The organism is Streptomyces sp. NPDC047453 (assembly GCF_040643155.1).
GTDB lineage: Bacteria > Actinomycetota > Actinomycetes > Streptomycetales > Streptomycetaceae > Streptomyces.
Window position 1 is genome coordinate 56,755 of sequence record NZ_JBEYTS010000006.1, and the last position, 56,706, is coordinate 113,460.

Below are 56,706 nucleotides of genomic sequence, written 5' to 3' on the forward strand. Positions count from 1 at the left end.
CGTCGTTGGCGGCGACGACACCCGCGCCGAGCCGGCGGTCGGCCAGGTTGGCGTGCCTGGTGAAGGGGAAGTCGGCCGTACGGAAGTCGGCGTAGGGGTCGCCGCCGCCGTAGGGGTTCGCGTCGCCGGTGAAGCTCAGGGTCGCCGTCACGGTGATCAGTTCGTCCTTTCCAGAAGTCGGCCGGTGGGTTCGGTGAAGTGGCCGTCGAGCGCGGGGCCGTAGATGCGCTCGCCGCGCAGCCAGGTGGATTTCACGACACCGCGCAGGGTCTTGCCCGCGTACGCGGTGATGCGGTTGCGGTGCTGGAGCGCGGCGGGGTCGACGGTGAAGGTCTCGTCGGTGGCCAGGACCGCGAAGTCGGCGTCCCGGCCGGGCGCGATGGCGCCCTTGCGGTCGAGACCGGCGAGGTTCGCGGTGCGTTCGGACATCCACCGGACCACGTCCTCGATGCCGTGGCCGCGCCGGGCCGCCTCCGTCCAGATGGCCGAAAGGCTCAGCTGGAGCGAGGATATGCCGCCCCAGGCGGTGGCGAAGTCGGACGTCTTGAGGTCCACGGTGGACGGCGAGTGGTCGGTGACGACGCAGTCGATGGTGCCGTCGGCGAGCGCGGCCCAGAGCAGGTCCTGGTTGGCGGCCTCGCGGATCGGCGGGCAGCACTTGAACTCGCTGGCCCCGTCGGGCACTTCCTCGGCGGTGAGGGTGAGGTAGTGCGGGCAGGTCTCGACACTGAGGCGGACGCCCTCGCGCTTGGCGGCGGCGATCAGCGGCAGCGCGCCGGAGGAGGACAGGTGCAGGATGTGGACCCGTGCGCCGAGCCGGCGGGCCAGGGCGATGAGCCCGTCGATGGCGCTGTCCTCCGAGACCTGGGGGCGGGTCTGCAGGAAGTCGGTGTACTTCGGGCCGCTCAGCTGGGGTGCGAGCCCGAGTTCGTGCGGGTCCTCCGCGTGCACGATGAGCAGCCCGCCGAAGCCCGCGATCTCCGCCATGGAGGCGGTCAGCTGGTCGTGGTTCAGCTCCGGGAACTCGTCGACCCCGGACGGGGACAGGAAGCACTTGAAGCCGAAGACGCCCGCGTCGTGCAGGGGCCGCAGGTCCTTGACGTTGTCCGGGAGCGCGCCGCCCCAGAACCCGACGTCGATGTGGGCCTTGCTGCGGGCCACCTCCTGTTTGACGCGCAGGTTGTCGACGGTGGTCGTCGGCGGCAGCGAGTTGAGGGGCATGTCGACCAGGGTGGTGATGCCTCCGGCGGCCGCCGCCCGGGTGGCCGTCCAGAAGCCCTCCCAGTCGCTGCGCCCGGGGTCGTTCACATGGACGTGGGTGTCGACGAGGCCGGGCAGCAGAGCGTCGTCGCCGATGTCCTCCAGCCACGCTCCGGCCGGAACCTCGGCGTCGTGCGGCAGTACGGCCACGATCCGGCCGTCGGCGACGGTGACGGACGCGGGGCGCACGCCCTCGGGGGTGACGACGCGTGTGGAGCGCAGTACGAGCTGTACGTCGGGCAACGGACGCCCCTCCTCTGGTGCTGTTCCTCTATTCACTGTCGCCCACCCGCGAAATTCCGGAGAGCGGAAATGAGTTTCCTGTAGACGGAGTCTTCATGGCCGAACCTCATGAGTCAAGACCTTCTTGGCGAAGCGGACCTCGTCGCGGCGGCCTGCGCGGGCCTCGCGCGACCTGCGTCAACGCGCGCTCGGGGGCCAGTTGACCATCCGCTTGGGCCGCGGCGGCGCGTATGTGCGCACCTTGGAGGTGGACAGGCCGAGCCGGACGAGCGACTCGGCGATCGCCACGGCGGCGGTCACGCCGTCGACGACGGGGACCCCGGTGCGTTCGGCGACGCGCTCGGTGAGCCCGGACATGCCCCCGCAGCCGAGGCAGATCACCTCCGCCCGGTCCTCCTCCACCGCGCGGGCGGCCTGTTCGGCGATCGCGGCGACGGCGGCCTTCTCGTCCCGCTCCAGATCGAGCACGGCGAGGCCGCTGGCGCGCACGGAGGCGCACCGGGCGCTCAGCCCGGCGACGTGGAGGCGCTCCTCGATCAGCGGGACCGTGCGGTCCAGGCTGGTGACGACGGAGTAGGAGCGGCCGAGGAACTGGGCGGTGCTCGCGGCGGCCTCGGTGATGTCGACGACGGGTACGTCGAGCAGTTCCTGAAGGCCCTCGCGGCCGTGCTCGCCGTATCCGGCCTGGATCACGGCGTCGAAGGGTTCGGGGTAGGCGCGGACGGCCTCCATCACGGCGATGGCGGCGAGGTAGCTCTCGTAGTTGCCCTCCACGGACTCCGCTCCGAAGGAGGGGGTCAGCGGGACGATCTCGGTGCCGGGGGACGCCGCACCCGCCGCCTGCTCACCGATCGAGTCGGTGATGGACTGCGTGGTGTTGACGTTCACGACGAGGATGCGCATGGTTCGCTTTCTGGGTGGTTCTGCTGGACGGCTCGTTCGCGGCTGATCCGCGGCTGGTTCGCGCCTGATCCGCGCCTGATCCGCGGCTTATTCGGCCGCGACCGCGATGGCCTCGCCGTCCACGTCCTGGATCAGGACGTTGCGGTCGGCGATGACCGAGTAGAAGACGGCCCCGAGGATGGCGCCGACGAACCAGGAGAAGCCGGCCACGGCGTGGAAGACGGGCACCAGGGCGAGGACGACGGCGATGGCCGCGGAGGGCACGAAGGCCCAGACGGCCCGCGGGTTGTAGCCGCGGCGGTAGTGGTACTCGCCCTGCGCGTCCTCGGTGTAGAGGTCGGGGACGTTGACCCGGGCCCTGCGCAGCAGCCAGTAGTCGGCCATGATCACGCCGAACAGCGGTCCGAGAAGCGCGCCGAGCCCGCCGAGGAAGTACTCGACCGCGATCGGGCTGTTGTAGAGGTTCCACGGCGTGATCACCAGGCCGACGATCGCGCTCACCAGGCCGGCGCGGCGGAAGTTCAGCCGCTGCGGGAAGAGGTTGACCAGCGCGTAGATCGGCGCCACGAAGTTGGCCAGCAGGTTCACCGCGACGGTCAGGGCGATGAGGGCGAGCGAGGCCGCGGCCAGCAGGATCATGTTCGGGATGGTGCGGACGATGTCCGTGGGGCTGGTGATGATCTGCCCGTCGAGCTTGAACTGCGCTCCGCAGAGGACCGCCACGATGACGGCGAAGAAGAGCATGTTCACCGGGATGCCGATCACGTTGCCCCGGACGATCGAGGCGCGGCTCCTGGCCGACCGGGTGAAGTCGCAGAAGTTCAGCACGAAGGTGCCGTAGATCACCACCCACAGCGCGGCGGCCTGCAGGACGTGCAGCCACATCGCGCCGCCCGAGAGCGGGTGGCCGTCGGACAGGGAGATCGATCCGCCCGCCCGGAAGAACATCCACGCGGCCAGGGCGGACATGGTGATCAGGGTGATGGGCGCGGCGAAGGCCATATAGCGCCGGATCATCTGCATGCCGTAGCTCACGATGAGGACCTGGAGCAGCCACAGGGCCATGAAGGTGATCCAGCCGAGCAGGTTCTGCCCGAGCACGGAGTGCTTCTCGAGGCTGCTCAGGCCGGGGAACATGGCCACCAGCAGCGCGCTCAGCACGGAGGCGGCGAGGTAGGTCTGGATGCCGAACCAGGCGATGGCGACGGCGCCGCGGACGCCGGCCGGTATCTTCGCGCCCTTGATGCCGAAGGCGATGCGGCTCATGACGGGGAACGGCACGCCCGTTTTGTGTCCCATGAACCCGGACAGGGTGAGCAGCAGGAACAGCAGGACGGAGGCGAGTGCGAAGGCGGCCAGGATGCCCCACACGTTCAGGCCGAGCGCGAACAGACCGATCGCGAAGGCGTAGTTTCCGAGGCTGTGCACATCGTTGGCCCAGAGCGTGAAGACGTTGTAGGCGCCCCAGCGGCGCCCTTCTTTCTTCGTGGGGGCGAGATCGTACGTGTACAGGCCGGAACTGGCTGTATTGCCTGTGTTGCCGGTATCCACGGACGATCGGTCATCCACAGCAGGAGGCATAGGGGGCTCCCGGGAGGGAAAGTGGGGGAACGTTCGGTGTTTTCCACAGAACGGAAGTAAACTTCCGGTGGCCAGAACGTAGTTTTCACCGAGAGCACCGTCAAGAGCCCGACCGTAATGCAGACAAGGATATGGACAAACCCTTGCTGATCGGCAGGAACACCTCGCGACGGACCTCAGTAGGCATCCGACCAGGCCGGTAGCATGCGGCCACACCCGCAGAAAGGAATGCGACGTGCCGCCGTCAGACGAGCGCAAGTCCTCCGCCTCCGCCGGCCCCGCCGCCACCGGTGGAGTCCAGTCCCTCGAGCGTGCCTTCGATCTGCTCGAGCGGATGGCGGACGCCGGGGGCGAGGTGGGTCTGAGCGAGCTCTCCGCCGCGAGCGGTCTGCCGCTGCCCACCATCCACCGGCTGATGCGGACCCTGGTCGCCTGCGGCTACGTGCGGCAGCAGCCGAACCGGCGGTACTCGCTCGGTCCTCGCCTCATCCGCCTCGGCGAGTCCGCCTCGCGGCTGCTCGGCACATGGGCGCGGCCGTACCTGGCCCGGCTGGTGGAGGAGACGGGCGAGACCGCGAACATGGCGCTGCTGGACGGGGACGAGATCGTCTACGTGGCGCAGGTGCCGTCCAAGCACTCCATGCGGATGTTCACCGAGGTGGGCCGCAGGGTGCTGCCGCACTCCACGGGCGTCGGCAAGGCCCTGCTGGCGCACACGTCCGACAACGAGGTGCGTGCGCTGCTGGCCCGCACCGGCATGCCGGCCGCCACGGACAAGACCATAACCACCCCGGACGGCTTCCTGGCGGCCCTGAAGGACGTCCGCCGGCTCGGCTACGCGGTCGACGACAACGAGCAGGAGATCGGGGTCCGCTGCCTCGCGGTCACCGTCCCCGACAGCCCCACCGCCGCGGCGATCTCCATCTCCGGCCCTGCGGGCCGGGTCACGGACACGGCGACGGAACGGATCGTCCCGGTCCTTCAGCAGGTGGCGCGAGAACTGTCCAAGGCCCTCGCCAGCTCGGGCCCGGCGGCCTGATCCCCCGCCCGCCGACTGCCGGCCGGCCGATCCGGCCCGCCGGCGGTCGCGGCCGCCCGCGGGCCGGAACGCACACACGGGCCGGGACGCGCACACGGTGACGGGCCGCCGGCCGGGGGCGGCCCGAGGCCGGGCCTCGGCCGACCGACTCCCGCCCCGGCCGGGATCGACTCACGCCCCACCCCGGCCAACGGGCTCCGCCCCCATCAGCCCAGGTCCCGCTCCACCCCGGCCAACCGGCTCCACCCCCGCCAACCCGGTTTCCGCCCCACCCCGGCAACCGGCTCCACCTTCACCAGCCCAGGTCCCCGCCCCATCGGCCGGCCACCGGGCTCAGGGCCCTCCTCGTTCGCCCGGCCGGTGTCCCGAGTCACCTAGTGCTGCGACCGGAAAGGTTCACCGGCTCGCGACGCCCGGCACGGCACTCCCCCAGCCTTCGGCCGGGGGTACCCCCACGCCGCGTTGTCGCATCACCCGAGTACATCCAGTACGCGGGCGACGCTCCGCCTTGCGATGCTCCCCCACAGCCTGAACGGCGCGGGAGGTACCCCCAGCACCGGACGCCGCGAGCTTCCCGGCAAACCTTTCCGGTCACAGCACTAGGCGGTCAGTGGCCGGTGGGGTCAGCCGTCCGTCTCTCATCTCCCGTACCGCGTCCGCCGCGCCCAGGTGGGTGCGGTCGTGGGTGACGAGGACGGTCGCCGTGCCGCGGGCGCGGGTGAGGCGGGTCAGCAGGTCGAGGACGGCCGCGCCGCGTTCGTGGTCGAGGGCGCTGGTGGGCTCGTCGACCAGGAGGACGGAGGGGTCGTTCATCAGCGCACGGGCGATGTTGACGCGCTGGCGCTGACCGCCGGAGAGCTGGTGCGGGCGCCGGTGCGCCTGGTCGCCGAGGCCCACGGCGGCCAGGAGTTCGCGGACCCGGCCCGCCGCCGCCCGGCGGCCGTCCAGGCGGGCCATCACCTCGAGCTGCTCCGCCGCCGTCAGCGACGGCAGCAGGTTGGGCTGCTGGAAGACGATCCCGATGCCGCGGCGGCGCAGGACCGCCCGCTCCGCGGCGCTCAGCTCCCCGGTCGGCGTACCGTCCACGCACACGCGTCCGCTGTCCGGCGTGATCAGCGTGGCCGCGACCGCGAGCAGGCTGGACTTGCCCGAGCCGGACGGCCCCACCACCGCCGTGACCGTGCCCGCGGGCACCCCCAGGCGTACCCGGTCCAGCGCGGTGAGCCTGCCGTCGCCGTCTGGGTAGGTCAGCGTGATGTCGTCGAGGAACAGGCTCATCGCACGCCTCCCAGCGCGGTCAGCGGGTCGACGGCGGTGATCCGCCGGACGGAGAGGCCGGCGCCCAGCACGCCCAGGGCGGCCATCACCGCGGCGGGCAGCAGGACGGTCGGCAGGTCGAGTACGAAGGGAATCGCGCCGCCCCGTACCAGTGCGCCGGTCAGGGCCGCGAGCCCGGTGCCGAGCAGCGTCCCGGCGGCGAGCAGCACCGCGGCCTGTCCCAGCGCGTCGCGCAACAGGTGGCGGGTGGAGGCCCCGAGCGCCTTGAGTACGGCGATGTCGGGGGACCGCTGGATCGTCCACACCGTGAAGAACGCCCCCACGACCAGCGCGGAGATGGCGAACAGGAAGCCGCGCATCAGTTGCAGCGAGCCGTTCTCGGCCTGGTAGGAGCCGATCGCGGTCAGCGCGTCGTCCTTGGCGAGGGTCTTCGTGCCGGCGGTCCGGTCCCCGGCCGGGACGTCGGTGCCCCGTGTGCGCAGCGCGATCACGGTCGCCGGACTGCCGTCCCACGCCGTCCACACCACGGGCGTGTGGCTGTAGGAGGCACCGCCCGCCACGGCCGCCACGGTCCAGGTGGCGGAGCCGAGGCGGACCCGGTCCCCGGCGGCGACGCCGAGTGCGGACGCCGCCTTGGCGGAGAGCACGGCCCGCCCGGGCGCCACGCCGTCCGGTGCGATGCCGGCCGCCGGGCGTACGGCGAACACGGACACCGCCGCCGTACGGCTCCCGGCGGCGGCGTCGAGCGTGCGGATCGCGACCGGCTCCGCGTACGGGACGCGCTCCGCCCACCGCCGGACGGCCTCCGGCGACAGCGAGGAACCGGTGAACGACACCGGCCGGCCGCCGGGCGGCGCGGCGAAGGCGAGGTGGTCGGCGGGCAGGCCCTTCACCGCCGAGACGTTCTCCTCGGCGAGGCCGGCGGTGAGCCCGGACAGCAGCCCCACGAGCAGGGTGATCAGTGTGACCACGGCCCCCATCAGGGCGAACCGCCCCTTGGCGAACCGCAGGTCTCTCCATGCGACGAACATGTCCTCCACCCTGCGCGGCACTGCCCCCGCCGGGCATCGCGCCGGGGCACGGCTGCTTCGGATCGAAGGACGCACCCGTCTTTCGAACTTTCGGTTGACCGGCGCCCCGCCCGGCCCGCCTACCCTGGACCCGTCATGGACATCCGCCCCCACTCCCCCGTCGTCGTCACCCTGCGCCTGTGCCTGTACGCGCTGTTCGCCGGCCTGCTGGCGCTCGCCGCCGCCCGCGCGCACGGCCCGGCCACCGTGGCGGCGGCGCTGGGAACGGGCGCGGTGTTCGCCTGGGGGGTGCTGAGCCCGGCCACCCACCGCTCCCAGCGCGCGGCCGCGGTGTGGCTGGCGGCGCTCTGCGCGGCCTGGCTGGTGCTGCTCACGCTCTCCCCCGACGCCCTGTGGGCGGCCTTCCCGCTGTACTTCCTCCAGCTGCACCTGCTGCCGGTGCGCTGGAGCCTGCCCGCGGTCGGGGCGACCGCGGGCGCGGCCATCGCCGGTTTCCTCGGGCACGGGGAGCGGCTCACCGCCGGCGCCTTCATCGGCCCGCTGCTCGGCGCGGGGGTGGCCGTCGCCACGGTCCTCGGCTACGAGGCCCTGTACCGGGAGAGCGAGCGGCGCCGTGAGCTGATCGAGGAGCTGGTGGCCACCCGCGCCGAGCTGGCCGGCGCCGAACGCACCGCCGGCACGCTGGCCGAGCGGGAGCGGCTGGCCCGGGAGATCCACGACACGCTCGCCCAGGGCCTGTCCAGCATCCAGTTGCTGCTGCGTGCCGCCCAGCGTGCGCTGCCCGACGGCTCCCCGGCCGCCGCGCACATCGAGCAGGCCCGCGCGACCGCGCAGGACAACCTCGCCGAGGCCCGCCGTTTCGTGCACGCGCTGACCCCGCCCGGCCTGGAGCGCGGCTCGCTGGCCGGAGCCCTGGAACGGCTCGGCTCGGGCGTGGCCGCCCCGCCCGAGGTCCGCTTCACGGTGAGCGGCACTCCGGCCGAGCTGCCCACCCCCTACGAGGTGGCGCTGCTCAGGATCGCCCAGTCGGCTCTCGGCAACACCCTGCGGCACGCCCGCGCCCACCGGGCGGAGATCACCCTGAGCTTCATGGACACGGCGGTGGCGTTGGACGTCGTCGACGACGGCGCCGGTTTCGACCCCGGCGCCGAGCACACCGCCGCACGGCCCGGCCGGGCGGCGGACGGCGGTTTCGGGCTGCCCGCGATGCGCGCGCGGGCCGAGGCGCTGGGCGGGACGTTCGCCGTGGAGTCGGCGCCCGGCCAGGGCACCGCGGTGGCGGTCACGCTGCCGTACCCGGACTCCGGGGGTGGCGCATGACGATCCGGCTGCTGCTGGCGGACGACCATCCCGTGGTCCGTGCGGGCCTGAAGGCGGTGCTGTCCGCCGAGCCCGACTTCGAGATCGCCGGGGAGGCGCCGACGGCGCAGCGCGCCGTGGAGCTGGCCGCGGCGGGCGGTGTGGACGTGGTGCTGATGGATCTGCAGTTCGGCTCGGGCGGCGCGGACGGCGCGGAGGCGACGGCGGCGATCACCGCCCGTCCCGGCGCCCCGCGCGTCCTGGTGCTGACCACGTACGACACCGACGCGGACATCCTCGCCGCGGTGGAGGCCGGTGCGGCGGGCTACCTCCTGAAGGACGCGCCGCCGCAGGAGCTGGCCGCCGCGGTGCGCACCGCCGCCTCCGGCCGCTCTGCCCTCGCGCCCGCGGTCGCCCACCGTCTGATGGACCGCATGCGCACGCCCGCGGCCGCGCTCAGCCGCCGCGAGCTGGAGGTGCTGGAACTGGTCCGCGACGGCCTGTCCAACCTTCAGATCAGCAAGCGCCTGTTCCTGAGCCAGGCCACGGTGAAGTCCCATCTGGTGCACATCTACGCCAAGTTGGGTGTGGAGTCGCGTACCGCGGCGGTGGCGGCGGCGACCGGGCAGGGCCTCATCCGGCGTCTGAGACCGTAACGGGCACGGGCACGGGCACGTACAGGCCTGCCGGCACGGGCACCGGGCCTCAGGGCACGGACGCCGACCGGGACTGACGGGGCCGTCAACCGCGTGGCGGCTCCGCGAACAGGTCGACCGCGGTGCGCACCTGGGACAGTCCGTGCGCCAGGGCGCTGACCGAGCCGATGGATCCGGCGATCAGCAGCAGGGAGCGGCGCAGCCGCGGGATCTCGGGAGTGCCGTGGGCGGCCATCGCGGCGAGGGCTGCCAGTTCGTCCTCGGCGATGGCACGGTCGGAAAACTCCGCCGGATGCGCGGCGAGCTCGCGGCGCAGCCGGGCCACGGCGGTCCGCAGCTCCGTCACCCTGGGATCCTCTTTGCCGCCGGTCGCCGGCCGCTGGTCCAAGCTCCGCAACACAGCCCCTCCCCCTCGCAGCCGTCGTGCGCCGTCCCCTCCGTGGTCCCGTCGGACATCCCTGTCGAGCGGGTCGGGCGCCGGGGGACGCCGATCAGTAAACGCCACCAGGACCGGGGCGCGCCACCGCGGGGACCGAAATTCAGCCCCCGCACACCGGCTCGACAGGGGACGGTCCGCGGTATGCAGGACCCATGACACGCACAGAGGACGAGATCGCGGGACTGGTGCTGGCGGCCGGCGGCGGGCGGCGGCTCGGCGGGCGGCCCAAGGCGCTGCTCGCGCACCGGGGCCGGCCGCTGGTGGAGCACGCGGTCGGGATCCTGCGGGCGGCCGGATGCGAGCGCGTCCACGTCGTCCTGGGCGCGCGGTCGGCCGAGGTGCGGCAGCGCGCGGCGCTGGCCGGCTGCGTGCTCGTGGAGAACCCGTTCTGGGAGCGGGGCATGGGCTCCTCGCTGCGGGCCGGGCTGGACTCCCTCGCCGGTACGGGGGTCCGCGCGGCCCTGGTCCTGCTCGTGGACCAGCCCGGGGTGAGCGCCGAGGCGGTGGCCCGGGTGCGCGCCGCGTACCGGGACGAGGGCTCGCTGGTCTCGGCGGCGTACGACGGGGTGCGCGGCCATCCGGTGCTGCTCGGGGCGGCCCACTGGGACGGCGTCGCGGAGAGTGCGGCCGGCGACCGGGGGGCACGCGCCTATCTGAGGGCGCACGAGAGATCGATCACCCTCGTCGAGTGCGGGGACGTGGCACGGGCGTACGACATCGACACCGAGGCCGACCTGGGCCACCTTGAGTGAGCGGGGTGGCACTGAGCGCCACCTTTCCTCGACTCGAAGAATCTCGACGTCAACACACGATTGAACTTCCACCATGAGGAAACTACTATCCACAGTTCAGAAGCACCCGACCGCTCCTCGGGTGCGATATGCCGCATTCACAACCATTGGCACCCGGTGCCACGGCATGGTGGCACTGAACGTGGTTCGCTGAAGAAGCTCCCCCGAAGGAAGTGACAGCTCATGTCCGCACCAGCGCCGTCCCCGCTGGCCATCGTCGACGCCGAGCCCCTGCCCCGGCAGGACGAGGTCCTCTCCGACGCGGCGCTCGCCTTCGTGGCCGAGCTGCACCGGCGGTTCACGCCGCGACGCGACGAACTCCTCACCCGCCGGGCGCAGCGCCGCGCCGAGATCGCCCGCACCTCCACGCTCGACTTCCTCCCGGAGACGGCCGCGATCCGCGCGGACGACTCCTGGAAGGTGGCCCCCGCTCCCGCGGCCCTGAACGACCGCCGGGTCGAGATCACCGGTCCCACCGACCGCAAGATGACCATCAACGCGCTCAACTCGGGTGCGAAGGTCTGGCTCGCCGACTTCGAGGACGCCTCCGCCCCCACCTGGGAGAACGTGGTCCTCGGCCAGCTCAACCTGATCGACGCCTACACCCGGAACATCGACTTCACGGACGCCGGCTCCGGCAAGTCCTACGCGCTGCGCCCGAACGAGGAGCTCGCCACGGTCGTCATGCGCCCGCGCGGCTGGCACCTCGACGAGCGCCACCTCGTCGACGCGGACGGCACCCAGGTGCCCGGCGCCTTCGTCGACTTCGGCCTGTACTTCTTCCACAACGCCCAGCGTCTGCTCGACCTCGGCAAGGGCCCGTACTTCTACCTCCCGAAGACGGAGTCGCACCTGGAGGCGCGGCTGTGGAACGACGTGTTCGTCTTCGCCCAGGACTACGTCGGCATCCCGCAGGGCACCGTGCGCGCCACCGTCCTGATCGAGACGATCACGGCCGCGTACGAGATGGAGGAGATCCTCTACGAACTGCGCGACCACGCCGCCGGGCTGAACGCGGGCCGCTGGGACTACCTGTTCTCCATCGTCAAGAACTTCCGTGACGGCGGAGCCAAGTTCGTCCTGCCGGACCGCAACGCGGTCACGATGACGGCTCCGTTCATGCGCGCCTACACCGAACTCCTCGTGCGCACCTGCCACAAGCGCGGGGCGCACGCGATCGGCGGCATGGCGGCCTTCATCCCCTCCCGCCGGGACGCCGAGGTCAACAAGGTGGCCTTCGAGAAGGTCCGCGCCGACAAGGACCGCGAGGCCGGCGACGGCTTCGACGGCTCCTGGGTGGCCCACCCCGACCTGGTGCCGATCTGCCTGGAGTCCTTCGACAAGGTCCTCGGCGACAAGCCGAACCAGAAGGACCGGCTGCGCGAGGACGTGCACGTCGAGGCGGCCGATCTGATCGCGGTCGACTCCCTCGACGCCAAGCCGACGTACGCGGGCCTGGTCAACGCCGTCCAGGTCGGCATCCGTTACATCGAGGCCTGGCTGCGCGGTCTGGGCGCGGTCGCGATCTTCAACCTGATGGAGGACGCGGCCACCGCGGAGATCTCCCGTTCGCAGATCTGGCAGTGGATCAACGCGGGCGTGGAGTTCGAGAACGGCCGGAAGGTCACGCCGGAGCTGGCCCGCGAGGTCGCCGCCGAGGAACTGGAGAACATCCACAAGGAGATCGGCGACGAGGCCTTCGCCGCCGGTCACTGGCAGCAGGCCCACGACCTGCTGCTCCAGGTCTCCCTCGACGAGGACTACGCCGACTTCCTGACCCTGCCGGCGTACCAGCAGCTCAAGGGCTGACAACCGCACCGCGAGAAGTGGGGCCGGGGGGGGGGGGGGGCCCGGCGCGGCGGGCCCCGGCGCATCCCCCCCGGGGGGGGGCTGCCGAGGCGCCGCCCTGCCACGCCGGCCCGCGGGCGGGGGGCGGGGGGGCGGGCCCGCCCCCACTTCTCGTCGTGCCCCGGCTCATCCCGGGGGCACGGACCAGTCCTGCACTGCGGCAGGTCACCCCAGGTGCACGGACCAGTCCTGCGCCGCGGCCGGCCTGCCGTGCAGATCGGGGACGCGCTTGAGCCAGTCCGGCCGGCCCGCCCGGGTCCGCGCGGCCCGCCGGGACTCCTCCGCCGCCAGCTCCTCGCGGGTGGGGAAGTCGGTGGGCAGCCAGGCCGGGGAGGCCTCGACACGGGCGGCGAGGTAGTCGACGTAGGCGTGCCGGGCCTCGTCCGGGCCGGCGAAACCGGGCTCGTCGGCGAGCCAGGCGTCCGGCACCTCGGCGAGGACGGACCGCAGCAGCTCGCGGGTCACCCTGGGGGCCAGTTCGGCGTCGGCGGCCACCACGTCCGGCGCGTACCGGCCCAGCGCGTGGTGGCGGAAGTCGTAGGCCTTCCCCGGTTCCGAGGCGTCCCAGCGGTGGTGGAAGACCAGGGCCGCGCCGTGGTCGATGAGCCACAGGCGCGGCGGCGCGGTGCCGAAGGTCGGCCACACCATCAGGTTCGAGCTGTGGACGGTGCGGTCCACGTTCACGGTCAGCGCGTCCAGCCAGACGATCCGGCCCGCCTCCACGGGGTCCACCGGGAAGTGCTCGGCGACCTCGGGGGTGAAGTCCGCGGCGCCCGGCAGGTAGTCCATGCCGAGGTTCACGCCCGGGCTCGCGTCGAGCAGGTCGCGCACCTCCTGGTGGGGTTCGTGCGCGGCCAGCGCGGGATCGAAGTGCACGAGGACCAGCTCGGGGAACCGCAGTCCGAGGGCGCGCGCCAGCTCACCCACGATCACCTCGGCGACCAGCGCCTTGCGGCCCTGCGCGGAGCCGGTGAACTTCACCACGTACGTGCCGAGGTCGTCGGCCTCGACGACTCCGGGCACGGAGCCGCCGGACCGCAGCGGCTCTATGTAGCGGGTGGCGTTGACCTGGGTGAGCATCCCCCCAGGCTATACGGGGAGAATCCGGGGAGTTTCGGCCGGCGTGCCGATCCTTCCGCGCGCCCCGGTCGCCCGCTGGCGCCGCGTGCCAGCGGGATGCCAGCGGGAGACGTGCCGAACGGTGAGCGGAGGCCGCTGGAATGGTCCCGTACCCCACACGGCGGAGGCTGCCGGCCACGGCGGTCCGCCCCGACTCATCGGGAGGCACCATGAACAAGGACCTGAGCACCCTCGCGGACGAGATCCTCGAGCTCGAGGCCGAGACCTTCGAGATCTCCGACTACTCGGACGCCAGCGAGGTCGTGCTGGCCGGTTGCACGAGCACCAGCTCCACCTCGACCTCCAGCTCCACCTGCAGCACCACCTCCTGCTCCGCCTGAGCCCAGGTCCGGTGCCGCAGCGCCCGGTTCGCGCCCTCCCTCGTCAAGAGGCGGTCGCGAACCGGGCGTTCGGCGTGCCCCGGACCGACCGCACCGGCGCCCGGGGGCGCACGTCCCGGCCCCGGGCCGTCCGGGGCGGGAGTGAATGCCGTGACAAGGTTTGGAGAACGCCGTCCGTCAAGCGCGCCCGCCCTCCCGGGAGCGTCCGTCCGGCGCGGGGCACCGACAGGCCCATGACCAGTAACTATGCTGTTTTTAAAGCAAGTTGACGCATAGTCAGTGGCTGAAATTCACCCCTTGAGCATTTCTTGACCGCCTCTTGACCCGCGGTCTACGCCAGTAGACACTCACCACTGCCACAAGGCCGAAATCGTTTCGTGAAGACGACTTCACACGTGCTCCGTCCCGCCCGCACCAGAGGGGAGATCAGGGTCCTGTGTGAGCCACCGCCCTCGACCGGGGCGGCCATGGCGGCAGGACACCACTTCCCTGAAGGCGCCGTGGTGAGCCGGTCCGGCAGGTGTTCGACGGTCAACGGGGGAACTCGGTGCGTTTTCAGTTGCTCGGTCCGCTCAGCATCACCGACGGGCGTGACGTGGTCGTTCTTCCGCCGTCCAAACCGACGTCGCTGCTGGCGGCGCTGCTGGTCCGCCCCGGCGAGCGGCCCTGCGGTGCGACCCGCACACCACCGACTCGATACGGCGCGCTCACACCGGACTCCTGGGGCCCGGGCGGGTCCTGCCCTGGCCGGGATCGATGGCCACGGAGGACTTCCCGCTGTTCGGGGACGCCGGAGCCGATCTCCACGGGCGGCACGGAGTCCCGCTGGTCTACTGGATGCTGGGCGTGGTGGGCGCGGACGAATGGCGCCGGGCAACGGCCGACGGCCCCGACACCTCACCACCCCCGGCCCCGAACCACTCCCCGCACTTCGCCCCCCACATCGGCAGCGCCCTGCGTCCCGCGATCGCCGCGCTGACGAGCGCGGCACTCGACCGGTTCGCGGCCACGTGAGAGACCAGCGCCGCACGAGGGGCCGCGGGCAGTGGGAGTCACGCCTGGGACCTGTCCAGCGCTGCAGGCGCTCGTGCGTCAGGACATATGCAGACAAGCCCGCCCGCCCCCGCTGCACTGAGCGCGGGAGCGGGCGGGCCTGCACCAGCCTTACGGCTTCACACGCAGAACCTGCGGGTCGTGGTCGCTGGTCTGGTCGGCGAACTCGGAGTTGATGTGCACCACGTCGTAGGTGACGTGGTTCAGCATGCTCGGGTTGACCATCATGTGGTCCAGCACCTGCGAGTTGCCCTGGTAGACGTAGGAGTAGCGCTCCTCCACCGGCAGGGTGTTCATCAGGTCGGTGAGCTGCTTGCCGTCACCGGTCAGGGTCTTCATCGCGGGGGAGAACTGGAAGTCGTTGAAGTCGCCCAGGGAGACGATGAGGGCCTTGGGGTCGGCGGCCTCGAGCTTCCTGACGAAGGCGTTCTCCAGCGTGGCCTGCTTCGTCCGCTGCACCTCGGAGCTGCGGACGGGCTCCTGGATGCGGCCGGCGATGTTCTGGTCGCCGCCCTTGCTGTTGAAGTGGTTGGCGATCACGAAGATCTTCTTCTTGTTCTTCGAGAGGAACTCGCCGACCAGCGGCTTACGGCTGCTGTTCCACGCCTCGTTGGTGGGGTCGATCCGTCCGGGCGAGACAGTCAGGTGGGCGTCGCTGCCCTTGCCGACGACATCGACGGCGGTGAGGGAGTCGCCACCCGGCCGGTCGACAAAGCTGACCCGCGTCGGGTCGAACAGGAAGACGGTGCGGATGTTGCCACCCGGCTGGCCGCCGTCCTTGTTGTTCACCGGGTTGATCTGACGGTACTCGTAGCGCGGGCCGCCCGCGGCGACGATGGCGTCGGTGAGCTTGGCCAGCGTCTTGTCGGGGTCCACGGTGCCGTCGTCGACGGCGCCGTTGTTGTCCTGGATCTCCTCGAGACCGACGATGGCGGGCGCGCGGAGGTTGGTGACCAGGCCGTGGGCGAGCCGGTCGAACTTGGCCTGCGGGTTGCTCGCCGCGAGGTTCTCCATGTTGTACGTGGCGACGGTGACCTCGTTGCCCTTCGCCTCGCTCGCGACCTCGGGCTCGAGACCGTTGTCCTTGTGGGTGCCGAGCTTGCGCGCCTCGAGGATGTAGGTGCCGGCGAACTGGCTGTAGTCCAGCGGGCCCTCGGTGACGCCGGTGAGCTCGTCGCCCACGTTCGCCATCGGGAACGGGTCCGTGGTGTTGATCGCCTGGACCTGGAGACGAGCCACGTTCGGGTCGTCGTACGACGGGTAGTAGACGCCGCCGCGCTTGGTCTTGTTGTGCTCGGGGTCGGCCGTGACCCACATCTCGTGGTAGGCGTCCGTGGCGCCGACGACGCGGACGTCGGAGACCTGGACGTTCATGCCTTCCAGGGACTCGTAGAAGTCCAGGGCGTACTTGGCCGGCTCGAGGTCGAGGTTGTCGATGCTGCCGTTGCTGTCACCCTTGGGGGACCACGCGGCAGGGATGCTGTCCTTGTCGAGGACGACCGGGGCCGGCAGCGGGTTGCCGCTGGACAGCACGGTGACCGTCGGCTTGATGATCTCGGTGATCGACTGGATGCCGCCGTCGTAGCCACCCGGGTAGTACTCGGAGACCACACCGGAGACGGTGACGCTGTCGCCGACCTTCACCGTGGGGGTGGAGCTGGTGTAGACGAAGATGCCCTCGCTGGTGCGGGGGTCGTTGTCCGGGTTGGGGTCCTGCATCCAGAAGCCCTTGGACGTCGAGGACGTGCTGGTGGTGCGGACACCGGTGACGATGCCGGTGACGTCCTTGACGTCCTTGGTGGCGAGCGGGGAGCGCCGGTTGGTGCCCTGGATGTCGTGGATCTTCGCCGAGATCGCGTCGGCGGGGGGCGTCGGGGTCGGCGACGGGGAGGGGTCGCCACCGCCGGGGCCGCCGGCCTCGCCACCGGAGTTCTCCGGGGTGGGGGCACCCGCGGCGAAGTCGGCCGCGTTGTCGTCGGTGTCGACCAGGGTCTTGCGGGCGACCGAGGCGGTGTTGCTCGCGCCCGCGGCCGGGCCGGAGCCCTCGCGGACGACGGCGGTGCCGAAGCCGACCAGGTCCTTGATGCGGGGGTCGGCGGCGCAGTCCTCGGCGGTGAGGCAGGTCAGCAGGTCGGTGCCCTGGACCAGCGCGACCGTGCCGGTGGTGCCCGACATGTTGATGCTGCCGGTGGCGTCCGGGGTCGGCAGGGCGGTGGTGCCGCCGGTGCCCGCGGCCTCCTGGATCAGGTAACGGCCGTTGCCGGCAAGGGAGCCGGTGAGACGGGTGGCCTGCCACTTGGTGGTCGGGCCGGGATTGCCCGACAGGTACTGGACGCTGTAGCCGGAGAGGTCCAGCGAGCCGGAGCCGGCGTTGGCCAGCTCGATGAAGTCGTTGGTGAGGGTGGCGCCGGAGTTGCCGCCGCCTCCGTAGACCTCGGAGATGACGGCGTCGGCCGACGGGGTGGCGAAGGCGGAGTGGACGCCCACTCCGGCCAGCACCAGCGAGCCGGTGATCGCCAGCGGTATCAGTCGCTTGCGCAGAGAAGTCGCGCGGTGTCTCGCAGGGCGGGGCGCTTCAGCGCTGGAGTTCGACACAGGAAGGGTCTCCTTGGGAGCCGGGAAAGCATGAGGGCGCGTGGGGGAGCGCCGACCGACCCGGATCCGCTGTCGACGGCCGGGGTCTGGCACGCGCTCAAGCTACGCGCATAGATACGTCCGAAAAAAGGCCGCGGGTCAAACGCTTGGCAAACTGTTATCCGGCGCCCGGCTCGCCCGGCGCCCGGTGCGCGTGGCGACATGACCGGTGGTGAGCCGATCCGACGGGTGCGACGGCAGGCTGCGCCTCGCGTCGGCCGGTTGGCGAGGTGACACCCGTTCAGAGAGGAACGACGGGAGGCGGTCAGCCGCGTGTGAAGCCGGCGCGGCTGCCCAGGTCCGCGACGGTGCGGTACACCGCGAACTGGGTGTAGACACCACAGACTTCCGTTCAGTGGGATGCTTCGGGATCGTCGGCGCAGCCGGTGGAACGCCACAGCACACCAGGCCAGATGTCCTGCAGACGCTGCGGTTCCATCCCGCATCCCAGTGCCAGAACGTGAACGGCGGTCAACAAGGGTTTCCTCATCTCGAAACCAATGGGTGAGCAGTTGGTCGCGGCAGGGGCAGGTGCGGAGTTCGGAAACTCATCACCGCTGTTCGGCGACGACCTTCGCGACGAACCGCGGACCGGCGGAAGCTTGTCGTCCCCAGGTCGTCGGCCTCGACGACTGCGGGCACGGACCCGCCGGGGATCAGCCTGGGATTCCGGCGGTCACCAGCGGATTCGGCAGCGGCTGGTAGCGGGCCGCCGCGCCGTCGGCGTTCGTCCAGCGCAGCAGCAGGTTCGTCTTGCCGGGCACGATGGGCGAGGTGAGCAGGCCGGCGGCCTCGGGCAGGTCGTGGCGGGCGAGTTCACGGCGGACGGCGGGCCAGGGGTCGAGAGCCGGGTGGCGTTCGGCGAGGGCGGCGGCGATCTCGCTGAGGTGGTTGACGACCAGGCAGTACACCAGCCGCTCCCAGCCGGCTGCCCGGGACACGTCCGGCAGCAGCTTGACGCCCTCCGCGTCCCGGAAGAGTGCCTGCACGGGCAGGCCGGCGGCGTCCACCGCGATCAGCGAGTTCTGCAGATGGGCCTCCAGGACGACACCGTGCCGCGCGAAGGCCCCGAGGGCGGGGGGTATCACCTGGCGCAGGTACGCCTCCCACCACAGCGCCGGGTCCGCCGGGCCGTCCAGCGGGTTGCCGTCGAAGCCCTCGGCGAGGGCCGCGGCGAGCAGCGGGGTCGCGCCCGGCACCAGGTGCCGGGCGAGTCCGTCGCGGACGACGACGGCGAGTTCCTCGAAGGCGAAGGCGGCGGTGCGGTAACCGCGGTCGGACAGCCAGGCCGCCGGACCGCCCAGTCGTGCGAAGGCGGTGGTGACGGCCGTGTCCGTGCGGCGCAGCTTCAGCAGGTCGTGCCGCCACAGCCGCCGTACGTCGTTCGTGATCCGCACGTCCAGACTGAACTTCAGGAAGAGGTCGGCGCCCGGGACGTGGACGGTGCGGACCGCCGCCGTGGGCCACACCGCGCGGGCCGTCGTGCCCAGCCGCAGCAGCCGCCCGTCGGCGAAGGCCCCGGCGAGGTCGCGGCCCACCAGTTCGAGCTGCCAGGGGTGGGCGGGCAGCAGCCGGTAGCCGGGCGGGGCCTGGCCCAGCGCGTCGAGCGCCGAGGTGTCGCCCTCCTCGGCGACCACGTCCTCGTGCACCCCGAGCAGCACCAGGGGGAAGCGGGCGTGCGCCTCGGGCGCGTACGGCAGCCAGGAGGCGACCGGTCCGCCGCCGCGCGCCTTCGGCGCCGGATGGTACGGGTGGCCGGTGACGAGCGCCTGCTCGGACCGGATGTACGGGTCCTCGGGCACCGGCGCGCGGTCGCGGGCGGCGAGCAGCGCCGCCACCGCCTCCCGGCTGTCGATCATCTCGGCGGGCAGTTCGTCGTTGGGCACGCCGGTGTGCCGACCCAGCTCCTCGGCCACGAGTTTGACCAGTTCCGGGTGGTCGATCCGCTGCCAGCCACCCTCCGCGTACACCTCCGGCGCGGTGGGCCGCCGCCCGTCGCGCACCCGCAGCAGCCGGTCCCCGCCCGGCAGCCGGTACGTCCGCCGCCCGCCCGGATCCGGATACGGCCGCGCGACCTCGCGGATCAGGCAGTTCAGCAGGGGCGCGGACGCGTACGCGTCCGCGCGCTCCGCGATGCCGTCGGTGGGGGGCGTGAGCTCCATGCGTTTTACTCGGTCCGTTCGGTCCATAAGTCCACACGGTGCGAAGGTGATCAGTATGTCTGCCCGGCACGCGCCGACCTGACGCCCGCCCGCTATCGGAGGAGTCCGACCGTGCACCGTCCCCCAGCCACCGAGACCGAGGTCGCCGAGGAGCTGGCCGCCGTGCGGCCCGACCTGGTCTCACGGTACGCGGCGCGGCTGCACGGCGCGCGGGCCGCCGTACTGACCCGGCTGTGGCGCGCGCTCGCCCACGAGCCGCTGCCGTGGATCACCGGCCGGGACCGCACCCGGGACGCGCTCGTCCTGCGGCTGCGCGACGGCCGCCGGCTGGAGGGGCCGCCGTCCGACCCGTACGCCACCTCCGCGCACGTCACGGCCGTACGTCTGGCCGGGACGGCCCACGAGGATCCGGCGCGGCTGATGAGGGACCTCGCCGTGCCGCACGGCGACTCGCTCGCCGCCGAACTCGGGCACAGCGTCGCCTCTCTTGCGCTGTCGCGGGCCGATCAGCCACCGGGGGGCGAGGGGCATCCGGAGGAATGGCCGGTGGCGGACTGGCAGTGGGAGCAGCGGGTGGTCGACGGCCACCCCTTCCACCCCAACTGCCGTTCCCGGCCCGGTTTCTCGGTCGCCGAGCAGCTCGCGTACGGGCCCGAGCACCGGCCGTCGGTCGAGCTGGGCCTGCTGCCGGTGCCGGAGCGGGAGTGCCTGGTGAGCGGGGCGTGGCCGCGGGACTTGCGGGAGGGCGGGCGGCTGCTGATTCCCGTGCACCCCTGGCAGGCGGCGCACGTGCTCAAGCAGCCGCGCGGGGAACGTGCCCTCGCGGCCCATCCGCTGATGTCGCTGCGCACCCTGGCCGTGCCCGGCGGGCTCCACGTCAAGACCTCGCTCAGCGCCCGGCTGACGTCCTCGGTCCGGGACATCTCGGTCGGCTCGGTGACCGCCTCCGCCGCCCTGTCGGACTTCGCCGTGGACCTGGCGGCCCGCACGGACGGCCTGCTGCACATCACGCGCACCCTGGGCGCGGCCACCGCGGGCTCCCCCGATCTGGCGGCCCTGTGGCGCGAGTCGCCGCGGACGTACGCCGCCCCCGGGGAGCACGTCGTGCCGGTGGCGGCGCTGTCCACCACGGACCTGCCCGACTCGCCCGCCTGGACAGCCGAGTTCACACGCCTGGCGCTGGCCGTCGGACTGCGTCTGCTGGAGCTGGGGGTGGCCCTGGAGGCGCATGGCCAGAACCTGCTCGTCGTGCTGTCCGGGTCCGGCTCCCCGCTGCGGCTGGTCTACCGCGACCTCGCCGACATCCGGATCAGCCCGGCCCGGCTGACCCGGCACGGCATCGCCGTACCGGAGTTGCCCGCCCGGAACCTCACCGACGACCCGACCGCCCTGCGCCGCAAGCTGTTCGGCTCGCTGGTGGCGGGCGCGCTGGCGGGCACGGCCGGATCGGCGGCCCCGCTGCGGACGGCGCTGGAGCCGGCCGTACGAGACCTGCCACACACCCCGGACGTAGAGGCTCTGCGCGAACAGCCGCTTCCAGCAAAGGCGTTGACGCTGATGCGGCTGTCTCCCGGCACACCCGGCGACCTGTGGACCGGGCTGCCCAACCCGCTCGTTTTGATCCCCGGCACGTCCGGTCAATAGGATCCGCCGATGATCACAAGACAACGGCTGGCGGCAGGAGTCTGTGCTCTGCTCGCCGCCCTGACGGCCGGGATGGCCTTTCCCGCCGGTGCCACAGCCGACGAGATGGAGGGGCAGGATGCCCCGAAGGTCGAACTCGTCCTGGACGTCAGCGGTTCCATGCGGACCCGGGACATTGACGGCGGGACACGGATGGCCGCGGCCAAGCAGGCGTTCAACGAGGTGCTCGACGCGACCCCCGAGGAGGTCCAGCTCGGTATCCGCACCCTCGGTGCCAACTACCCGGGCAACGACCGTCAGACGGGCTGCAAGGACACCGCTCAGCTCTACCCGGTCGGTCCGCTGAACCGCACCGAGGCCAAGACGGCGGTGGCGACGCTGGTGCCGACCGGCTGGACCCCGATCGGACCGGCTCTCCAGAAGGCGGCCACTGACCTCGACGGCGGCAACGGCATGCGCCGGATCGTCCTGATCACCGACGGCGAGGACACCTGCCAGCCGCTGGACCCGTGCGAAGTGGCCCGCGAGATCGCGGCCAAGGGCATCGGGCTGACCATCGACACCCTCGGCCTGGTGCCGGACGCCAAGACCCGCGACCAGCTCATCTGCATCGCGGAGGCGACCGGCGGCACCTACACCTCCGTACAGCACAAGGAGGAACTCAGCGACCGCGTCGGCCAGTTGGTCGACCGGGCCGCCGACCCGGTGGTGACGCCGGTGGCCACGGAGGGCGCCACCGAGTGCGCGAAGGCGCCGACGCTCAAGTCCGGCCTCTACACCGACCGCGAGGAGTTCGGGCAGCAGCGCTGGTACCGGGTGGACGTCAACCCCGGCCAGGAGCTGCGGGCCTCGGTGAGCGTCGCCGCGGACCGGGCCGTCGACCCGGACTACGGCCTGCTGGTGCGGGCCGTGACGGAGCGCGGCCGGGAGATCGTGCGCGGTGAGGCGGCGGGCAACGGCCGTACGGACGTGATCTCCACGGGTCTGCGCTACCCGAAGCCGGAGAGCGACGACGAGAGCGCCCCGGCCGAGACCGTGTGCCTTCAGATCACCAACGCCTTCTCGGCGGCCTCCGGGGTGAAGACCACACCGGGTCTGCCGCTGGAGCTGACCGTCGACGTGGTGGACGGTCCGGGCAAGTCGAGCGACGTGGCCTCCTTCGGTCTCGGCCGCGGCTGGTGGCTGCTCGGCGCGCTGGTGCTCACCGGCTTCGTCGCGGGCCTGTTGTGGGGCTGGGTGTCGCGTTGGCGGGTCGCGATCTGGAGGACGAACTGATGCGTATCACCCGAGTGTTGGGCGCCACCCTGCTGGCGCTCGGGCTGGCCGCGGGCCCCGCGGCAGCCGCTTCGTCGCCCCCGGCGGACCCGTCCGGCGACAGCGGGGCGCCCAGCCAGGCCGGCACCTCGTTCCGTAGCGCGACCGAGATCGAGCAGGGGCAGCAGGCCACCGCCAGCGGCTCCACGGGCGACTACCTGTACTGGTCGTTCGCCGCGGACGCCGGGCAGCGCCCCACCGTCAAGGCGACGGTGAAGCTGCCCGAGGCGCACGCCTCGCAGACCTGGCAGATCGACGTCTACGACGGTCTGCGGCGCCGCCAGTCCTGCCAGTACGGCGCCCAGACCCGCACCGCCGCCCAGGGCACGGCCTCGGTCGAACTCGCCTGCGTGCTGCGCACGGTGCGGGCCTGGTCGGAGCCGTGGGCCAACGACCCGCTGCCGGGCACGTACTACATCCGGCTCACGGTGGCCGGTCTGCCCGCCTCCGACCTGGGTCTGCCGGTGAGCGTCGAGGTACGGGCCGACTCCAAGGACATCGGCGGCGCCGCGGCGGTGGACGGCTCGCTCGCGCAGCCGCTGACCCCGGGCATCGCGGTCAAGTCCGAGCAGGACGGCAGCGATGCGCAGGACGACCAGGGTTCGAAGAAGTCGGCCGTACTGTCCAGCATCGAGCCGGACGGCGGCTGGTCCTCCAACTGGTGGTCCGACCGGTGGGTGTGGACCGGGATCGGCGGCGTGCTCGCCGCGCTCGCGGGCATCGGCGGGTACGCGCTGACGCGCGGCTCGGGACGCCCGTCGCGAATACCGCCGGGCGTCTGACGGCGGTTCCGCCCGACAACACCCCGGAAGGCCCGCTCCTCCTTTGGAGCGGGCCTTCTCTCATGCCTCGCGCAACGCCTTGGCCGCCGCGCCGTCCCCGCTCACCTCGACGCGCCCGTCCCGCACCGCGTCCGCCAGGCCCAACTCCCCGCGGCTTATGGCCGTACACGTGACGGAGTCGAGGGCCAGCCGGGCGTCCGGCTCCGCCGGCGCGGGTCCGTACCCGTAGAGCGGGCCCTCCGCGGCGCCGACATGCAGATGGAAGTCACCTTCCTCCAGCCGGACTTCGATGACGCCCGCCCCTATCCCCGCCTCCTCCAGTGCGCGCAGCAGGGGCAGCGCGAACCAGTGCGCGCGCAGCGCGTCGGTGGGCCGCCGCTCCCCCAGCTCCGTCTGCCCCCACTCCCCGAGCGCCCGCAGCACCGACAGCAACCCACGCCCTCGGGAGGTGAGTTCATAGACGTGGGCGGCTCCGGGCGGCGGCAGCCGGCGCCGGGTCGTCAGCCCGTCCCGTTCCATGTCCTTCAGCCGTGAGGCGAGCATGTCCGTGCTCACGCCCGGCAGGTCGGCGTGCAGATCGGTGTACCGGCGCGGACCGGCCAGCAACTCCCGGACGATCAGCAGGGTCCAGCGGTCGCCGACGGCATCGAGCGCGCGGGCGGCGGAGCAGAACTGGTCGTAGCTACGGCGAGGTGACATGCGACGCAGTGTAGACGGGTTGTTGGACTTTCCAAGCTCCCGCTTGGTAAAACCAAGCAGGACCAGTTACCGGAGGGGAAGCGGCGCATGGAGTTCCGGCAGTCGAGCAAGCTGAGCGAGGTCTGTTACGAGATCCGCGGCCCGGTGATCGAGCACGCCGACGCGCTGGAGGAGGCCGGCCACAGCGTGCTGCGGCTGAACACCGGCAACCCCGCGCTGTTCGGCTTCGAGGCGCCGGAGGAGATCCTCCAGGACATGATCCGGATGCTTCCGCGGGCGCACGGCTACACCGACTCGCGCGGTGTCCTCTCCGCCCGCAGAGCCGTCGCCCAGCGCTACCAGACCCTCGGCCTGCAGGTGGACGTCGACGACGTCTTCCTGGGCAACGGCGTCTCGGAACTGGTCTCGATGGCCGTGCAGGCTCTGATCGAGGACGGCGACGAAATCCTCGTGCCCGCGCCGGACTTCCCGCTCTGGACGGCCGTGACGACGCTGGCCGGCGGCAAGGCGGTCCACTACCTGTGCGACGAGCAGGCCGACTGGTACCCGGACCTGGACGACATGGCCTCGAAGATCACCGACCGCACGAAGGCCGTGGTCGTCATCAACCCCAACAACCCCACCGGCGCGGTCTACCCCAAGGAGGTCCTGGAGGGCTTCTGCGACCTCGCCCGCCGCCACGGCCTGATGGTCTTCGCGGACGAGATCTACGACCAGATCCTCTACGACGACGCCGTCCACCACTCCACCGCCGCGCTCGCCCCGGACCTGGTCGTCCTCACCTTCTGCGGCCTGTCCAAGACCTACCGCGTAGCCGGCTTCCGCTCCGGCTGGCTGGTGGTCACCGGCCCCAAGCAGCACGCGAAGGACTATTTGGAGGGCCTGACCATGCTGGCCTCCATGCGCCTGTGCGCCAACGCCCCCGCCCAGTACGCGATCCAGGCCGCCCTCGGCGGCCGCCAGTCCATCCGCGAGCTGACCGCACCGGGCGGCCGGCTGCACGAACAGCGGAACGTGGCCTGGCAGAAGCTCAACGAGATCCCGGGCGTGACGTGCGTGAAGCCCCGGGGCGCGCTGTACGCGTTCGCCCGCCTGGATCCCAAGGTCCACCGGATCCACGACGACGAGAAGTTCGTCCTGGACCTCCTCCTGCGCGAGAAGATCCAGGTGGTCCAGGGCACCGGCTTCAACTGGCCGGCCCCCGACCACTTCCGCATCCTCACGCTCCCCCACGCGGACGTCCTGGACACGGCGATCAGCAGGATCGGCCGGTTCCTCGGCGGGTACCGGCAGTAGGTTCCGGCGCCGCGCGGCTTGGGCCCGAGGCCGGTCCGGGGCCGAGGCCGGTCCGGGGCCGAGGCCGGGCCCGCGATGGGTCCGGGGCAGCGGTCGGTCCGGCCCCCTCCGGCCAGGGGAAACTCCTTCGAGCCCGCGACCTGCGCTGTGTTACGGTCCCGGTGCCGGCCGCGGGACTTCGGTGCGACTTCCGGAACCTGCCTATGAAGCAATGATTCGCAGCTCGTGCCCCCATTCCCCGGCCGGCCCCGGCAAGGGAGTGCCGGCCGCCGGCTCCGGCAGGGGGCCGCGAGTGAACGGGTGGGGGCAGGGACGGGGGCATGGAGTCGTCCGGGGATCCGATCGCGGCCGAAGACGTACTGCTCTTCGTCAACGCCGCGATCACCGCGACCGGCCAGCGCGAGTTCCGCTCCGACGCGGCGGCCCAACGGCTCTCCCTCGACTTCCTGCACGCCTACACACTGGGCAACTACCGCGACCTCTACGCGGGCGTGCTCGCCCTCGACATCAACGACCACAACGCGGCGCTGATGATCCGCCGGCTGCTGGAGACCGCCGGCGAGGCCACCGCGGACCAGCGCCGCAGCGAGGGCCGGCTGATCGCCGGACGGCTGGCGCTGCTGCCGCCGCAGCGCGTCTACGGGCTCTTCGGCTCGCTGCGCCGCTCCGGGGTGAACAACCGCCGCACCCGCGCCCTGCTGCGCGACTGGCTGGCCGCCCGGCCCGATCCGGCCCTCGACGCCGTCAAGTACCGCAACGGCCTCAAGCGGGCGCTGCGGCACGCGCATCTGGCGCTGGACGACGAACTCGGCGCCTTCCTCTTCGCGCCGCACAGCCGCGCCCGCTACGACACACCCCTCCTGGAGGCCTGGCGGCGGGCGCACTACGAGCAGGCGGCGCTCTACGAACTCCCGTACACCGTCGCGGAGGGCTTCGCGGCCAGGCACGGCATACCGCGCGGCGTGTTCCTGGAGCGCATCGCCCCTCGGCTGACCCGTCTGGAGACGCTGCGGCTCCAGGAGGCGGCGCGGCAGCACGGTCCCGCGGCGGCGCGGGCGGTGGCGGGCGACCTGTCCCGGACGCCGCTCACCCGGCTCGCCGGGTACGTGCTCTCCCTTCCCGCCCCGGAGCGGGTCGCCCGGCGCGAGGAGCTGACCGGAGCGCTGCGCACGGCCGCCCGGCGGACGGCGGGCCGGCACCGGGGAACCTGGGGCCGGGTGGCCGCCGTCCTGGACGACAGCTTCTCCTCCTCCGGTTCGGGCGTGAAGCGGCGCCGGCCGCTGGCGGTCGCCCTGGCCTGCCACTACCTGCTCGAAGCGCTCGCCGGCCACTACACCGGACTGTGGACCTCCGGCCGCGGCGACGCGCTCCTGGCCCACCCCGTCGGCCCGACCCCGCTGGGTGAGCGGATCCTCGACGCGCTGGAGTCGGCACCGGAACGCCTGGTGATCGTCTCCGACGGCTGGGACAACTCTCCTCCCGGACTGGCCGGTGAGGTGCTCCGCGTCTGGCGCACCCGCCTCGACCCTGCCCACCGCACCGGCGTGGTCCACCTCAACCCCGTGTACGACGCCGAGGACTTCGACGTGCGCCGGCTGTCCGCGCGGGTGCCGACCGCGGGCATCCGCGACGCGGAGGACCTGCCCGCGCTCGTCGAGATCGCGCAGTTCGCCGAGGGCCGGACCGACCTGGCCGACCTGACGGCCTACCTGGACGCCCGAGCGGCGCGGCTCACCGCCGCCGCGGACCGGCGGGCGGAGAGGAACCCACGATGACACCGCACGGACTGCTGGACGGGCTGGAGACCCGTCCCTCGCAGGTGTGGGGCGCCGTACGGCTGGTCCCGCTCGTGCGGGCCGAGGCGATCCACGACCTGCGCCTGCACCCGCGGATCCACGACGGGGCGGGCGTGGTCGACCTGGGCCGGGGGCAGAGCTACTGCTCGTACATCCCGCACAGCTTCGTCGCCGACTGGACCGGGGACGGCTCGCCCGCCGCGGCCTACGGAACACAGCTGACCGACGGGCGACCCGAGTGGGAAATCGCGGGCGCACGACTCCACTTCCACCGCCGGATGGCACGCCGGGAGGCCCGGCACCGGCTGCGCTTCCTGCCGCTCCACCTCGCGCTGGAGGGCTATCTCGCGCTCCACTTCGGCGGGCCCGCCGTCGCCTGGGAGCAGTGGTCGCACCGAGCCGTGCGTCAGGGACTCTCCCCGCGTGTCGAAGCCGCCTACCTGGGCACGGAAGTACCCGGACTGGCCGACGCCCTGCGCGTCTTCGAGATCCACCCGGGCCAGTGCGGCGTACTGATCCATCTGGCCGACGCGCAGGCCGCGGCGTTCGTGGTGCCGCACCCGGAGGACTACCGCACCCTGCACCCGACCCTGCTCCAGGACCTCTACGGCGATCTCGTACACCACTACGCCACCCTGATGCCTCCCGTCACGGACTTCAACGCCCGGATCCCCGACACCCGGATCCGCACGCTCGCCGACCTGCGGGCCGCGGCGCAACAGACGGCGCAGTGGGCCGACTTCCACGACACCACCATGGCGGCCGGACTGCTGGACCAGCCGAGCACCTGGCAACTGGCCCGGCGCATGGGCCGCTTCACGCTCTCCCGCTTCCTGCCGCCGTTCCGCCCCAAGCAGGACAACCACATCGGTGAGGCAATCACCGACGAGCACGGCCGGACCGTCTACCTCAAGACGTTCCGCCTATCGGAGAACCAGGTCCGCCGAGGCCACCTCCTCACGCACCTCGCCGCCCACGACTGGCACCTCCCCGCCACCGCCACCGCCCTCGGCCTGACCGAGCCCCAACTGGCCCTCCGCCTGCAGACATCCGGATTCGCCCACCTCCTCCGCCAGGACGTCCCTGACCACTACCGCAAACAGAACCGCACCAAAAACCCCTGACCGGAAACGGAGAAGAGAACATGAGCGCCACCGCCACGCAGGCCGAGGCCCGCAGAAGGCGCACGCGCTACCCCATCACCCTGGCTGTCACCATCGGCTGCTACGTACTCGCCGCGGTGGCCGGGATGTTCTTCCTGACGGACAACGTCGGCGCCGCTCTCCAGATCCTCCTGTGGATCGTGCACGGCGTTGTCCTCATCCTGCTCATCGAGAAGCTGGGGGCCGCGGAATCCAGCCTGTATGCCGCGCTGTTCATCACGATCGTGTCCGCACTGTGCGTACACACCATCGGCATGGCGCGCGACGACCTGACCCTCCAGCACCGCGGCGAAAGGGTCAGCGCCACGGTCGTGAACGAATGGCTTGATCCGCCGCAGGGGCGCAAGGGTCAACTCTCCCACTACAGGCTGGAACACCAGGACGGCACCAGGGTCCCGGGACCAGACATGCAAACGACGTCCGACCTGTACGACGTCGGCCAGGTCTTGACAGTCATCGAGGATCCCGAGGGCAAACTCAGCCCCCGCACGCCCGGACAAGCAGACCTCAAAGCTGAGTTGTTGGGTGCCGGAGCACTCGCCCTTGCCACACTCGGCTCCGTCGGCTGGATGGCCCGGCGGGGGTCGGACGCCGCGAGGCGGCGGGACCGGCGGAAGCAGGCAACCCCTGAACACAAGGCTCGCGCCCAGCAGGAGGAGCAGGAGGCCAAGCTGCGCGAGGCGTTGCGCACCTACCCCGTCGACCGCCGCGGCTACATCAAGGTGCACCCGGAGGACTACCCCGCCCTGTCGCAGCACCAGGCCGCCCGGATCGCCTGGGAGATGGGGCTGCGAGCGGAGGCCTGGGGAAACCAGGGATCATGGCGCTTCAAGGAGACCGTGGTCGAGGAAGTACCACTCGACTGAGCGGGGCCCCGGCCGACCGACAGTCCAGGTGCTGAGGGGATGGCGAAACAAGCATGAGCGCTGGTACGCGATACCGCAGTCCGATGGCTGTCGCCATGGGCTGCTACGTGCTCGCAGCGATCGCGGGGATGTTCTTCCTGACGAACCACGTCGGCACCGTTCTCCAGGTCCTTCTGTGGATTGTGCACTGCGTTGTCCTCACCCTGCTCATCGAGAAGCTGGGGGCCAAGGAATCGAGTCTGTACGCCGCGCTGTTCATCGTGGCCACCTCACTCATGTCCGTATTGGTCGCCGGTATCGCCCGCGACGACCTCACTCTTGAGCAGCGAGGCGAAACGGTCACGGTCAGGGTCGTGAGGAAGTGGCTCGACCCGCCCGGTGTGAGCAAGTCCCGTGACTACAACTACGAACTGAAGCACCAGGACGGCACCAAGGTCCCGGGACCCGCCATGACGACAGACAAGGATCGTTTCGACGTCGGCCAGGTGCTCACGGTGATCGAGGACCCCGTCGGCGAACTCCGCCCTCAGACACCGGATCAGGCGGGCGCAACGGGCAACGTGCTCGCTGCCGGGGGGTTCGCTCTCGCCGCGGTCGGCGCCGTCGGCTGGATGGCCTGGCGGGGGTCGGACGCCGCCAGGCGGCGGGACCGGCGGAAGAAGGGAACCCCCGAACACGAGGCTCGCGCCGAGCAGGAGGAGCAGGAGGAGAAGTTGCGCGAGGCATTGCGCACCTACCCCGTCGACTGTCGTGGCTACATCAAGGTCCCCCCGGAGGACTACCCCGACCTGTCGCAGCAGCGGGCGGCCCGCATCGCCTGGGAGATGGGGCTGCGGGCTGAAGCGTGGGGGAACAAGGGGTCGTGGCGGTTCAAGGAGAGCGTGGTCGAGGAGGTGCCGCTCGACTAGTCCGGGTCGGGAGGCGTTTCCCAGGGGAACGACGCGAAGGTGAGGGGTTCCTCGTCCCGTTCCGTGTCGTCGTCCTGCTCGCGGCGGGTCAGGTGGCCGAGGGCGGCGATCGCGCCGAGCAGCAGGCCGATCAGGCAGATCAGGGCGAGGACGAGCGTGGCCAGGCTCAACAGGGTGTTACCGACCAGGTGGGCCAGTATTCCGATCGGGTCCAGGCATCCGCACGCCAGCATGCCGATACGTTCCCCGCCGGCGGCGCTGTCGGGACGCCGCGTTGCCGATCCGTGCTCCGAAAGTGCCCGGGCCGCGATGCCCCGCCGTGGGCACATGAGTCCGCCGGAGCGGAGGCACGGGCTCGTAGCCTGTGACGCATGGGTGATCTCTTTCTCGTACGGCACGGGGAGACCGAGTGGTCGCGATCCGGGCGGCACACCGGGTGGACGGACCTTCCGCTCACCGAGCACGGGCGGGAGGAGGCGCGGGGGCTGGTGCCGTTGATCCGCTCGCACCGGATCGGGGCCGCGTTCGTCAGCCCGTCGCAGCGGGCGCGGGAGACGGCCGAGTTGATCGGCGTCCACGACGCGCGGGTCGACGCGGATCTGCGGGAGTGGGACTACGGCGGCTACGAGGGCGTCACGACCGTCGAGATCCAGCGGACGCGGCCCGGCTGGTTCCTGTTCACGGACGGGGTCGCCCCGGGGCCGCCGGAGCATCCCGGGGAGAGCGTGGAGCAGGTCGGGGAGCGGGCCGACCGGATGCTGGGCAAGGTGGACGCCGCGCTCGCCGACACCGAGGGGGCCGTCCTGCTGGTGGCCCACGGGCACTTCCTGCGGGTGCTCACCGCCCGGCGCCTCGGGCTGCCGCCGTCGGCGGGCGCGCTGTTCCAGCTGGCCACGGGCACGGCGTGCCGGCTGGGCACGGAGCACGGGCGGCCGGTGATCGCGGGCTGGAACATCCGGCCGACCCCGTCTGCGTAAGCGGCCGCGGCTCGTTGTCGGACCCTGGTCGTAGTCTTCGAAGGGGCCGTTCGACGGCTGTTCGACGATTCGGGGAGGCCGCGCCGTGACACGACCGCCTACCGCCGCGCAGCGCCGCGTCATCGACGCCGCCGACCCCGTGACCGGCCGGCTCAGGGGTACGGAGGTGCAGCTCGCGGCGCTGGTGAAGCGGGGGCTCGCCTTCCGGCACCCGCGGCCGCCGCACGACCACTTCCTCACCCCGGCCGGGCATCGGATACGGGAGGCGGAGGAGGAGACAGCGGCGGCGGAAAGGGCGCCCGCCGTCGAGGCGCCCGCCGGTACCGGCGTGTTCTCCGCCCGCGTCGGCGGTGAGGAGGACCCGTACGACGGTCCCGGGCGGGTGCGCGAGGTGCACAGCGCCTGGCAGGGGCTGCTGGAGCTGCGCCGGATGACCAATCCGGACGGTGCCGTCGAACGGCCCTGCGGCTGGGAGCGCGCGCATCTGGTGCGGGCCGCCGCGCTCGCCCTGGAGGCGTCGGGGCAGCGGCCCGCGGGGCCGGACGCGGACGGTTACCGGGTACGGGCGACCCCGCAGCCGGAGGCGGTCGCGGTGTACGGGCCGGACGGCGCGGCGCTGCGGGCGTGCGCGGCCGCGCTGGAGCGAGCGGGCTGGCAGGCCGGGGAGTACACCGAGCCCCGGACCAGGGCCCGGTACCTGCTGGCGTCACCGCGCAGGGCGTGACGGACGTGCCAGGATCGGTGGGTCCGAACGGCGTACGAGAAGGGGACCCAGTGAGCGAGCCGTTTTCCGTCCGGGTGACCGTCCGCGGCTACGAGACCGATGTGCAGGGGCACCTCAACCAGGCCGTGTACCTCAACTACGCGGAGCACGCCCGCTGGTCGCTGCTCCAGGCGGCCGGGATCAGTCAGGCGGGCCTCGTGTCGGGCGGCGTGGGGCCGGTGGTCCTGGAGACGACGATCCGCTACCTGCGGGAGCTGCTGGCCGGCGACGAGGTCGACGTGACCTGCGCCTTCGAGTGGGGCGGGGGCCAGACCTTCCGGATCCTCCAGACGATCCGGAAGGCCGACGGCACGGTGGCGGCCGAGATCGACGCGGTCGGCGGCCTCCTGGACCTCAAGGCGAGGAGACTGGTGCCCGCCCCGCACGATCGCTTCAAGCAACTGGCGACGGAGCCCGGCCTGTTCGGGATGTGAGGCGCACGGCGGGAGGGGCACGGCACGACGGCCGTACCCCTCCCGAAGATCGGCGCGGCGGCCGCACCCCGGCCAAGGATCCACGCGGCGGCCGGACCCCTGCCAAGGGCCCGCGCGGCGGCCGTACCCCTCCCGAGGATCAGCGCGCCACCGCGATCTCCTCCCCCGCCTCCATCGGATGGGTGACGTCCTGGGCGTCCACCGACCCGGGCCTGCCCAGGTGGTTGAAGACGAAGTTGAGCAGGACGGCCGCGACGCAACCGGTGGAGATGCCGGAGTCGAGCACGATCCGGGCGGTCTCCGGGAAGGCGTGGTAGAAGTTCGGCGCCGTGATCGGGATGATGCCGACGGCGATCGAGACGGCGACGATCAGGACGTTGTTGTCCTTGTCGAGGCCGGCCCGGGCCAGGGTCTGGATGCCGCTGGCGGCCACCGAGCCGAACAGGACCACGCCCGCGCCGCCGAGCACCGGGCGCGGTACGACGGCGATGAGCGAGGCGGCCACCGGGCACAGGCCCATCAGGACCAGGAAGCCGCCGCCGAAGGCCACCACGAAGCGGCTGCGGATCCGGGTCATGGCCACCAGACCGATGTTCTGCGCGAAGGCGCTGCACATGAAGCCGTTGAACAGGGGGCTGACGGCGGAGCCGAGGGTGTCGGCGCGCAGGCCGGCGGCGATCGTCTTCTCGTTCGCCGGGCGGTCGACGATCTCACCGAGGGCCAGCATGTCCGCGGTGGACTCGGTCATCGAGACCACCATCACCACGCACATCGACAGGATCGCGGCGACCTGGAACTGCGGCGCGCCGAAGTGGAACGGGGTCGGGAAGCCGACCACCTGGGCGTCCGCCACGGGGCCGAAGTCCGTGACCCCGAACGGGATCGCTATGACCGTGCCGGCGATCAGGCCGAGCAGGACCGCGATCTGCTTGACGAAGCCGCGGGTGAAGCGCCGCAGCAGCAGGACGATGACCAGGGTGATGCCGGCCAGGGTGAGGTTCGTCGCCGAACCGTAGTCGTGCGCGGCCGGATTGGGGCCCTGGGCCCAGCCGAAGGAGACGGGCAGCAGGGAGACACCGATCAGGGTGATCACGGTGCCGGTGACCACCGGCGGGAAGAAGCGGATCGCCTTGCAGAAGATCGGCGCGGCCAGGAAGCCGAGGACACCCGCCACGATCACCGCGCCGAAGATGATCGGCAGGGCGTCGGACTTGTCCTTGGTGGAGGCGACGATCGCCGTCATGGGGGCGACACCGGCGAAGGTGACGCCGTTGACGAAGGGGAGCCGGGCGCCGATCTTCCAGATGCCGAGGGTCTGCAGGAAGGTGGCGAGACCGGCCGTGAACAGGCAGGCCCCGGTGAGGAAGGTCAGTTCGGTGCCGGACAGGCCGACGGCCGCGCCGACGATCAGGGGCGGGGCGACCACACCCGCGTACATGGCGGCCACATGCTGCAGGCCGCTGGTCGCCATCTTCAGGATGGGCAGTTTCTCGTCCACGGGATGAATGGTGGACTCGGCTGGCTGTCGTGCCTCGTCACGGGGCGTGGGGTGAGCGGTCACGGCGGCTCCTCCGGTCGGTTGAACACGTCGTCTTCGACGTGGGTGTCAAGGAGGTGGTGCGTGGTCGTGCGGGACCGGGGACGGGCCCTCGGTGAGGCCCGCGGGGCGAACGGAGACCGTTCCGGGGCGCGTGTCCAAGCGCGCCCCGGAGCCGGCCCGCCGCGGACCCCGCTCGGGTCCACGGCTACCGGCCGGGAGCCGTCCCTCCCGGCCGGAGTTCCTCAGTCGGTCAGCTCTGCGCGGTGATCCGCGCCAGCCGCTGTGCTTCGGCCCGCGTGGAACGGGCGATCGCCTCCTCGTCGGCGGTCAGCAACCGGCCGTCCTCGACGATCTGCCGCCCGTCCACGAAGGAGGCGGTGACCGGTGCCGCCGCGCCGAGGACCAGCGCGGTCACCGGGTCGGCGATCGAGGCGTGGGCCAGCGTGTCCATCCTCCACAGCACCAGGTCGGCCAGCTTGCCTGGCTCCAGCGAGCCGATCTGGCCGGCCCGGCCGAGCACCCGGGCGCCGCCGTAGGTGCCCAGGCGCAGCGCCTGGCGGGCGTTCAGGGCCGCCTCGCGGTGTGCGCCGAGGCGGTTGATCAGCAGGGCGTTGCGCAGTTCGGTGTGGAGTTCGCCGGACTCGTTGGAGGCGGTCCCGTCGACACCGAGGCCGACCGGGACGCCGGCCGCCAGCATGTCGGGGACCCGGGCGATTCCGGCCGCCAGGCGGGCGTTGGAGGAGGGGCAGTGCGCCACACCGGTCTTCGTACGGGCGAAGGCGGCGATGTCGGAGTCGTTCATGTGGACGCAGTGCGCCATCCACACGTCCTCGCCCAGCCAGCCCGTGGACTCGAAGTAGTCGGTGGGGCCCATGCCGAACAACTCGTGGCAGAACTTCTCCTCCTCGACCGTCTCCGAGCCGTGGGTGTGCAGCCGTACGCCGAGCCGACGGGCCAACTGCGCGGCCTGCTGGAGCAGTTCGGTGGAGACGGAGAACGGGGAGCAGGGGGCGACGGCGACCTGCGTCATGGCGTCGAAGGAGGCGTCGTGGTGCCGCCGGACGGTCTCCTCGGTGGCGTCGAGCGCGCCCTGGAGCGTCTCCACGGCGAAGTCCGGCGGCAGTCCGCCGTCCTTCTCGCCGCGGTCCATCGACCCGCGGGCCAGGGTGAACCGCACGCCCATCTCGCGGGCCGCCCGGATGATCGCGCCGGACAGGTCTCCGGAGCCGTGCGGGAAGACGTAGTGGTGGTCCATGGCGGTGGTGACGCCGCCGCGGGCCATCATCGCCAGCGACCCCTGGGCCGCCGCGTACACCATCTCCTCGTCGATGCGCGCCCACGTCGGGTAGAGCGCTACGAGCCAGTCGAACAGATTGTGGTCGGTGGCCAGGCCCCGGGTGATCCACTGGTAGAAGTGGTGGTGGGTGTTGACCAGACCGGGCGTGGCCAGATGGCCGCTCGCGTCGATCCGGCGCACCACGTCCTTCAGCCCGTCGGGGGCCTTGCCCGCGCCGACCGACTCGATCCGGTTGCCGGCGAGGACGAGGTGTCCGGAGGCGTACTCGGTGTCGTCCGCGTCCACGGTCGCGATCGCGCAGTTCTCGATGACGATGCGCTGGGCTGCCGATGGTGCCATTGCGCTTCCTTGTCGTTGGTGGCGGCCCGTGGACGTGGGGCGTCCACGGGGAGGGCACGGCAGGACCCTAGGAGGATTTGAGTGCCGGAGCGGTGCTGCTCCGGGTGCCGAGGTGGTGGAAGAACAGGTTGAGCATGACGGCGACGATGGCGCCGGCGCTGATTCCGGAGCCGAGGACGGTCTGCGCCCAGGCGGGGAACTGGGTGTAGAAGGTGGGCGCGGCCAGCGGGATGATGCCGGCGCCGAGGGCCACGGCGACCAGGATGATGTTGGAGCTGTCGTCCAGTCCGGCCTCGGACAGGGTGCGGATGCCGCTGACGGCGATCGAGCCGAACAGCACGATGCCCGCGCCGCCGAGGACCGGCATGGGGACCAGGGAGACGACCGCGCCGAGGACCGGGAAGGCGCCGAGGACCAGCAGGGCGGAGCCGGCGACGGCGACGACGTAGCGGCTGCGTACCCGGGTCAGTGAGACGACGCCGACGTTCTGAGCGAAGGCGGAGGTGGGGAAGCCGCCGAAGACGGGGCCGAGCAGGGTGGCGAGGCCGTCGGTGCGCAGGCCGCGGGTGATGGTCCGGGCGTCGGCGCGGCGGTCGCAGATCTCGCCGAGGGCGAGCATGCCGGCGCTGGACTCGGTCATCAGCACCAGCATCACGATGCACAGCGACAGGATGGCCGCGGGCTGGAAGACGGGGGCGCCGAAGGCGAAGGGGGTGGGCAGCGCGGCGACCGGGGCGGACGCGAGGCCGCGGAAGTCGGCCATGCCGAACGGGAGGGCGGCCAGGGTGCCGATGAGCAGTCCGAACAGCAGGGCGACCTGCTTGACGAAGCCCTTGCCGAAGCGCTGGGTCAGCAGGATGACCGCGAGGGTGAACGCGGCGAGGGCGAGGTTCCTCATGGAGCCGAAGCCGGCGGCGGTCTTGTCACCGCCCTGCGCCCAGCCGACGGGCACGGGCATCAGGGTGACCCCGATGAGGGTGATCACCACGCCGGTGACCAGTGGCGGGAAGAACTTCAGCAGCCGTCCGAAGAACGGGCCGACGGCCAGGCAGAAGGCGCCGGCGACCATCACCGCGCCGTAGATCGCGGGGAGTTGGTGGCCCTTGGCGTTGTTCTCGGCGATGGCGAGGATGGGGGCGATACCGGCCGAGGAGGCGGCGTTCACGAACGGCAGGCGGTTGCCCACGAGTTGCCTGACGCCGATGGTCTGGAGGATCGTCGCGACGCCGGCGATCAGCAGGCTGGCGGCGATGAGCCGGGTGCGGCCCGCGATGTCGAGTCCGCAGGCCTGGCCGATGATGAGCGGAGGGGTGACAACGCCCGCGTACATGGCGGCGATGTGCTGGAGTGCGGCGGGGACGAGCCGCGAGGGGTGGAGTTTCTCGTCGACCGGGTGCACGGACGTGACGGCGTCCTCGGTGTGCACCGGCGGGGTGGAACACGGGCCTTCGACGGGCCCTTGAGCAGGCAGTGCCATTTCGTTCCCTCCGGTGTGGCGCGCCACCGGTCCGGAGCGGGTCCGGTGGCGCGCGTCCCGCGTCAGAGGTTGGTCATGTCGACCGGGATCCGTGCCTCGCAGCCGTCCCGGAGCACGGTGGCCTCGATCAGCCCGTAGGGCCGGTCGGCGGCGAAGTAGACTTCGCGGTCGTTCTTCAGCCCGAACGGCTCCAGGTCCACCAGGAAGTGGTGCTTGTTCGGGAGGGAGAAGCGGACCTCGTCGATCTCGCTGCGGTTGTTGATGATGCGGGCGCCCATCTGGTACAGCGTTTGCTGGAGCGACAGGGAGTACGTCTCGGCGAACGCCTGGAGCATGTGCTTCTTCACCTGCTCGTAGGACTTCTCCCAGTTCGGCGCCTTCTGCTCGTCGTCGGTCCAGTTGAACCGCCAGCGGGCGGAGACGTCCGTGGCCAGGATGCGGTCGTAGTCCTCCTTGAGGGTGGTGTACTTGTCCTTGACGAAGCCCCAGAACTCGGAGTTGGTCGAGTTCATCACGGTCAGGCCCTTGAGGCCGGAGACGATCTCCCAGTTCTCACCGTCGAAGGTGATCTGAGTGAGCCGGGTCTCCTGGCCCTTGCGGACGAAGGAGTGCTGGACCTCGTCGGCGCCGATGAACTTGGAGTTGGCGTCGGAGGTCCCGATCCGCTCCCAGGCGTACTCCTCGATGCGGATGCGGGCCCGGTGGATGGAGTCCTGCGAGGTGACGAAGTGGCGGGCGAGGTGGATGCCGAACTGCTCGGCCGACTCGATGCCGTGCTCCTTGGCGAACGCGAACACCGTGTTCTTGGTGGTGTCGGTCGTCAGGACGTTGGCGTTGGAGCCGGAGTAGTGGACGTCCTCCATGTCGCCGGAGAGGGCGATGGAGACGTTGAGGTCCTTGATGTGGTGGGTGGCGCCGTCCCGCGTGATCCTGACGACTCGGTTCTCGGCCTTGCCGTACTGGTTCTGTCCCAGAACCACAGGGCGGGCAGGGCGGGAATTGGTGGTCATGTGTAGCTAGCTCCCTCGGTAAACGGAGTAGCCGAACGGGTTGAGCAGCAGCGGTACGTGGTAGTGCTCGCCCGGTACGACGGCGAAGGTGATCGCCACTTCCGGGAAGAACACGGACCGTGCACCGCTGTCCCGATTCGCGGGGGCGTCCTGCTGCGCATCGGCTTGCTTCTCGGCGAAGTACGGCTCCACGGCGAACTCGAGCCGTACGTGGGTGGTCCCCTCCGGCGGCGCCGGAAGGTCCTTGCACCGCCCGTCGGCGTCGGTCGAGGATCCGCCGAGCGCCTGCCAGTCTCCCCCCTGCCCGTAATGGGCGGCTCGGCCCGAACGGGCCAGGATGTGGACGGCGACGCCCTGGGCGGGGCGGCCGGCGGAGGTGTCCAGGATGTGCGTGGACACGGAGGCGGTGGTCTCGGTGCTCATGGTTTCCTCTTCGGGCGTCTTCTCAGGCGTCTGCGAGCAGTCGGGCGAGCCGGATGCGGTTGATCTTCCCCAGTTCGCTGCGGACGATCTCGCGTTCCTGCTCCGGCGCGTTGCCGATCCGCTCCTTGAGCGCGTCGCGCATCTGCTCGCCGGTCCGGCCGGTGGCGCAGATGAGGAAGACGTGGCCGAACTTGTCCTGGTAGGCCAGGTTGAGGTCGAGCATCTCGGCCTTGAGTTCCTCGGAGGCGCCGGCCATACCGCGCTGTTCGCGCGCCGAGGCCGGGTCGCCGGGCTTGGGACGGCCTATCGGCGGGTGGCCGGCCATCGCCTCCCCGAGGTCCGCGGGGGTCAGCTCCGCCATGGCGGCGTCGCTCGCGGCTTCGAGGTCGTCGGGGGTCTCGCAGGGCCGGGCCGCCAGCAGCCGCTCGGCCCACGCCGTGCTGGCGCACGCCTCCAGAAGGGCGGTTCGGGCCGCGTCTTCGGGGAGGGCGTTGAATCGGGCGAGGCCCGGTGGCGTTGAGGTCGAAGTCACGGGAGCCTCCGTGGGCTGTTGACGGCCTTCGCGTTGAACGGGCTGCGGATAGCTAACGCCCTGACGAACATCGCGTCAACAGTTTGTTGAAAATTCCGGGACGCCGGGCCCGGCGGCGGCTCAGCCCTGCTTGTCGCGGTTGAGGTAGTTGTAGACGGTGAAGCGGCTGACGCCCAGCGCGCTCGCCACGGTCTCCACTCCGTGCCGGACGGAGAAGGCGCCGCGCGCCTCCAACACCCGCACGACCTCCTGCTTGGCCTTGCGGTCCAGGTCCGCGAGCGGCATGCCCTGCCTGCGCTCCATGGCGGCCAGGATGTGGTCCAGCGAGTCGGCGAGCTGCGGCAGGCGTACGGCGACGGCGACGGCGCCCTCCCAGGAGAGCACGACGTCGTCGGGGCCGGCCTCGTCGGGCGGGAGCATCCGGCCGCCGATCGCGTCGACCAGCGGCTTCAGGGCCGCGATGAAGGGCTCCTCCCCGATCACCTGACACCCTCCCCGATCACGGTGACCTGAAGGGAGATCCGGGTGGCGCCGGCCCCGAGGGTCCTGCGCAGCAGGGCGTCCACGGCGTCCAGGACGGCGTCGGCACCCCCCTCGGCCGTGTTGCCGAACGGGCCGACGTCCACGGCGTCCAGTTCGGCGGCCTCGACGACCTCCCGCGCCACCACCGCGTGCGCGGGGGCCTCGTCCAGGTCGAAGGGTTCGGTCGTGAACTCCACTCTCAATCGCACGCGCACAACCTAACGCGCGGGCCACTTTCGGGGCAGTCCCGGCGACCGGGATCCACACAGGAGCCCACACCCTCTTGACAAGCCGCGACACCCCCGGCAGTCTTCCATTACGCAGAAACAAACTTCCGCTATACGGAATACGGCGACAACGGAAGGGAGCGCGGCCCTGATGGGATTCGCAGACCAGCGCTTCAACGTCAACCTGTCGATCCTCTTCACGGAACTCCCGCTCCTGGAGCGGCCGGCGGCCGCCGCCGCGGCCGGCTTCACCGCGGTCGAACTGTGGTGGCCGTGGATCGACTCCCCCACCCCGGAGCGTTCCGAGACCGATGCCCTCAAGAAGGCGATCGAGGACGCGGGCGTACAACTCACCGGCCTGAACTTCTACGCGGGCAAGCTCCCGGGCCCCGACCGCGGCGCACTGTCCGTCCCCGGTGAGGAGTCGGAGAGGTTCCGCGCCAACATCGACGTGGCCGCGGACCTCGCCCGGTCCCTCGGCTGCACGGCCCTGAACGCCCTGTACGGCAACCGGGTCGAGGGTGTGGACCCGGCCGAGCAGGACGCGCTCGCGCTGGACAACCTGGTCCTCGCGGCCCGGGCCGCCGACCGGATCGGCGCGATCCTGCTGATCGAGGCGCTGAACAAGCCGGAGTCACCGCTGTACCCGCTGGTGAGCGCGCCCGCCGCCGTCGAGGTGGTGGACAAGGTGAACGCGGCGTCGGGCCTCGGCAACGCCAGGTTCCTGATGGACCTGTACCACCTGTCCATGAACGGCGAGGACCTGCCGTCGGTGATCGAGCGGTACGCCGCGCGGACCGGCCACGTCCAGATCGCCGACAACCCCGGCCGCGGCGCGCCCGGCACGGGCTCGCTCCCGCTGGAGGACCTCCTCGACCAGCTGGGGAAGGCCGGTTACGACGGCTGGGTCGGCCTGGAGTACAAGCCGGGCGACAGGCCGAGTGCCGAGGCCTTCGCGTGGCTGCCGGCCGGGGCCCGAGCGGCCCGCTGACCAGCCCGGGCACCTTCCAGGGCCCCGACTCCCAGACGCAGCACAGAAGTTAGAGAGGCACCCGCACATGACCACCACCCTCCCCAAGGTTGCCTGGGTCGGCCTCGGCATCATGGGCTCCCCCATGTCCGAGAACCTGATCAAGGCGGGCTACGACGTCACCGGCTACACGCTGGAGCAGGCGAAGCTGGACCGGCTGGCCGCCGCGGGCGGCACCGCGGCGGGCTCGATCGCCGAGGCGGTCCGGGACGCCGACGTGATCATCACGATGGTGCCCGCGTCGCCGCAGGTCGAGGCCATCGCGTACGGCCCGGACGGCATCCTGGAGAACGCGCGCTCCGGCGCGCTGCTGATCGACATGTCCTCGATCACCCCGCAGACCTCGATCGACCTGGCCGCCGCCGCCAAGGACAAGGGCATCCGCGTCCTGGACGCCCCCGTCTCCGGCGGTGAGGCAGGCGCCGTCGAGGCGGTGCTGTCGATCATGGTCGGCGGCGAGCAGGCCGACTTCGAGACGGCCAAGCCGCTCTTCGACGTCCTGGGCAAGACCATCGTGCTGTGCGGCCCGCACGGCTCCGGCCAGACCGTGAAGGCCGCCAACCAGCTGATCGTCGCCGTGAACATCCAGGCGTGCGCCGAGGCCGTGGTCTTCCTGGAGAAGTCGGGCGTGGACCTGAAGGCGGCGCTGGACGTCCTCAACGGCGGCCTGGCCGGCTCGACCGTGCTGACGCGGAAGAAGGACAACTTCCTCCAGCGGGACTTCAAGCCGGGCTTCCGCATCGACCTGCACCACAAGGACATGGGCATCGTGACGGACGCGGCCCGCACCGTCGGTGCCGCCCTGCCCGTCGGCGCGGTGGTCGCCCAGCTGGTGGCCTCCCTGCGCGCACAGGGCGACGGCGGCCTGGACCACTCGGCCCTGCTGCGGGCCGTGGAGCGCCTGTCGGGCGCCCAGGTCTGACGGACCCCAGACCTCCGGACGGCGCCGCCGCCGACACCAGTCATGTCGCGCCCAGGCGGCGGCGCCGTCCGGATCCACCACCTCTTGTTCAACAAACTGTTGACGCGCCGATCACACCGATCCTAGGCTCCACGCCAGCGGAAACTCCACGAAGCGGAAACGTATTTCCGCTGCTCCTCTGTACGGAAGGTCCCTGATGTCGAAGCGCGTCCTCACGACCGAGTCCGGCGCCCCGGTCGCCGACAACCAGAACTCCGCCTCCGCCGGTATCGGCGGCCCCCTCCTCCTCCAGGACCAGCACCTGCTGGAGAAGCTGGCGCGCTTCAACCGCGAGCGCATCCCGGAGCGCGTGGTGCACGCCCGCGGCTCCGGCGCCCACGGCCACTTCGAGGTGACCGACGACGTCACCGGCTACACCCACGCCGACTTCCTGAGCACGGTCGGCAAGCGCACCGAGGTGTTCGCGCGCTTCTCCACGGTGGCGGACTCCCTCGGCGGCGCGGACGCGGTGCGCGACCCGCGCGGTTTCGCGGTGAAGTTCTACACCGAGGAGGGCAACTACGACCTCGTCGGCAACAACACGCCAGTGTTCTTCGTCAAGGACCCGGTGAAGTTCCCCGACTTCATCCACTCGCAGAAGCGCGACCCGTTCACGGGCCGTCAGGAGCCGGACAACGTCTGGGACTTCTGGGCACACTCGCCCGAGGCCACGCACCAGGTGACCTGGCTGATGGGCGACCGCGGCATCCCTGCCTCGTACCGCCACATGAACGGCTACGGCTCGCACACCTACCAGTGGACGAACGCCGACGGCGAGGCCTTCTTCGTCAAGTACCACTTCAAGACCAACCAGGGCATCCGCTGCCTGTCCACCGAGCAGGCGCAGGAGATCGCGGGCACGGACCCGGCCTCCCACCAGACGGACCTGCTCCAGGCGATCGAGCGCGGGGTGCACCCGTCCTGGACGCTGTACGTCCAGATCATGCCGGCGGCCGAGGCGGCCGACTACCGCTTCAACCCCTTCGACGTGACCAAGGTCTGGCAGCACAAGGACTACCCGCTGCGGCGGGTGGGCCGGCTGGTCCTGGACCGCAACCCGGACAACGTGTTCGCCGAGGTCGAGCAGGCCGCGTTCTCCCCGAACAACTTCGTGCCGGGCGTCGGCCCGTCGCCGGACAAGATGCTCCAGGGGCGGCTGTTCGCCTACGCCGACGCCCACCGCTACCGCCTGGGCGTCAACCACACCCAGCTCGCGGTGAACGCCCCGAAGGCCGTGCCCGGTGGCGCGGACAACTACGGCCGTGACGGCCTCATGGCGTCCAACTCCCAGGGCCGGTACGCCAAGAACTACGAGCCGAACTCCTACGACGGACCCGTCGAGACCGGCCGTCCGCTGTCGGCCCCGCTGGCGGTGACGGGCCACACGGGCACCCACGCGGCGCCCCCGCACACCAAGGACGACGACTTCTTCCAGGCCGGCGAGCTGTACCGGCTGATGTCCGAGGAGGAGAAGCGGCGTCTGGTCGCGAACATCGCCGGCGGCCTCTCGCAGGTCTCCCGCGACGACGTGATCGAGAAGAACCTCGCGCACTTCCACGCCGCCGACCCGGACTACGGCAGGCGCGTGGAGGAGGCGGTACCCGCCCTGCGCGAGGAGTGACACCAAGAGCCGCGTACGGGGTCCGCCGGGAGGTCATGCCCCGGACCCCGTACGCATACGGCCCGCCCGGGCCGTCGGACGACCCGGATGAGGGGTGGCCGTCCGATGGCCGTGCGGGCGCGTGGACCGCGGCGGCGTGCGAGCCAGTGCGGTGGTGAAGGCGACGGAGCGTTCTCCCGACCGGAGGGAGGGCGTCCCGGAGCCGTCGCACCCGCCGCGGTCCCTGCCACCCGCCTCGCGCAGAACGGTTCTGCCGCGAGGCCCCCGATCCCGTCCGGCGGCGCGAATGTCCTGTCGCGCCCAGTCTCGCGCCGTCGGACGGCAACCAAGCGGACCGGAGGAGGAGCGCCGGACCCCGGTCGGAACCCGGGTCCGGCGCTCCTCGTCGTCCACCCGGTCCCCTCCACCCGGTCCCGGTGTCCCCGGGGTGCGGACCGGGGACCGGCGCAGGAGGCTGAGGACCAGGAGGCTGAGGACATGGACAACCCCACGAAGTATCCGCACATCGTGGTGCACGCACCGGCCCTGGACGGCTCCCGGCGGGTGACCGAGGGCGACGTGACCCTCGGACTCGCGTCCCACCTGGACGACGTGATCGAAATCCTCCGACTGGCCGACCTGGACCGCGTAGAGGTGGAGGAGAGCGACCTCATCGAATGGCAGGGCGGCGGCCCCGAGGCCTGGCCGGGCCTACCGGAAAACGACGACACCTGAACGCGCGGAGCAGCCGGACCGCCGGACGGCCGGACGGGCCGGAGGACGAGCGGCCGGGGTGTCTACCGCAGTGGGCGTACCGCGGGTACGGCTTGCTCAAATCATGCTCTGAAGTAGGGGCGGCAGGTATCGGGTAGGCCCGGGTGCGGGCACGTTCTCCTCGACGGGGCCCGCCGGTACGGGGGCGGCGGGGCCCCGTGTTCCGGCCGCTGGGGGTGCCATGGACAGTGACGCAACGAACCGGCTCGCGCCGCACGAGATCGCGTTTCTACGGGGCGGCCGCCGCGCCGCCGTCACGGTCGCCGTGCTCGCTCTGCAGGCGCGGGGAGCCGTCAAACCCGGACGCGGCGGCACGATGCGCGCCACGGGGCCGGCCCACGGCGCGGGGGCGGATCTCCCCTCCCTGCCCCACCTGACGAAGACCGTGCACGCCGCTCTCTACCGCCCCGCGGGCATGCGGCAGTTGCTGGACCGGGAGCCCGTCGCCCTCGCGCTGATCGACCTGCGCTACGAACTCACCGTCGCCGGGCTGCTGCGCGTCTTCCCGCCCGGGCGCACCCGGGCCGGCCGGCGGACCCTGCGGGACCTGCGGAACCGGCATCCGCTGCCCGCGAACGGAAGGGGCCTGTCGTTCGACGACCGGCTGCTGGCCGTGGCCCTGTACGGGGACCGGGCGCTGACCCGGCTCGTGCCGCGCTTCGCGCGGGAGGCAGGACTCCTCGGGCGGGGCGGGACGACCGAACGGGAGCTGCGGCAGTCCTGGGGCGGCGGCGGCTCGGGCGGCTTCAGCTGCGCCTCCGTGTGACGGTACCGAGGTACGCCGGAACAGCATGGGGACAGCACGAAAGGGACGGCCCCCTGCGGGCGGGCCGCCCCCTTCGATCGGCGTCCGTGCCTCAGACCTTCAGCGTCCTGATGGAGGTCGGGGCGTGGCCGGGCTCCGTGGCCACTTCCTCGAACTCGACGACGTTGCCGATGTCGTTGGTGCCCGACATCGAGATGTTGGTGACGCGCTCCAGGATCGCCTCGACGACGACCGGCACCCGGTGCTCGGCGGCGAGCTTCTTGGCCTCCTCGAGGGCGGCGCCGAGCTCATTGGGGTCGGTCACCCGGATCGCCTTGCAGCCCAGGCCCTCGGCGACCTTGACGTGGTCGACGCCGTAGACGCCCAGCTCGGGCGAGTTGATGTTCTCGAACTCCAGGTTGACCTGGAAGTCGATGTCGAAGGCCCGCTGCGCCTGGCGGATCAGGCCCAGGTAGGAGTTGTTGACCAGCACATGGACGTAGGGGATCTTGTGCTGCGCGCCGACCGCCAGCTCCTCGATCATGAACTGGAAGTCGTAGTCGCCGGAGAGTGCGACGACGGACGCCTCCGGGTCGGCCTTGGCGACACCGAGCGCGGCCGGGATGGTCCAGCCGAGCGGCCCGGCCTGGCCGCAGTTGATCCAGTGCCGCGGCTTGAAGACGTGCAGCATCTGGGCGCCGGCGATCTGCGAGAGGCCGATGGTGGAGACGTACCGGGTCTCCGGGCCGAAGGCCTTGTTCATCTCCTCGTAGACGCGCTGCGGCTTGATCGGGATGTCGTCGAAGTGCGTACGGCGCTGCAGCTTCGCCCGCTTCTCCTGCGCGGCGGCGGCCCAGGCTGAGCGGTCGGGCAGCCGTCCGGCCGCCTTCAGCTCCCGCGCCACCTCGACGAACAGCTCCAACGCGGCCTTGGCGTCGGAGGCGATGCCGTAGTCCGGGGCGAAGATCTTGCCGATCTGGGTGGGCTCGATGTCGACGTGGACGAACTTCCGGCCGGCCGTGTAGACGTCCAGCTTGCCGGTGTGGCGGTTGGCCCAGCGGTTGCCGATGCCGAGGACGAAGTCGGACTCCAGGAAGGTCGCGTTGCCGTAGCGGTGCGAGGTCTGGAGGCCGACCATGCCCGCGTTCAGCTCGTGGTCGTCGGGCAGGACGCCCCAGCCCATCAGGGTCGGGACGACCGGAGTGCCCGTCAGCTCGGCGAATTCCACGAGGAGTTCGTCCGCGTCGGCGTTGATGACACCGCCGCCCGCGACGATCAGCGGCCGCTCGGACTCGTTGAGCAGCGCGATCGCCTTCTCGACCTGGGCGCGGGTCGCGGCCGGCTTGTAGACGGGCAGCGGCTCGTACGTCTCCGGGTCGAACTCGATCTCGGTGAGCTGGACGTCGATCGGCAGGTCGATCAGGACCGGGCCGGGACGGCCGGAGCGCATCAGGTGGAAGGCCTGCTGGAAAACGCCGGGGACCTGTGCGGCCTCCAGGACGGTGACGGCCATCTTGGTCACCGGCTTGGCGATGGAGGCGATGTCGACGGCCTGGAAGTCCTCCTTGTGGATCACGGCGGTGGGGGCCTGGCCCGTGATGCACAGGATCGGGATGGAGTCCCCGGTGGCCGAGTACAGGCCGGTGATCATGTCGGTGCCGGCGGGGCCGGAAGTGCCGATGCAGACGCCGATGTTGCCCGCGTGGGTCCTCGTGTATCCCTCGGCCATGTGCGAGGCGCCCTCCACATGGCGGGCGAGGGTGTGGTTGATACCGCCGGACGCCTTGAGCGCCGCGTAGAAGGGGTTGATCGCGGCGCCCGGCACACCGAACGCGGCGGTGACGCCCTCGCGCTTGAGGATCTCAACTGCCGCACGGGCAGCGGTCATACGAGCCATCGAGTTCTCCTGCTTCGGCTGTCTTCGGCTGTCGGATTCGCACGCCCGTCGCGCCCCGCGGTTGTGGTTCTTCCGTATAGCGGAAATTACTTTCTACGATCTGGAAGCAATGTAAGTGCGGCCCGCAAAGTGCGTCAAGAGTGGGCAAGGGGCGGCCTCGGGTGGCGGAAACCCCGGGCAGGCGGGGGTTCGGCGGAGCCCCACGAGACGCCCCCCGACCGCCACCCCCGGCGCGACGCCCCCGAATGAGCCACGCCCGGGAGCACCCCGCCGCGCCGTCCGACCTTCCGCCGCGCACACGTGCGTACGGCTCCGCCCCGGCCGCGCGCCTGCGCGACCGGGGCGGAGCCGCCGGCTGTGACGTTCGAGACGGCCGTCTGCTGGACGGCTGTCTATTCGTGGCCCGGACCTGGCCGAGCGGAGTCGTTCGAGGTCATTCCGGGTTTGGTGTGGAGGACCTCGCGAGCCTGCTCGGCAGCGCGGGTGATGCTCTCGCTGATGAAGTCGAGAAAGCGGGCGATGTTCTCCAGGCGGGTGGCCGCCGGGGTGTGGGGGCCGAGGACGGTGACGCCTTGGCGTGCGGTCTCGACGAGCTGGTCGTTGGATCGAGCGCTGGCGATCGTCGCCTGGTAGAAGAGTTCGTCGTCGACGATGTAGCGGTCGCGGCGGCGTTCGTCGCGTTCTCGGCGGACGAGGCTCTGACTCTCCAGGAAGGCGATCGCCTTGGAGATGGACGCCGGGCTGACCTGGAGGCGCTGGGCGAGCTGGGACGCGGTGAGACTGCCGGCGTCGGTGGTGAACAGGCAGGTCAGCACCCGGGCCGTCATCCTGGGCAGGCCCGAGGCCATGAGGACGGTGGTGAGCGTTTCCTCGTACTCGGCCACGGCCCCGGCGTCGCGTCCGTGCGGCTGGGGGACCGACTCCGGCCCACGGGACGGGGCGGGCCCGCGCCGGCGAGCGCGGCGTTCGGTGGCGCGGTGGGCCAGGTCGGCACGGTAGGCGGTGGGGCCGCCGTTGCGCATCACCTCACGCGTGACCGTCGAGGTCGGACGGTCGAGGCGGCGGGCGATCTCGGCGTAGGGGAGGCTGTCGGCCAGCCCCAGCGCGATCTGCCGGCGTTCCTGCTGGGTGAGCCTGCCTCCCGGCATCGCGATCTCCTTGGTGATCCTTCGTGGCGGTCCCCGCCCTCACCCTCACCCTAGCGTTCACTCATCGCCCATTGCAACGACCAGGGCAGCCGCCGTTGCGTTACCGGCGAGACCGTTGCAACAGTTTCCAGGCTCCTGCCTGCACAGATGCCGATTCTGTGCAACGAATACGTTGATGGTTTTTGAAAAGCAACGTAGCGTTTCTGACATCGGAAACAACGAGCGAGCACGGGAGAGCATGATGCAGAAGTTCGACACCCCCGCCCCGATCTCCGCCGTCCTGGACATCCCCGCCGGACGCGTCCAGTTCATCGCCGCCGACCGCGCCGACACCACCGTCGAGGTCCTGCCCGCCAACCCCTCCAAGAAGCGCGACGTCCAGACCGCCGAGCAGACCACCGTCGCCTACACCGACGGCGTCCTGCGGGTCCACACCCCCGAGCCCAAGAACCAGGTCTTCGGCCCGTCCGGATCCCTGGAGGTCACCGTCCAACTGCCCGCCGGCTCCCGCGTCGAGGGCAAGGCCGCCGGTTCCGAGCTCCGCGGCGTCGGCCGTCTCGGTGACGTCGTCTTCGAAGGCGCGTACCGCCAGATCAAGATCGACGAGGCCGCGAGCGTCCGCATCACCGCGATCGACGGCGATGTCGAGGTCGGCCGGCTCGGCGGCCCCGCGGAGATCAGCACCGCGAGGGGCGACATCCGGATCACCGAGGCCGTGCGCGGCACGGTCGTGCTCCGCACCCAGTCCGGCGACATCTCGGTCGCCGCCGCCCGCGGCGTCTCGGCCGCGTTGGACGCCGGCACCGGCTACGGCCGCGTCAGCAACTCCCTCAAGAACGACGGCACCGTCGAACTCGACATCCGCGCCACCACCTCACAGGGCGACATCACCGCCCGCAGCCTCTGAAGGAGCGGAGCCAGGACCATCCAGCCCGGCCCGAGGCGATCGAGAGCCTGCAGATCGAGGCGTTCGGCGGGCTGTTCCTTCCAGGCCGCCGTCCTGGATGTCGATGGCGAGGGCACCCCGCAGCCGGTGAACCGCACGGCCGGCGCCCCGCGCACCACAGGTGCCCGAGGCGCCGGCCGTCCGCTCACAGGGCGTACTTCTCGCGGAGTTCGATCTTGCGCACCTTCCCGGAGACGGTCATCGGGAAGGAGTCCAGGACCCGCAGCAGGCTGGGGATCTTGTAGTGGGCCAGCCGGCCCTCGCAGAAGGCCCGCAGGTCCTCCAGGGTCAGCGGATCGGCCGCGTCCACCGGGATGACGCAGGCCAGCACCTCCTCGCCGTACTTCTCGTGCGGCACGCCGACCACCTGGACATCGCGGATCTTCGGGTGGCCGTAGAGGAACTCCTCGATCTCGCGCGGGTAGATGTTCTCGCCGCCGCGGATGATCATGTCCTTGATCCGGCCGACGATCTCGACGTACCCGTCCTCGCGCATCACCGCCAGGTCGCCGGTGTGCATCCAGCGGCCCGGGTCGACGGCCTCGGCGGTCTTCTCGGGCTCGTTCCAGTAGCCGAGCATCACGCTGTAGCCGCGGGTGCACAACTCGCCTGCCGTGCCGCGGGGTTGGGTGACTCCGGTGGCCGGGTCGACGACCTTGACCTCCAGGTGCGGCAGTACGCGGCCGACCGTGCCGGTGCGGTGTTCGAGGTCGTCGTCCATCCGGGTCTGCAGGGAGACCGGCGAGGTCTCGGTCATGCCGTAGCAGATGGAGACCTCCTCCATGTGCATCTCGGCGACCACCCGCTTCATCACCTCCACCGGGCAGGGCGAGCCCGCCATGATGCCGGTGCGCAGGGAGGTGAGGTCGTACGACGCGAAGTCGGGGAGGTTCAGCTCGGCGATGAACATCGTGGGCACCCCGTACAGCGAGGTGCAGCGCTCCTGCTGCACGGCCTCCAGGGTGGCCTTCGGCTCGAAGGACGGCGCCGGGATGACCATGCACGCGCCGTGCGAGGTCGCCGCCAGGTTGCCCATCACCATGCCGAAGCAGTGGTAGTACGGCACGGGGATGCAGATCCGGTCCCGTTCGGTGTAGCCGACCGTACGGCCCACCCAGTAGCCGTTGTTGAGGATGTTGTGGTGGGAGAGGGTGGCGCCCTTGGGGAAGCCCGTGGTGCCCGAGGTGTACTGGATGTTGACGGGGTCGTCACAACTCAACCCAACCTGTATCGCTGTCAATTGTTCCACCGTCACATCGGCGCCGGCGGCCGTCAGCGCGTCCCACGACGGGTCACCGATGTAGACGGTCTCCCGCAACTCGGGGCACTTGACGCGAACTTGCTCGACCAGCGCCCGGTAGTCGGTGCTCCGGTGGGCCTGCGAGGCGACCAGCAGCGAGATGCCGGCCTGCCGGAGCACGTACTCCACCTCATGGGCCCGGTAGGCCGGGTTGATGTTCACCATGATCACGCCGATGCGCGCGGTGGCGTACTGGACGAGCACCCACTCGGGGCAGTTGACCGCCCAGATCCCGACCCGGTCGCCCTTGGACACGCCCTTGGCGAGCAGTCCGCGCGCCACCTCGTCGACGGCGGCGCCGAACTCGGCGTAGGTCCAGCGGCGTCCGGAGGACACGTCGACGAGAGCCTCGCGGTCGCCGAAGGCGGCGACCGCCCGGTCGAGGTTGGCGCCGATGGTGTCACCCAGCAGCGGGGTGCCGCTGGTTCCGTGGGCGTAGGACAGTTCAGTCGCCTGGAATTCGCTCACCGGAAGTCCTCCTCGCGGTACTCGTTCGCCGAGCCCTCGGCCGTGGCCTCGCGCAGCTCGATCCGGCGGATCTTGCCGGAGACGGTCTTGGGCAGTTCGCCGAACTCCAGGCGGCGGATGCGCTTGTAGGGGGCGAGCACCTCCCGGGAGTGCTCGAAGAGCACCTTCGCGGTGCCGGTGCCGGGCTCCCAGCCCTCGGCGAGGACGACGTACGCCTTCGGCACCGCCAGGCGCAGCGGGTCCGGCGCGGGCACGACCGCAGCCTCGGCCACCGCCTCGTGCTCCAGCAGGGCGCTCTCCAGCTCGAACGGGCTGATCTTGTAGTCGGAGGCCTTGAAGACGTCGTCGGACCGCCCGATGTACGTCAGGTATCCCTCCTCGTCCCTGGAGGCGACGTCTCCCGTCCGGTAGTAGCCGCCGGCCATCGCCTCCGCGGTGCGGTCCGGGTCGCCGTGGTAGCCGGTCATCAGGCCGACCGGGCGTGCGGACAGGTCGAGCGCGATCTCGCCCTCGGCGGCGCCGGGCGCGCCGGACACCGGGTCGAGCAGTTCGACGCGGTAGCCGGGGCTGGGCCGTCCCATGGAGCCGGTCTTCAGCGGCTGGCCGGGGCTGTTGGAGACCTGCACGGCGGTCTCGGTCTGCCCGAAGCCGTCCCGGATGGTCACGCCCCAGGCGCGCCGGACCTGCTCGATGACCTCGGGGTTCAGCGGCTCGCCCGCGGCCACGGCCGCGCGGGGCGGGGTCCGCATCTGGGTGAGGTCGGCCTGGATCAGCATGCGCCACACGGTCGGCGGGGCGCAGAAGGTGGTGACGCCCGCGCGGTCCATCTCGGCCATCAGGCGGGCGGCGTCGAAGCGGGTGTAGTTGTGGATGTAGACGGTCGCCTCGGCGTTCCACGGCGCGAACAGGTTCGACCAGGCGTGCTTGGCCCAGCCGGGCGAGGAGATGTTCAGGTGCACGTCCCCCGGCTTCAGGCCGATCCAGTACATGGTCGCCAGGTGCCCGACGGGGTACGAGACATGGGTGTGCTCCACCAGCTTGGGGCGGGCCGTGGTGCCCGAGGTGAAGTACAGCATCAGCGGGTCGTCGGCGAGGGTGGGCCCGTCCGGGACGAACGCGGCGGGGGCGGCGTACGCGTCCTCGTAGGGCTCCCAGCCCTCCTCCGGCAGACCGCCGACCGAGATACGGGTGTAGGCGCCGGGGACGTCGGCGAACTTGGCGGTGTCGGCGGCGCGTGCGATCACCTGCTTGACCCGGCCGCGTTCGACGCGGTCGGTCAGGTCGGCGGGGCCCAGCAGCGGGGTGGCGGGGATGACGACCGCGCGCAGCTTCATCGCGGCGAGCGCGGTCTCCCACAACTCGGCCTGGTTGCCGAGCATGACGAGGATGCGGTCCCCGGCGGCGACACCTCGGTCGCGCAGCCAGTTCGCCGCGCGGCTGGAACGCTCGGACATCTCGGCGAAGGAGAGGCGGGTCTCGGTGCCGTCCTCCTCGACGATGTGCAGGGCGGTGCGGTCGTTCCCCTCGGCAACGGCGTCGAACCAGTCCAGTGCCCAGTTGAAGTGGGAGGGGCGGGGCCACTCGAAGCCGGCGTAGGCGGTGGCGTAGTCCTCACGGTGTTCCAGCAGGAAGTCCCGTGCCCTGCGGAAGCGCTCCGTCGCCGTCGTCATCTGTCCTCCTTGGTCCCGGACCATTGCCGGGCGGCTCTCTGCCATCGTGTAATCCGTGATGTGCGTCTCACTACCCCCGAACGGGGGTGTGGTGAGTGGGAAGGTCCATGACGGTCCACGGCGAAGGGGCGAGCGGGTGAGAGCGAATGCGTCCGGGGCGGCGGAGATCCGTGGTGCGCTGGTACGGCTGCGGCGTGCGACGGGCCTCCCGGTCGCCTTCGGGGGCCTGGTCGAGCCGGGCCGGCCGCGGGTGCGGATCAGCGAGCTGACCGGCACGACGACGCTCGCGCTCAGGGCGCTCGCGGTGAGCTCGGGCAACGGGCTCGGCGGCAAGGCGGTGGCGCTCGCCCGCCCGTGCGCGGTCACGGACTACTCGCTGTCCCCGCGGATCAGCCACGAGTACGACGTCCCGGTCGCCGCGGAGGGGCTGCGCTCGGTGCTGGCCGTGCCGGTGGTCGTACGGCGCCGGGTGCGCGGCGTGCTCTATGGCGCGCTGCGCACGGCCCAACCGCTGGGCGACCGGACGCTGAGCGCGGCCGTGGAGGCGGCGCGGGACGTGGAGCAGGCGCTGGTGGCGGAGGAACAGGCGCGGGACCTGCTGGCGGCGTCCCGTGCGGCGGCCGCCCCGGACCCCGCGGACGGGGTCGCCTGGGAGCAGGTCCGCGAGGCCCACGCGGCCCTGCGCGCCCTGGCCCCCCGGATCTCCGACCCCGGCCTGCGCGCCGAACTCCTGAACGCCTGCGGTCTGCTGACCACGGCGGCCACGCCGGTGGCGGGCGTGAGCCTGGCCCCCCGCGAGATCGACGTCCTGACCTGCGTCGCCGCCGGCGCGACCAACGCCGCCGCGGCGACCCGCCTGGGCCTGAGCCCGGAAACCGTCAAGAGCTACCTCCGCGCAGCCATGCGCAAACTGGGCGCCCACACCAGGGGCGAGGCAGTGGCAACGGCCCGCCGAGCGGGGGTACTGCCGTAGGGGCAGGGGGCCTTGACCCGCCACGGAAGCGGGCGCAGCCCGGTGAACGGGCACGGCCCGGAAACTCGGGCGCAGCCCGTGGGCGGGCTGCCGGCACCGGCCGGGGGCAGGCCTCTGGGGGACCGGCGGGGACACGCACCCCACACGGGTCCTCCTCCGGCCGAGGTCGAGCCCCCGGCACGCACCGGCGGGCCCGGCTTTCGTAGGGGGCCGGTGGCCGGGGCAGGAAGGCCGACGCGTGGAGTGTTGGTGGTGGTATGGCGGCGGTACCGTCGGAGGGATCTGCTCGTGGGGGCGTATTCATTCAGTGGTGCTTTGAATATGGGCCTGCTCCGGGCGCTGTTATTTCCCTCACCACCCCGGCTGTCCGAAATTCACGGGCGGGTTGCCTAGAATTTGGCCCGAACACGACACTCGAGGGGAGCGGTGACCGTGCGACGGGACTTCAAGGGCCCTGCGAGCTGCCGTTCCGAGCTGGTCATCGGCCAGGAGGAGCCGTCCGCGGCGGCGCGGGAGCAGCTCGCGCACGGTGGGAGTGTGCTGCTGCACGGGCCGGCCGGAATAGGAAAGTCGACGGTGCTGCGGGCATTGGCCGCGGAATATGCCCCGAACGCCCGCACCGTGTTGCGCTGCTCCGCCACCGAGTCCGAATCCCACCTGCCCTTCCTCGCCCTGGCCGACCTCTTCGGCCTGGTCCTGGACGAGGTGTCCGGCAAGCTGCCCGCCGCCCAGCACACCGCGCTGGAGTCGGCGCTCACCGGCCGCGGCGAGTCCACCCTCCAGCGCGACGGCCTCGCCCTGCGCCTGGCCGTGCTCTCCACGCTGCGCGCGCTCGCCGCGAAAGGCCCGGTCCTGATCGTCGCCGACGACCTCCAGTGGCTGGACTCGGCCAGCGCCGAACTGCTCGGCTTCGCCGCCCGGCGCCTCGGCGAGACACCCGTGCAGATGCTGTGCGCGGTGCGGACCGAGGAGGAGGAGTACCACCGCCACCTGCGCGCCTGCCCGCCCGACACCCTCTCCGTCCGACTTGGCCCGCTGACCCGCACCCAGGTCTCCGCCCTGCTCGGCCACCGCGGCTACGCCGGCCTGCCCCGCTCCACGGTCCGCGACATCCACCGCACCAGCGGCGGCAACCCCCTGTTCGCACTGGAGCTGGGCCGCGCCCTGGCCGAGAGCCCCACCCCGCCCCGGCCGGGCGAGCCGCTGCCGGTGCCGACCTCGCTGCGCGCCCTCGTCCTGAGCCGGCTGGAGATGCTGTCGGACGAGGCCCGGCGCACCCTGCTGGTGGCCAGTGCCGGCGCCCGCCCCACCCCCGCCCTGCTGCACGCGGCCGGCCGCGGCAACGCCGAGGCCGAGTGCGCGCAGGCCGCCGAACTGGGGCTGCTGGCCACCGAGCCGGAAGGTCCCGCCGTACGGTTCGCGCACCCGCTGATATCGGCCGCGCTGTACGCGGAGGCCCCCGCCCAGGAGCGGCGTGCCGCCCACGCCGCGCTGGCGACCGCCGCCCCCGACCCCATCGAGCGGGCCCGGCACCTGGCGCTGGCCACCACCGGCACCGACCCGGAGGTGGCCGCCCGGCTCGCCGAGGCCGCCGCGCTGGCGCGGGACCGCGGGGCGCCCTCGGTGGCCGCCTCGCTGGGCCTGCTCGCCGCCCGGCACACGCCGGCCGGCAGCGGGCCGGGCCCGGACGGCCGGCGGTTGCAGGCCGCCGAGGACGCCATCACGGCCGGCGAGGTCGACCTCGCCCGGGATCTCGCCCGCGAGGTGCTGACCCGGGCCACCGTGCCCGCCGAACGGGTCCGGGCCTGGATGGTGGTGATCGAGTCGGCCGGCCAGGCCCTCGGGGACGTGGACGCCGTCTTCCCGCAGGCGCTCGCCGACGCGGGCGACGACCCTCGGCTGCTCGCCCTGGTCCACTACCAGCTGGCCTGGCGCGGACTGGTCGTGGGGGGCGACTTCGCCGAGGCCCGCCAGGAGGCCGCACACGCCGCCGAACTGGCGGAGCGCGGCCGGGACCGGCGCACCGAGCTGATGGCACTCGCCTTCCAGGCCTCCACCGAGACCCTGATGGGGCATCCCAACGCCCCCGCCACCATCAAGCGGGCGCTGCGGGAGCCTCAGCACCCGTACGTCGCCTGCCATCACAACGGCGTCGGCTCGGCCCGCTACCGCTGGCTGCTGATGAGCGACCGGCTGGCCGAGGCCCGGGCGACCATCACCGCGCTGCTGCGCGAGGTCCGGCGGCGCGGCATGGTCGAGAGCGAGGTGCACTTCCTGCGCCTGCTCGCCGAGACCGAACTGCGCTCCGGCCACTGCGGCCGGGCCCTGGACCTGTCCCGCGAGAGTCTGCGGATGGCCCGGGACACCGGCATCGGCGAGAGCGCCTCGGCCACCCTGGCCTCCCTGGCCGAGGCCTCCGGCGGCAGCACCGACCGGGCGCTCGCACTGGCCCGGGAGGCGGTGGGGCACGCCGAGGAGGACGGCGACCAGATGTATCTCTCGCGCGCCCTGACCGCCCTGGGGCACGCCCGGTTGGTGGCCGGGGACGACCAGGCTGCCGTGACGGCGCTGCGCCGGGTGCGGGAGCTGGAGCTGGGGCTCGGCATCACCGATCCGGCGCGCGGCCGCTGGCACGGCGACCTCGCGGAGGCCCTGGTGCGGACCGGGGAACGGGCCGAGGCCCAGCGCGTCATCGACGTGGCCCGCGAGCACGCGCTGCGGCTCGGCCGCGAGAGCGTGCTGGCCGTACTCGACCGGTCCGAGGCGCAGGTGCGGGCGGCCCGCGGCGACCAGGACGCGGCCGTGGCCCAGTTGACGTCCGCACAGGACCGGCTGGCGAAGCTCGGCAACGGTCTGGAGGAGGCCCGCGCCGCGTTCGCGCTGGCTCGGCTGCGCACCCTCGCCCCGGCCCTGGGAGTCGGCCGGGCAGGGACGGCCACCGTGCCGGGGCCGACGTCGTACGACGAGGCGGCGCGGCTGTTCCGGCGCTGCCGCGCGCTGCCGTGGCTGCGCCGGGTGGAGGAGGCCGCCGCCGCCCGTCCCAAGCAGCAGGCGGAGGTTGCCCCGGCGGCGCTGGACGGACTGGCGGCGATGGAGCGCCAGGTGGCGGCGCTGGTCATGGAGGGCGCGACGAACCGGGAGATCGCCGCGCGGCTGTTCATCAGCGTCAAGACGGTGGAGGCGACCCTGACCCGGGTCTACCGCAAGCTGGGGATCCGTTCGCGCGTCGACATCGTCCGACTGGCGGCAGGCCGGCGCGCGAAGTGAGCGCGGCGCGGGTTGACTGTCCGGGTGGACGCCGGTGAGGGCGGTACCGGAAGGCGCCGCGGGACGAGCGGGGACCACCGGGGGGCCACCGTGGGACCACCGGGAGGGACCGAGGGTTTTCCCTGCCCAACTCCCTTAGGGGGTTCCCTCATTGGAGGAGGGTGGGCCCGGACCTAGCGTAAGGGGCGTGCCGCTCGCCCGGGCACACGGGGTCCGAACACGGATCCCACGGCTCCCGTGC

50 protein-coding genes (1 of these 50 only partly in view) are annotated in these 56,706 nt (G+C 71.7%); 26 read left to right on the forward strand and 24 right to left on the reverse strand.

The window, feature by feature from the left end; translation table 11 throughout:
• The 4 genes from alc to ABZ818_RS08180 all read right to left on the reverse strand — a co-directional run.
• Window positions 1-151, reverse strand: partial view of an allantoicase gene (gene alc, locus ABZ818_RS08165; RefSeq protein ID WP_361412183.1) — the 5' end (the start) only. 965 nt of this gene lie to the left of the window's left edge; 151 of the gene's 1,116 nt are visible here — the first part of the coding sequence; the start codon lies at window positions 149-151; the stop codon falls past the left edge of the window.
• 5 nt (window positions 152-156) lie between these two features.
• On the reverse strand, window positions 157-1,503 hold the full coding sequence (gene allB, locus ABZ818_RS08170) for an allantoinase AllB (RefSeq protein ID WP_361412185.1): 1,347 nt from the start codon (window positions 1,501-1,503) through the stop codon (window positions 157-159).
• A gap of 177 nt (window positions 1,504-1,680) precedes the next feature.
• Window positions 1,681-2,406, reverse strand: coding sequence for an aspartate/glutamate racemase family protein (locus ABZ818_RS08175; protein ID WP_361412187.1), 726 nt, complete (start codon window positions 2,404-2,406; stop codon window positions 1,681-1,683).
• 87 nt (window positions 2,407-2,493) lie between these two features.
• Window positions 2,494-3,987 (reverse strand): NCS1 family nucleobase:cation symporter-1, encoded by a 1,494-nt coding sequence (locus ABZ818_RS08180; protein ID WP_361412189.1) that lies wholly within the window; start codon window positions 3,985-3,987, stop codon window positions 2,494-2,496.
• 235 nt (window positions 3,988-4,222) lie between these two features.
• On the opposite strand from ABZ818_RS08180, the gene ABZ818_RS08185 reads away from it, so the two are divergent.
• On the forward strand, window positions 4,223-5,026 hold the full coding sequence (locus tag ABZ818_RS08185; protein WP_361412191.1) for an IclR family transcriptional regulator: 804 nt from the start codon (window positions 4,223-4,225) through the stop codon (window positions 5,024-5,026).
• 591 nt (window positions 5,027-5,617) lie between these two features.
• Here ABZ818_RS08185 and ABZ818_RS08190 read toward each other — a convergent pair.
• The gene (locus ABZ818_RS08190; protein ID WP_361412193.1) at window positions 5,618-6,304 is read right to left on the reverse strand and encodes an ABC transporter ATP-binding protein; all 687 of its coding nucleotides are present in this window, start codon (window positions 6,302-6,304) and stop codon (window positions 5,618-5,620) included.
• Entirely contained in the window at window positions 6,301-7,335 is a 1,035-nt protein-coding gene (locus tag ABZ818_RS08195; protein ID WP_361412195.1) for an ABC transporter permease, read from the reverse strand. Before ABZ818_RS08195 ends, ABZ818_RS08190 begins: the two co-directional genes overlap by 4 nt.
• Window positions 7,336-7,470: 135 nt before the next feature.
• Here ABZ818_RS08195 and ABZ818_RS08200 point away from each other — a divergent pair, with 135 nt between their 5' ends.
• Together ABZ818_RS08200 and ABZ818_RS08205 are read left to right on the forward strand one after the other, a co-directional pair.
• Window positions 7,471-8,655, forward strand: a complete 1,185-nt coding sequence (locus tag ABZ818_RS08200) for a sensor histidine kinase (protein ID WP_361412197.1) — start codon at window positions 7,471-7,473, stop codon at window positions 8,653-8,655.
• Window positions 8,652-9,290: a response regulator transcription factor gene (locus ABZ818_RS08205; protein WP_361412199.1), complete on the forward strand. Its 639-nt coding sequence runs from the start codon at window positions 8,652-8,654 to the stop codon at window positions 9,288-9,290. Before ABZ818_RS08200 ends, ABZ818_RS08205 begins: the two co-directional genes overlap by 4 nt.
• 85 nt (window positions 9,291-9,375) lie before the next feature.
• Here ABZ818_RS08205 and ABZ818_RS08210 read toward each other — a convergent pair whose 3' ends face one another.
• A complete protein-coding gene (locus tag ABZ818_RS08210) occupies window positions 9,376-9,690 on the reverse strand; it encodes a DUF5955 family protein (RefSeq protein WP_361412201.1) in 315 nt (104 codons plus the stop codon).
• 191 nt (window positions 9,691-9,881) lie between these two features.
• Here ABZ818_RS08210 and ABZ818_RS08215 point away from each other — a divergent pair, with 191 nt between their 5' ends.
• Together ABZ818_RS08215 and aceB are read left to right on the forward strand one after the other, a co-directional pair.
• Window positions 9,882-10,481, forward strand: a complete 600-nt coding sequence (locus ABZ818_RS08215; RefSeq protein WP_361412203.1) for a nucleotidyltransferase family protein — start codon at window positions 9,882-9,884, stop codon at window positions 10,479-10,481.
• Between the two features lie 222 nt (window positions 10,482-10,703).
• Window positions 10,704-12,329: a malate synthase A gene (gene aceB / locus ABZ818_RS08220; protein WP_361412205.1), complete on the forward strand. Its 1,626-nt coding sequence runs from the start codon at window positions 10,704-10,706 to the stop codon at window positions 12,327-12,329.
• Window positions 12,330-12,533: 204 nt separating this feature from the next.
• Here aceB and ABZ818_RS08225 read toward each other — a convergent pair whose 3' ends face one another.
• Window positions 12,534-13,448, reverse strand: coding sequence for a HipA family kinase (locus ABZ818_RS08225; protein WP_361412207.1), 915 nt, complete (start codon window positions 13,446-13,448; stop codon window positions 12,534-12,536).
• Window positions 13,449-13,657: 209 nt separating this feature from the next.
• On the opposite strand from ABZ818_RS08225, the gene ABZ818_RS08230 reads away from it, so the two are divergent.
• Together ABZ818_RS08230 and ABZ818_RS08235 are read left to right on the forward strand one after the other, a co-directional pair.
• A complete protein-coding gene (locus tag ABZ818_RS08230; protein ID WP_031128743.1) occupies window positions 13,658-13,828 on the forward strand; it encodes a thiazolylpeptide-type bacteriocin in 171 nt (56 codons plus the stop codon).
• A 756-nt stretch (window positions 13,829-14,584) separates the two neighbouring features.
• Window positions 14,585-14,842: a hypothetical protein gene (locus ABZ818_RS08235; protein ID WP_361412484.1), complete on the forward strand. Its 258-nt coding sequence runs from the start codon at window positions 14,585-14,587 to the stop codon at window positions 14,840-14,842.
• A gap of 150 nt (window positions 14,843-14,992) precedes the next feature.
• Here ABZ818_RS08235 and ABZ818_RS08240 read toward each other — a convergent pair whose 3' ends face one another.
• Both ABZ818_RS08240 and ABZ818_RS08245 read right to left on the reverse strand, forming a co-directional pair.
• A complete protein-coding gene (locus ABZ818_RS08240; RefSeq protein ID WP_361412464.1) occupies window positions 14,993-17,410 on the reverse strand; it encodes a lamin tail domain-containing protein in 2,418 nt (805 codons plus the stop codon).
• 761 nt (window positions 17,411-18,171) lie between these two features.
• Window positions 18,172-19,677, reverse strand: coding sequence for an IucA/IucC family protein (locus ABZ818_RS08245; RefSeq protein WP_361412209.1), 1,506 nt, complete (start codon window positions 19,675-19,677; stop codon window positions 18,172-18,174).
• Window positions 19,678-19,788: 111 nt separating this feature from the next.
• Here ABZ818_RS08245 and ABZ818_RS08250 point away from each other — a divergent pair, with 111 nt between their 5' ends.
• The 3 genes from ABZ818_RS08250 to ABZ818_RS08260 are packed head-to-tail and all read left to right on the forward strand — an operon-like array spanning window position 19,789 to window position 23,417.
• Complete coding sequence (locus tag ABZ818_RS08250; RefSeq protein ID WP_361412211.1) at window positions 19,789-21,321, forward strand: IucA/IucC family protein; 1,533 nt, start codon at window positions 19,789-19,791, stop codon at window positions 21,319-21,321.
• A 9-nt stretch (window positions 21,322-21,330) separates the two neighbouring features.
• Complete coding sequence (locus tag ABZ818_RS08255) at window positions 21,331-22,596, forward strand: VWA domain-containing protein (RefSeq protein WP_361412213.1); 1,266 nt, start codon at window positions 21,331-21,333, stop codon at window positions 22,594-22,596.
• On the forward strand, window positions 22,596-23,417 hold the full coding sequence (locus ABZ818_RS08260) for a hypothetical protein (protein ID WP_361412215.1): 822 nt from the start codon (window positions 22,596-22,598) through the stop codon (window positions 23,415-23,417). The genes ABZ818_RS08255 and ABZ818_RS08260 overlap by 1 nt, the downstream gene beginning before the upstream one ends.
• A 60-nt stretch (window positions 23,418-23,477) precedes the next feature.
• On the opposite strand, the gene ABZ818_RS08265 is transcribed toward ABZ818_RS08260, so the two are convergent.
• Window positions 23,478-24,116 carry a winged helix-turn-helix transcriptional regulator gene (locus ABZ818_RS08265; protein WP_361412217.1) on the reverse strand — a complete coding sequence of 213 codons (639 nt, stop codon included), beginning with the start codon at window positions 24,114-24,116 and terminating at the stop codon, window positions 23,478-23,480.
• Window positions 24,117-24,203: 87 nt separating this feature from the next.
• Between ABZ818_RS08265 and ABZ818_RS08270 the strand changes: the two genes are divergently transcribed.
• From ABZ818_RS08270 to ABZ818_RS08290, 5 genes are all read left to right on the forward strand, one after another.
• Entirely contained in the window at window positions 24,204-25,412 is a 1,209-nt protein-coding gene (locus ABZ818_RS08270; protein WP_361412219.1) for a pyridoxal phosphate-dependent aminotransferase, read from the forward strand.
• Window positions 25,413-25,732: 320 nt separating this feature from the next.
• A complete protein-coding gene (locus ABZ818_RS08275; RefSeq protein WP_361412221.1) occupies window positions 25,733-27,187 on the forward strand; it encodes a hypothetical protein in 1,455 nt (484 codons plus the stop codon).
• Entirely contained in the window at window positions 27,184-28,332 is a 1,149-nt protein-coding gene (locus ABZ818_RS08280) for a hypothetical protein (protein ID WP_361412223.1), read from the forward strand. The genes ABZ818_RS08275 and ABZ818_RS08280 overlap by 4 nt, the downstream gene beginning before the upstream one ends.
• A gap of 20 nt (window positions 28,333-28,352) precedes the next feature.
• Entirely contained in the window at window positions 28,353-29,237 is an 885-nt protein-coding gene (locus ABZ818_RS08285; RefSeq protein ID WP_361412225.1) for a hypothetical protein, read from the forward strand.
• 83 nt (window positions 29,238-29,320) lie between these two features.
• Window positions 29,321-30,145, forward strand: a complete 825-nt coding sequence (locus ABZ818_RS08290) for a hypothetical protein (RefSeq protein ID WP_361412227.1) — start codon at window positions 29,321-29,323, stop codon at window positions 30,143-30,145.
• On the opposite strand, the gene ABZ818_RS08295 is transcribed toward ABZ818_RS08290, so the two are convergent.
• A complete protein-coding gene (locus ABZ818_RS08295; protein ID WP_361412229.1) occupies window positions 30,142-30,378 on the reverse strand; it encodes a hypothetical protein in 237 nt (78 codons plus the stop codon). The two genes, ABZ818_RS08290 and ABZ818_RS08295, sit on opposite strands and share 4 nt — an antisense overlap.
• A 138-nt stretch (window positions 30,379-30,516) precedes the next feature.
• Between ABZ818_RS08295 and ABZ818_RS08300 the strand changes: the two genes are divergently transcribed.
• The 3 genes from ABZ818_RS08300 to ABZ818_RS08310 all read left to right on the forward strand — a co-directional run bounded on the left by ABZ818_RS08300 (window position 30,517) and on the right by ABZ818_RS08310 (window position 32,319).
• Window positions 30,517-31,122: a histidine phosphatase family protein gene (locus ABZ818_RS08300; protein ID WP_361412231.1), complete on the forward strand. Its 606-nt coding sequence runs from the start codon at window positions 30,517-30,519 to the stop codon at window positions 31,120-31,122.
• An 85-nt stretch (window positions 31,123-31,207) separates the two neighbouring features.
• Entirely contained in the window at window positions 31,208-31,846 is a 639-nt protein-coding gene (locus tag ABZ818_RS08305) for a hypothetical protein (RefSeq protein WP_361412233.1), read from the forward strand.
• Between the two features lie 50 nt (window positions 31,847-31,896).
• The gene (locus tag ABZ818_RS08310) at window positions 31,897-32,319 is read left to right on the forward strand and encodes an acyl-CoA thioesterase (RefSeq protein ID WP_361412235.1); all 423 of its coding nucleotides are present in this window, start codon (window positions 31,897-31,899) and stop codon (window positions 32,317-32,319) included.
• Window positions 32,320-32,458: 139 nt separating this feature from the next.
• Here ABZ818_RS08310 and ABZ818_RS08315 read toward each other — a convergent pair whose 3' ends face one another.
• The 8 genes from ABZ818_RS08315 to ABZ818_RS08350 all read right to left on the reverse strand — a co-directional run bounded on the left by ABZ818_RS08315 (window position 32,459) and on the right by ABZ818_RS08350 (window position 39,668).
• Window positions 32,459-33,826: a nucleobase:cation symporter-2 family protein gene (locus ABZ818_RS08315; protein WP_361412466.1), complete on the reverse strand. Its 1,368-nt coding sequence runs from the start codon at window positions 33,824-33,826 to the stop codon at window positions 32,459-32,461.
• 283 nt (window positions 33,827-34,109) lie between these two features.
• Window positions 34,110-35,495, reverse strand: coding sequence for an 8-oxoguanine deaminase (locus ABZ818_RS08320; RefSeq protein ID WP_361412237.1), 1,386 nt, complete (start codon window positions 35,493-35,495; stop codon window positions 34,110-34,112).
• Window positions 35,496-35,562: 67 nt separating this feature from the next.
• Window positions 35,563-36,972 (reverse strand): nucleobase:cation symporter-2 family protein, encoded by a 1,410-nt coding sequence (locus ABZ818_RS08325; RefSeq protein ID WP_361412239.1) that lies wholly within the window; start codon window positions 36,970-36,972, stop codon window positions 35,563-35,565.
• A 62-nt stretch (window positions 36,973-37,034) separates the two neighbouring features.
• A complete protein-coding gene (gene pucL / locus ABZ818_RS08330; protein WP_361412241.1) occupies window positions 37,035-37,982 on the reverse strand; it encodes a factor-independent urate hydroxylase in 948 nt (315 codons plus the stop codon).
• A gap of 6 nt (window positions 37,983-37,988) precedes the next feature.
• On the reverse strand, window positions 37,989-38,405 hold the full coding sequence (uraH, locus tag ABZ818_RS08335) for a hydroxyisourate hydrolase (RefSeq protein WP_361412243.1): 417 nt from the start codon (window positions 38,403-38,405) through the stop codon (window positions 37,989-37,991).
• 22 nt (window positions 38,406-38,427) lie between these two features.
• The gene (gene uraD, locus ABZ818_RS08340; protein ID WP_361412245.1) at window positions 38,428-38,937 is read right to left on the reverse strand and encodes a 2-oxo-4-hydroxy-4-carboxy-5-ureidoimidazoline decarboxylase; all 510 of its coding nucleotides are present in this window, start codon (window positions 38,935-38,937) and stop codon (window positions 38,428-38,430) included.
• A 120-nt stretch (window positions 38,938-39,057) separates the two neighbouring features.
• Entirely contained in the window at window positions 39,058-39,420 is a 363-nt protein-coding gene (locus ABZ818_RS08345; RefSeq protein ID WP_361412247.1) for a helix-turn-helix domain-containing protein, read from the reverse strand.
• Window positions 39,417-39,668, reverse strand: coding sequence for a hypothetical protein (locus ABZ818_RS08350; RefSeq protein ID WP_361412249.1), 252 nt, complete (start codon window positions 39,666-39,668; stop codon window positions 39,417-39,419). Before ABZ818_RS08350 ends, ABZ818_RS08345 begins: the two co-directional genes overlap by 4 nt.
• Window positions 39,669-39,837: 169 nt before the next feature.
• Here ABZ818_RS08350 and ABZ818_RS08355 point away from each other — a divergent pair, with 169 nt between their 5' ends.
• The 5 genes from ABZ818_RS08355 to ABZ818_RS08375 all read left to right on the forward strand — a co-directional run bounded on the left by ABZ818_RS08355 (window position 39,838) and on the right by ABZ818_RS08375 (window position 44,817).
• On the forward strand, window positions 39,838-40,677 hold the full coding sequence (locus ABZ818_RS08355) for a TIM barrel protein (RefSeq protein ID WP_361412251.1): 840 nt from the start codon (window positions 39,838-39,840) through the stop codon (window positions 40,675-40,677).
• Between the two features lie 67 nt (window positions 40,678-40,744).
• A complete protein-coding gene (locus ABZ818_RS08360) occupies window positions 40,745-41,638 on the forward strand; it encodes a 2-hydroxy-3-oxopropionate reductase (protein ID WP_361412253.1) in 894 nt (297 codons plus the stop codon).
• Between the two features lie 196 nt (window positions 41,639-41,834).
• Entirely contained in the window at window positions 41,835-43,298 is a 1,464-nt protein-coding gene (locus tag ABZ818_RS08365; protein ID WP_361412255.1) for a catalase, read from the forward strand.
• A gap of 477 nt (window positions 43,299-43,775) precedes the next feature.
• Window positions 43,776-44,012 (forward strand): hypothetical protein, encoded by a 237-nt coding sequence (locus ABZ818_RS08370; protein ID WP_361412257.1) that lies wholly within the window; start codon window positions 43,776-43,778, stop codon window positions 44,010-44,012.
• A 220-nt stretch (window positions 44,013-44,232) separates the two neighbouring features.
• On the forward strand, window positions 44,233-44,817 hold the full coding sequence (locus ABZ818_RS08375) for a TIGR04222 domain-containing membrane protein (RefSeq protein WP_361412259.1): 585 nt from the start codon (window positions 44,233-44,235) through the stop codon (window positions 44,815-44,817).
• Window positions 44,818-44,908: 91 nt separating this feature from the next.
• Here the strand turns inward: ABZ818_RS08375 and gcl are convergent, their stop codons facing one another.
• Together gcl and ABZ818_RS08385 are read right to left on the reverse strand one after the other, a co-directional pair.
• Window positions 44,909-46,693 (reverse strand): glyoxylate carboligase, encoded by a 1,785-nt coding sequence (gene gcl, locus ABZ818_RS08380; protein ID WP_361412261.1) that lies wholly within the window; start codon window positions 46,691-46,693, stop codon window positions 44,909-44,911.
• 392 nt (window positions 46,694-47,085) lie between these two features.
• Window positions 47,086-47,841 (reverse strand): helix-turn-helix domain-containing protein, encoded by a 756-nt coding sequence (locus ABZ818_RS08385; protein WP_361412263.1) that lies wholly within the window; start codon window positions 47,839-47,841, stop codon window positions 47,086-47,088.
• Window positions 47,842-48,082: 241 nt separating this feature from the next.
• On the opposite strand from ABZ818_RS08385, the gene ABZ818_RS08390 reads away from it, so the two are divergent.
• The gene (locus tag ABZ818_RS08390) at window positions 48,083-48,748 is read left to right on the forward strand and encodes a DUF4097 family beta strand repeat-containing protein (RefSeq protein ID WP_361412468.1); all 666 of its coding nucleotides are present in this window, start codon (window positions 48,083-48,085) and stop codon (window positions 48,746-48,748) included.
• Window positions 48,749-48,932: 184 nt separating this feature from the next.
• Here ABZ818_RS08390 and ABZ818_RS08395 read toward each other — a convergent pair whose 3' ends face one another.
• A complete protein-coding gene (locus tag ABZ818_RS08395) occupies window positions 48,933-50,555 on the reverse strand; it encodes an AMP-binding protein (protein ID WP_361412265.1) in 1,623 nt (540 codons plus the stop codon).
• Complete coding sequence (locus tag ABZ818_RS08400; RefSeq protein WP_361412267.1) at window positions 50,552-52,225, reverse strand: AMP-binding protein; 1,674 nt, start codon at window positions 52,223-52,225, stop codon at window positions 50,552-50,554. Before ABZ818_RS08400 ends, ABZ818_RS08395 begins: the two co-directional genes overlap by 4 nt.
• Before the next feature lie 136 nt (window positions 52,226-52,361).
• Here ABZ818_RS08400 and ABZ818_RS08405 point away from each other — a divergent pair, with 136 nt between their 5' ends.
• Both ABZ818_RS08405 and ABZ818_RS08410 read left to right on the forward strand, forming a co-directional pair.
• Window positions 52,362-53,198 (forward strand): helix-turn-helix transcriptional regulator, encoded by an 837-nt coding sequence (locus ABZ818_RS08405; RefSeq protein WP_361412269.1) that lies wholly within the window; start codon window positions 52,362-52,364, stop codon window positions 53,196-53,198.
• A gap of 426 nt (window positions 53,199-53,624) precedes the next feature.
• Window positions 53,625-56,465, forward strand: coding sequence for an AAA family ATPase (locus ABZ818_RS08410; protein ID WP_361412271.1), 2,841 nt, complete (start codon window positions 53,625-53,627; stop codon window positions 56,463-56,465).
• The last annotated feature ends 241 nt before the right edge of the window (window positions 56,466-56,706 follow it).

Bases quoted from the DNA above. Each gene is read 5' to 3' on its own strand.
- ABZ818_RS08175 (WP_361412187.1), bottom strand. From the start codon at position 2,406: ATGCGCATCCTCGTCGTGAACGTCAACACCACGCAGTCCATCACCGAC.
- ABZ818_RS08180 (WP_361412189.1), bottom strand. From the start codon at position 3,987: ATGCCTCCTGCTGTGGATGACCGATCGTCCGTGGATACCGGCAACACA.
- ABZ818_RS08190 (WP_361412193.1), bottom strand. From the start codon at position 6,304: ATGAGCCTGTTCCTCGACGACATCACGCTGACCTACCCAGACGGCGAC.
- ABZ818_RS08195 (WP_361412195.1), bottom strand. From the start codon at position 7,335: ATGTTCGTCGCATGGAGAGACCTGCGGTTCGCCAAGGGGCGGTTCGCC.
- ABZ818_RS08200 (WP_361412197.1), top strand. From the start codon at position 7,471: ATGGACATCCGCCCCCACTCCCCCGTCGTCGTCACCCTGCGCCTGTGC.
- ABZ818_RS08205 (WP_361412199.1), top strand. From the start codon at position 8,652: ATGACGATCCGGCTGCTGCTGGCGGACGACCATCCCGTGGTCCGTGCG.
- ABZ818_RS08215 (WP_361412203.1), top strand. From the start codon at position 9,882: ATGACACGCACAGAGGACGAGATCGCGGGACTGGTGCTGGCGGCCGGC.
- aceB (WP_361412205.1), top strand. From the start codon at position 10,704: ATGTCCGCACCAGCGCCGTCCCCGCTGGCCATCGTCGACGCCGAGCCC.
- ABZ818_RS08225 (WP_361412207.1), bottom strand. From the start codon at position 13,448: ATGCTCACCCAGGTCAACGCCACCCGCTACATAGAGCCGCTGCGGTCC.
- ABZ818_RS08230 (WP_031128743.1), top strand. From the start codon at position 13,658: ATGAACAAGGACCTGAGCACCCTCGCGGACGAGATCCTCGAGCTCGAG.
- ABZ818_RS08235 (WP_361412484.1), top strand. From the start codon at position 14,585: ATGGCCACGGAGGACTTCCCGCTGTTCGGGGACGCCGGAGCCGATCTC.
- ABZ818_RS08245 (WP_361412209.1), bottom strand. From the start codon at position 19,677: ATGGAGCTCACGCCCCCCACCGACGGCATCGCGGAGCGCGCGGACGCG.
- ABZ818_RS08255 (WP_361412213.1), top strand. From the start codon at position 21,331: ATGATCACAAGACAACGGCTGGCGGCAGGAGTCTGTGCTCTGCTCGCC.
- ABZ818_RS08260 (WP_361412215.1), top strand. From the start codon at position 22,596: ATGCGTATCACCCGAGTGTTGGGCGCCACCCTGCTGGCGCTCGGGCTG.
- ABZ818_RS08265 (WP_361412217.1), bottom strand. From the start codon at position 24,116: ATGTCACCTCGCCGTAGCTACGACCAGTTCTGCTCCGCCGCCCGCGCG.
- ABZ818_RS08270 (WP_361412219.1), top strand. From the start codon at position 24,204: ATGGAGTTCCGGCAGTCGAGCAAGCTGAGCGAGGTCTGTTACGAGATC.
- ABZ818_RS08275 (WP_361412221.1), top strand. From the start codon at position 25,733: ATGGAGTCGTCCGGGGATCCGATCGCGGCCGAAGACGTACTGCTCTTC.
- ABZ818_RS08280 (WP_361412223.1), top strand. From the start codon at position 27,184: ATGACACCGCACGGACTGCTGGACGGGCTGGAGACCCGTCCCTCGCAG.
- ABZ818_RS08285 (WP_361412225.1), top strand. From the start codon at position 28,353: ATGAGCGCCACCGCCACGCAGGCCGAGGCCCGCAGAAGGCGCACGCGC.
- ABZ818_RS08290 (WP_361412227.1), top strand. From the start codon at position 29,321: ATGGCTGTCGCCATGGGCTGCTACGTGCTCGCAGCGATCGCGGGGATG.
- ABZ818_RS08295 (WP_361412229.1), bottom strand. From the start codon at position 30,378: ATGCTGGCGTGCGGATGCCTGGACCCGATCGGAATACTGGCCCACCTG.
- ABZ818_RS08300 (WP_361412231.1), top strand. From the start codon at position 30,517: ATGGGTGATCTCTTTCTCGTACGGCACGGGGAGACCGAGTGGTCGCGA.
- ABZ818_RS08320 (WP_361412237.1), bottom strand. From the start codon at position 35,495: ATGGCACCATCGGCAGCCCAGCGCATCGTCATCGAGAACTGCGCGATC.
- ABZ818_RS08325 (WP_361412239.1), bottom strand. From the start codon at position 36,972: ATGGCACTGCCTGCTCAAGGGCCCGTCGAAGGCCCGTGTTCCACCCCG.
- pucL (WP_361412241.1), bottom strand. From the start codon at position 37,982: ATGACCACCAATTCCCGCCCTGCCCGCCCTGTGGTTCTGGGACAGAAC.
- uraH (WP_361412243.1), bottom strand. From the start codon at position 38,405: ATGAGCACCGAGACCACCGCCTCCGTGTCCACGCACATCCTGGACACC.
- ABZ818_RS08355 (WP_361412251.1), top strand. From the start codon at position 39,838: ATGGGATTCGCAGACCAGCGCTTCAACGTCAACCTGTCGATCCTCTTC.
- ABZ818_RS08360 (WP_361412253.1), top strand. From the start codon at position 40,745: ATGACCACCACCCTCCCCAAGGTTGCCTGGGTCGGCCTCGGCATCATG.
- ABZ818_RS08365 (WP_361412255.1), top strand. From the start codon at position 41,835: ATGTCGAAGCGCGTCCTCACGACCGAGTCCGGCGCCCCGGTCGCCGAC.
- ABZ818_RS08370 (WP_361412257.1), top strand. From the start codon at position 43,776: ATGGACAACCCCACGAAGTATCCGCACATCGTGGTGCACGCACCGGCC.
- ABZ818_RS08375 (WP_361412259.1), top strand. From the start codon at position 44,233: ATGGACAGTGACGCAACGAACCGGCTCGCGCCGCACGAGATCGCGTTT.
- gcl (WP_361412261.1), bottom strand. From the start codon at position 46,693: ATGGCTCGTATGACCGCTGCCCGTGCGGCAGTTGAGATCCTCAAGCGC.
- ABZ818_RS08385 (WP_361412263.1), bottom strand. From the start codon at position 47,841: ATGCCGGGAGGCAGGCTCACCCAGCAGGAACGCCGGCAGATCGCGCTG.
- ABZ818_RS08390 (WP_361412468.1), top strand. From the start codon at position 48,083: ATGCAGAAGTTCGACACCCCCGCCCCGATCTCCGCCGTCCTGGACATC.
- ABZ818_RS08400 (WP_361412267.1), bottom strand. From the start codon at position 52,225: ATGACGACGGCGACGGAGCGCTTCCGCAGGGCACGGGACTTCCTGCTG.